Annotated in this window: 57 protein-coding genes, 3 tRNA genes and 1 riboswitch (2 of these 61 only partly in view); of the genes, 35 read left to right on the top strand and 25 right to left on the bottom strand. The window is 41.6% G+C overall.

All coding sequences use genetic code 11. The features are described 5' to 3' along the window. Positions 1-554 carry the 5' portion of a 3-deoxy-8-phosphooctulonate synthase gene (gene kdsA / locus FSB76_RS29845; protein ID WP_317131376.1) on the bottom strand. 205 nt of this gene lie to the left of the window's left edge, so the window shows 554 of its 759 coding nt (coding positions 1-554); it begins with the start codon at positions 552-554; the stop codon falls past the left edge of the window. Positions 555-769: 215 nt separating this feature from the next. Between kdsA and hscB the strand changes: the two genes are divergently transcribed. The 4 genes from hscB (at position 770) to FSB76_RS29825 (ending at position 3,290) form a co-directional block, all read left to right on the top strand. Further along, a complete protein-coding gene (gene hscB / locus FSB76_RS29840; protein WP_147060038.1) occupies positions 770-1,294 on the top strand; it encodes a Fe-S protein assembly co-chaperone HscB in 525 nt (174 codons plus the stop codon). A gap of 28 nt (positions 1,295-1,322) precedes the next feature. After that, positions 1,323-1,402, top strand: a tRNA-Leu gene (locus FSB76_RS29835). Positions 1,403-1,871: 469 nt separating this feature from the next. Beyond that, entirely contained in the window at positions 1,872-2,336 is a 465-nt protein-coding gene (locus FSB76_RS29830) for a hypothetical protein (protein WP_147060036.1), read from the top strand. Between the two features lie 288 nt (positions 2,337-2,624). After that, entirely contained in the window at positions 2,625-3,290 is a 666-nt protein-coding gene (locus tag FSB76_RS29825; protein WP_147060034.1) for an adenylate/guanylate cyclase domain-containing protein, read from the top strand. Between the two features lie 197 nt (positions 3,291-3,487). On the opposite strand, the gene FSB76_RS29820 is transcribed toward FSB76_RS29825, so the two are convergent. Next, a tRNA-Pro gene (locus FSB76_RS29820) sits at positions 3,488-3,561 on the bottom strand. Between the two features lie 407 nt (positions 3,562-3,968). Next, positions 3,969-4,844: an RNA polymerase sigma factor gene (locus FSB76_RS29815; RefSeq protein ID WP_147060032.1), complete on the bottom strand. Its 876-nt coding sequence runs from the start codon at positions 4,842-4,844 to the stop codon at positions 3,969-3,971. 273 nt (positions 4,845-5,117) lie between these two features. On the opposite strand from FSB76_RS29815, the gene FSB76_RS29810 reads away from it, so the two are divergent. Then, positions 5,118-5,897: an SDR family NAD(P)-dependent oxidoreductase gene (locus FSB76_RS29810; protein ID WP_147060031.1), complete on the top strand. Its 780-nt coding sequence runs from the start codon at positions 5,118-5,120 to the stop codon at positions 5,895-5,897. A 206-nt stretch (positions 5,898-6,103) separates the two neighbouring features. On the opposite strand, the gene FSB76_RS29805 is transcribed toward FSB76_RS29810, so the two are convergent. The 3 genes from FSB76_RS29805 to FSB76_RS29795 all read right to left on the bottom strand — a co-directional run bounded on the left by FSB76_RS29805 (position 6,104) and on the right by FSB76_RS29795 (position 8,218). After that, positions 6,104-6,177, bottom strand: a tRNA-Pro gene (locus tag FSB76_RS29805). Between the two features lie 190 nt (positions 6,178-6,367). Beyond that, positions 6,368-6,775, bottom strand: a complete 408-nt coding sequence (locus FSB76_RS29800; RefSeq protein ID WP_147060029.1) for a DUF4199 domain-containing protein — start codon at positions 6,773-6,775, stop codon at positions 6,368-6,370. A 237-nt stretch (positions 6,776-7,012) separates the two neighbouring features. Next, positions 7,013-8,218, bottom strand: coding sequence for a proline dehydrogenase family protein (locus FSB76_RS29795; protein WP_147060027.1), 1,206 nt, complete (start codon positions 8,216-8,218; stop codon positions 7,013-7,015). A gap of 58 nt (positions 8,219-8,276) precedes the next feature. Here FSB76_RS29795 and FSB76_RS29790 point away from each other — a divergent pair, with 58 nt between their 5' ends. The 10 genes from FSB76_RS29790 (at position 8,277) to FSB76_RS29745 (ending at position 18,442) form a co-directional block, all read left to right on the top strand. Continuing rightward, the gene (locus FSB76_RS29790) at positions 8,277-8,483 is read left to right on the top strand and encodes an RNA-binding S4 domain-containing protein (RefSeq protein WP_090650080.1); all 207 of its coding nucleotides are present in this window, start codon (positions 8,277-8,279) and stop codon (positions 8,481-8,483) included. Between the two features lie 3 nt (positions 8,484-8,486). Then, entirely contained in the window at positions 8,487-9,545 is a 1,059-nt protein-coding gene (gene aroB, locus FSB76_RS29785) for a 3-dehydroquinate synthase (RefSeq protein WP_147060025.1), read from the top strand. After that, positions 9,546-10,469, top strand: a complete 924-nt coding sequence (locus FSB76_RS29780) for a sterol desaturase family protein (RefSeq protein ID WP_147060023.1) — start codon at positions 9,546-9,548, stop codon at positions 10,467-10,469. A gap of 81 nt (positions 10,470-10,550) precedes the next feature. After that, positions 10,551-10,880 carry a hypothetical protein gene (locus tag FSB76_RS29775; RefSeq protein WP_147060021.1) on the top strand — a complete coding sequence of 110 codons (330 nt, stop codon included), beginning with the start codon at positions 10,551-10,553 and terminating at the stop codon, positions 10,878-10,880. Between the two features lie 792 nt (positions 10,881-11,672). Next, the gene (locus tag FSB76_RS29770; RefSeq protein ID WP_147060019.1) at positions 11,673-12,578 is read left to right on the top strand and encodes a prephenate dehydratase; all 906 of its coding nucleotides are present in this window, start codon (positions 11,673-11,675) and stop codon (positions 12,576-12,578) included. Between the two features lie 106 nt (positions 12,579-12,684). Further along, positions 12,685-13,812 carry a chorismate mutase gene (locus FSB76_RS29765; protein ID WP_147060018.1) on the top strand — a complete coding sequence of 376 codons (1,128 nt, stop codon included), beginning with the start codon at positions 12,685-12,687 and terminating at the stop codon, positions 13,810-13,812. Between the two features lie 97 nt (positions 13,813-13,909). Then, on the top strand, positions 13,910-15,220 hold the full coding sequence (aroA, locus tag FSB76_RS29760; protein ID WP_192910111.1) for a 3-phosphoshikimate 1-carboxyvinyltransferase: 1,311 nt from the start codon (positions 13,910-13,912) through the stop codon (positions 15,218-15,220). Positions 15,221-15,382: 162 nt separating this feature from the next. Continuing rightward, a complete protein-coding gene (gene aroC / locus FSB76_RS29755; protein WP_147060014.1) occupies positions 15,383-16,477 on the top strand; it encodes a chorismate synthase in 1,095 nt (364 codons plus the stop codon). Positions 16,478-16,577: 100 nt separating this feature from the next. Then, positions 16,578-17,819, top strand: coding sequence for an MFS transporter (locus FSB76_RS29750; protein WP_147060012.1), 1,242 nt, complete (start codon positions 16,578-16,580; stop codon positions 17,817-17,819). Beyond that, entirely contained in the window at positions 17,816-18,442 is a 627-nt protein-coding gene (locus FSB76_RS29745; RefSeq protein WP_147060010.1) for an HAD family hydrolase, read from the top strand. Before FSB76_RS29750 ends, FSB76_RS29745 begins: the two co-directional genes overlap by 4 nt. A gap of 131 nt (positions 18,443-18,573) precedes the next feature. Here FSB76_RS29745 and rpmA read toward each other — a convergent pair whose 3' ends face one another. From rpmA to FSB76_RS29725, 4 genes are all read right to left on the bottom strand, one after another. Next, positions 18,574-18,963 carry a 50S ribosomal protein L27 gene (gene rpmA, locus FSB76_RS29740; RefSeq protein ID WP_090650785.1) on the bottom strand — a complete coding sequence of 130 codons (390 nt, stop codon included), beginning with the start codon at positions 18,961-18,963 and terminating at the stop codon, positions 18,574-18,576. Between the two features lie 50 nt (positions 18,964-19,013). After that, a complete protein-coding gene (rplU, locus tag FSB76_RS29735; RefSeq protein ID WP_147060008.1) occupies positions 19,014-19,322 on the bottom strand; it encodes a 50S ribosomal protein L21 in 309 nt (102 codons plus the stop codon). 75 nt (positions 19,323-19,397) lie between these two features. Further along, positions 19,398-19,814 (bottom strand): hypothetical protein, encoded by a 417-nt coding sequence (locus FSB76_RS29730; RefSeq protein ID WP_225976348.1) that lies wholly within the window; start codon positions 19,812-19,814, stop codon positions 19,398-19,400. 486 nt (positions 19,815-20,300) lie between these two features. Beyond that, positions 20,301-21,704, bottom strand: a complete 1,404-nt coding sequence (locus FSB76_RS29725; protein WP_147060004.1) for a dicarboxylate/amino acid:cation symporter — start codon at positions 21,702-21,704, stop codon at positions 20,301-20,303. Positions 21,705-22,040: 336 nt separating this feature from the next. Between FSB76_RS29725 and FSB76_RS29720 the strand changes: the two genes are divergently transcribed. The 5 genes from FSB76_RS29720 (at position 22,041) to FSB76_RS29700 (ending at position 26,736) form a co-directional block, all read left to right on the top strand. Next, complete coding sequence (locus FSB76_RS29720; RefSeq protein WP_147060003.1) at positions 22,041-22,568, top strand: hypothetical protein; 528 nt, start codon at positions 22,041-22,043, stop codon at positions 22,566-22,568. A gap of 45 nt (positions 22,569-22,613) precedes the next feature. Beyond that, positions 22,614-23,111 carry an RNA polymerase sigma factor gene (locus FSB76_RS29715; protein ID WP_147060001.1) on the top strand — a complete coding sequence of 166 codons (498 nt, stop codon included), beginning with the start codon at positions 22,614-22,616 and terminating at the stop codon, positions 23,109-23,111. Then, entirely contained in the window at positions 23,098-23,688 is a 591-nt protein-coding gene (locus FSB76_RS29710; RefSeq protein WP_090650382.1) for a hypothetical protein, read from the top strand. Before FSB76_RS29715 ends, FSB76_RS29710 begins: the two co-directional genes overlap by 14 nt. A 279-nt stretch (positions 23,689-23,967) precedes the next feature. Continuing rightward, positions 23,968-25,755 carry a translation elongation factor 4 gene (lepA, locus tag FSB76_RS29705; RefSeq protein WP_147059999.1) on the top strand — a complete coding sequence of 596 codons (1,788 nt, stop codon included), beginning with the start codon at positions 23,968-23,970 and terminating at the stop codon, positions 25,753-25,755. Between the two features lie 99 nt (positions 25,756-25,854). Beyond that, positions 25,855-26,736: a bifunctional 5,10-methylenetetrahydrofolate dehydrogenase/5,10-methenyltetrahydrofolate cyclohydrolase gene (locus FSB76_RS29700; protein ID WP_147059997.1), complete on the top strand. Its 882-nt coding sequence runs from the start codon at positions 25,855-25,857 to the stop codon at positions 26,734-26,736. A 173-nt stretch (positions 26,737-26,909) separates the two neighbouring features. Here the strand turns inward: FSB76_RS29700 and FSB76_RS29695 are convergent, their stop codons facing one another. Next, on the bottom strand, positions 26,910-27,248 hold the full coding sequence (locus FSB76_RS29695; RefSeq protein ID WP_147059995.1) for a Rieske (2Fe-2S) protein: 339 nt from the start codon (positions 27,246-27,248) through the stop codon (positions 26,910-26,912). Positions 27,249-27,251: 3 nt separating this feature from the next. Next, positions 27,252-28,016, bottom strand: a complete 765-nt coding sequence (locus FSB76_RS29690; protein ID WP_147059993.1) for a hypothetical protein — start codon at positions 28,014-28,016, stop codon at positions 27,252-27,254. Positions 28,017-28,232: 216 nt separating this feature from the next. Here FSB76_RS29690 and FSB76_RS29685 point away from each other — a divergent pair, with 216 nt between their 5' ends. From FSB76_RS29685 to FSB76_RS29670, 4 genes are all read left to right on the top strand, one after another. Continuing rightward, positions 28,233-28,856 (top strand): 7-carboxy-7-deazaguanine synthase QueE, encoded by a 624-nt coding sequence (locus tag FSB76_RS29685; RefSeq protein WP_147059991.1) that lies wholly within the window; start codon positions 28,233-28,235, stop codon positions 28,854-28,856. A 39-nt stretch (positions 28,857-28,895) separates the two neighbouring features. Beyond that, a complete protein-coding gene (locus tag FSB76_RS29680) occupies positions 28,896-30,797 on the top strand; it encodes an OmpA family protein (protein ID WP_147059989.1) in 1,902 nt (633 codons plus the stop codon). Positions 30,798-30,860: 63 nt separating this feature from the next. Beyond that, entirely contained in the window at positions 30,861-31,511 is a 651-nt protein-coding gene (locus tag FSB76_RS29675; protein WP_225976347.1) for a carbohydrate-binding protein, read from the top strand. A gap of 18 nt (positions 31,512-31,529) precedes the next feature. Next, positions 31,530-32,009, top strand: a complete 480-nt coding sequence (locus tag FSB76_RS29670) for a hypothetical protein (protein WP_147059987.1) — start codon at positions 31,530-31,532, stop codon at positions 32,007-32,009. Between the two features lie 69 nt (positions 32,010-32,078). Here FSB76_RS29670 and recQ read toward each other — a convergent pair whose 3' ends face one another. Both recQ and rlmB read right to left on the bottom strand, forming a co-directional pair. After that, positions 32,079-34,271, bottom strand: a complete 2,193-nt coding sequence (gene recQ / locus FSB76_RS29665) for a DNA helicase RecQ (protein ID WP_147061114.1) — start codon at positions 34,269-34,271, stop codon at positions 32,079-32,081. A gap of 500 nt (positions 34,272-34,771) precedes the next feature. Beyond that, positions 34,772-35,539 (bottom strand): 23S rRNA (guanosine(2251)-2'-O)-methyltransferase RlmB, encoded by a 768-nt coding sequence (gene rlmB, locus FSB76_RS29660; protein WP_147059985.1) that lies wholly within the window; start codon positions 35,537-35,539, stop codon positions 34,772-34,774. 294 nt (positions 35,540-35,833) lie between these two features. Here rlmB and dnaB point away from each other — a divergent pair, with 294 nt between their 5' ends. Then, positions 35,834-37,396 (top strand): replicative DNA helicase, encoded by a 1,563-nt coding sequence (gene dnaB, locus FSB76_RS29655; RefSeq protein WP_147059983.1) that lies wholly within the window; start codon positions 35,834-35,836, stop codon positions 37,394-37,396. A gap of 81 nt (positions 37,397-37,477) precedes the next feature. On the opposite strand, the gene FSB76_RS29650 is transcribed toward dnaB, so the two are convergent. The 4 genes from FSB76_RS29650 to FSB76_RS29635 all read right to left on the bottom strand — a co-directional run bounded on the left by FSB76_RS29650 (position 37,478) and on the right by FSB76_RS29635 (position 40,405). After that, a complete protein-coding gene (locus FSB76_RS29650) occupies positions 37,478-38,008 on the bottom strand; it encodes an IS630 family transposase (protein WP_225976314.1) in 531 nt (176 codons plus the stop codon). A gap of 1 nt (position 38,009) precedes the next feature. Then, the gene (locus FSB76_RS29645) at positions 38,010-38,525 is read right to left on the bottom strand and encodes a helix-turn-helix domain-containing protein (protein WP_147053445.1); all 516 of its coding nucleotides are present in this window, start codon (positions 38,523-38,525) and stop codon (positions 38,010-38,012) included. A gap of 178 nt (positions 38,526-38,703) precedes the next feature. Then, a complete protein-coding gene (chrA, locus tag FSB76_RS29640; protein WP_147059981.1) occupies positions 38,704-39,903 on the bottom strand; it encodes a chromate efflux transporter in 1,200 nt (399 codons plus the stop codon). A 160-nt stretch (positions 39,904-40,063) separates the two neighbouring features. Next, positions 40,064-40,405 (bottom strand): tetratricopeptide repeat protein, encoded by a 342-nt coding sequence (locus tag FSB76_RS29635; RefSeq protein ID WP_147059979.1) that lies wholly within the window; start codon positions 40,403-40,405, stop codon positions 40,064-40,066. A gap of 45 nt (positions 40,406-40,450) precedes the next feature. Here FSB76_RS29635 and FSB76_RS29630 point away from each other — a divergent pair, with 45 nt between their 5' ends. From FSB76_RS29630 to FSB76_RS29610, 5 genes are all read left to right on the top strand, one after another. Beyond that, positions 40,451-41,188, top strand: coding sequence for an electron transfer flavoprotein subunit beta/FixA family protein (locus FSB76_RS29630; RefSeq protein WP_147059977.1), 738 nt, complete (start codon positions 40,451-40,453; stop codon positions 41,186-41,188). A 36-nt stretch (positions 41,189-41,224) separates the two neighbouring features. After that, complete coding sequence (locus FSB76_RS29625; protein WP_147059975.1) at positions 41,225-42,202, top strand: electron transfer flavoprotein subunit alpha/FixB family protein; 978 nt, start codon at positions 41,225-41,227, stop codon at positions 42,200-42,202. A gap of 24 nt (positions 42,203-42,226) precedes the next feature. Then, entirely contained in the window at positions 42,227-42,832 is a 606-nt protein-coding gene (locus FSB76_RS29620) for a bifunctional nuclease family protein (protein WP_147059973.1), read from the top strand. A gap of 235 nt (positions 42,833-43,067) precedes the next feature. After that, on the top strand, positions 43,068-44,327 hold the full coding sequence (locus tag FSB76_RS29615) for a nucleoside permease (RefSeq protein WP_147059971.1): 1,260 nt from the start codon (positions 43,068-43,070) through the stop codon (positions 44,325-44,327). Between the two features lie 50 nt (positions 44,328-44,377). Then, positions 44,378-45,415 carry a DUF3667 domain-containing protein gene (locus tag FSB76_RS29610; RefSeq protein ID WP_147059969.1) on the top strand — a complete coding sequence of 346 codons (1,038 nt, stop codon included), beginning with the start codon at positions 44,378-44,380 and terminating at the stop codon, positions 45,413-45,415. A gap of 80 nt (positions 45,416-45,495) precedes the next feature. Here the strand turns inward: FSB76_RS29610 and FSB76_RS29605 are convergent, their stop codons facing one another. Then, positions 45,496-46,209 carry a ThuA domain-containing protein gene (locus FSB76_RS29605; protein WP_147059967.1) on the bottom strand — a complete coding sequence of 238 codons (714 nt, stop codon included), beginning with the start codon at positions 46,207-46,209 and terminating at the stop codon, positions 45,496-45,498. A gap of 473 nt (positions 46,210-46,682) precedes the next feature. Here FSB76_RS29605 and FSB76_RS29600 point away from each other — a divergent pair, with 473 nt between their 5' ends. After that, complete coding sequence (locus FSB76_RS29600) at positions 46,683-47,384, top strand: DUF3291 domain-containing protein (RefSeq protein ID WP_147059965.1); 702 nt, start codon at positions 46,683-46,685, stop codon at positions 47,382-47,384. A 3-nt stretch (positions 47,385-47,387) separates the two neighbouring features. Continuing rightward, complete coding sequence (locus tag FSB76_RS29595) at positions 47,388-47,636, top strand: hypothetical protein (RefSeq protein ID WP_147059963.1); 249 nt, start codon at positions 47,388-47,390, stop codon at positions 47,634-47,636. A gap of 228 nt (positions 47,637-47,864) precedes the next feature. Here FSB76_RS29595 and FSB76_RS29590 read toward each other — a convergent pair whose 3' ends face one another. The 5 genes from FSB76_RS29590 to FSB76_RS29570 form a co-directional block, all read right to left on the bottom strand. Further along, on the bottom strand, positions 47,865-48,578 hold the full coding sequence (locus tag FSB76_RS29590; RefSeq protein WP_147059961.1) for a Dph6-related ATP pyrophosphatase: 714 nt from the start codon (positions 48,576-48,578) through the stop codon (positions 47,865-47,867). Positions 48,579-48,636: 58 nt separating this feature from the next. Continuing rightward, complete coding sequence (locus tag FSB76_RS29585; protein WP_147059959.1) at positions 48,637-49,323, bottom strand: SIR2 family NAD-dependent protein deacylase; 687 nt, start codon at positions 49,321-49,323, stop codon at positions 48,637-48,639. A 72-nt stretch (positions 49,324-49,395) separates the two neighbouring features. After that, a complete protein-coding gene (locus tag FSB76_RS29580) occupies positions 49,396-49,974 on the bottom strand; it encodes a DUF6580 family putative transport protein (protein ID WP_147059957.1) in 579 nt (192 codons plus the stop codon). Positions 49,975-50,165: 191 nt separating this feature from the next. After that, complete coding sequence (locus FSB76_RS29575; RefSeq protein WP_147059955.1) at positions 50,166-51,260, bottom strand: YncE family protein; 1,095 nt, start codon at positions 51,258-51,260, stop codon at positions 50,166-50,168. 11 nt (positions 51,261-51,271) lie between these two features. After that, complete coding sequence (locus FSB76_RS29570) at positions 51,272-53,299, bottom strand: TonB-dependent receptor plug domain-containing protein (protein ID WP_147059953.1); 2,028 nt, start codon at positions 53,297-53,299, stop codon at positions 51,272-51,274. 112 nt (positions 53,300-53,411) lie between these two features. Further along, a riboswitch (cobalamin riboswitch) is annotated at positions 53,412-53,608 on the bottom strand. Positions 53,609-53,736: 128 nt separating this feature from the next. Here FSB76_RS29570 and FSB76_RS29565 point away from each other — a divergent pair. Then, on the top strand, positions 53,737-54,555 hold the full coding sequence (locus tag FSB76_RS29565) for a tRNA pseudouridine synthase A (protein WP_147059951.1): 819 nt from the start codon (positions 53,737-53,739) through the stop codon (positions 54,553-54,555). Positions 54,556-54,649: 94 nt separating this feature from the next. After that, a complete protein-coding gene (locus FSB76_RS29560) occupies positions 54,650-55,942 on the top strand; it encodes a DEAD/DEAH box helicase (protein ID WP_317131359.1) in 1,293 nt (430 codons plus the stop codon). Here FSB76_RS29560 and FSB76_RS29555 read toward each other — a convergent pair. Then, a complete protein-coding gene (locus FSB76_RS29555) occupies positions 55,939-56,163 on the bottom strand; it encodes a VF530 family protein (protein ID WP_147059949.1) in 225 nt (74 codons plus the stop codon). The two genes, FSB76_RS29560 and FSB76_RS29555, sit on opposite strands and share 4 nt — an antisense overlap. A gap of 164 nt (positions 56,164-56,327) precedes the next feature. Here FSB76_RS29555 and FSB76_RS29550 point away from each other — a divergent pair, with 164 nt between their 5' ends. Beyond that, a protein-coding gene (locus FSB76_RS29550; RefSeq protein WP_147059947.1) for a hybrid sensor histidine kinase/response regulator crosses the window boundary here: on the top strand, positions 56,328-57,671 show its 5' end (the start). 2,994 nt of this gene lie beyond the right edge of the window; only the first 1,344 of its 4,338 coding nucleotides appear in the window; it begins with the start codon at positions 56,328-56,330; its stop codon lies beyond the right edge, outside the window.

Raw genomic sequence — 57,671 nt, 5'->3', positions numbered from 1 at the left:
GTACAGTCCATGCAAACGGGATGGCCAAAAGCCTTCATATCGTAAATATTCCTGAAATCAACAGCAAGATTATTGTAACCATACATATTGCCACGCTCGGTAAGTACTACTTTGGTGTTGCCAGCCTCCAATACCTTTTGGGCGGGATAAAACATATCGGCCCCCGACAGGAATTGTGCCTTCTTTACATTAACTATTTTGCCGGTTTCGGCGGCGGCAACCAATAGGTCGGTTTGCCGACATAAAAACGCCGGAATCTGCAGCACATCAACCACCTCTGCGGCTATCGCCGCCTGGAAAGGTTCATGAATATCGGTGATAACAGGCAAGCCGAATTTCTCTTTCACATTTTGAAGCATCTCCATTCCTTTCCCTATCCCAGGGCCACGGTAAGAGTGGATGGATGTACGGTTGGCTTTATCAAAAGAAGATTTAAAAATCACAGGCACGTTATATTTTTGGCCAACTTCGGCAACCTTTTCGGCAACTGTGTATAACAACTCTTGGTTTTCCATTACACACGGACCCAATATAAAAAACGGCTTCTGCCGCATCTGCTCAAATAACATATTATGTAGGTTATGTGGCAAAGATAGTGATAAGCACGAATTTCACGAATGAAACTGATTGGTACTAAAAACGGGGAGAGCTGTGCAGTATTCTACGAATGAGCTAACTAACACAAAAAACGCTGGCAAGCAGGTGTAATAGAAAAGCGGTAACAAATTAAAATTCGTGTAATTCGACATAATTGGTGAAATTCGTGTTTATGAATTATTTTGAATTTTATGGCATACCCGAATCATTTGATATTGAAGCGGCCAAACTCAAAAAGAAATTTTATGAGCTAAGCAAACTGTATCATCCCGATTTTTATGCAGGCGAAGATGAGGCAAAACAACAGGAAATACTGGAATTATCTACCCTAAATAACAAGGCTTACCAGGTATTAAATGACCCGGCACGCAGAATGGAATACATTTTAAAGCTCCATAACCTGGTTTCTGAGGGCGCAAAACCACAATTACCGGCTGATTTTTTGATGGAAATGATGGATATTAATGAAAGATTGATGGAAGTTGATAACAGCACAGAATTGGCATCAATAACCGCGGAAGTGCTTGCTTTTGAGGCTGATATTAACGAAAACCTTCACGAACTAACAACGGATTATACACAGCTTGACCATACTGCGCAGGAAGAAAGAAGGATAAAAATTGCAAATATTTACTACAGACAAAAATATCTGTTGCGAATTAAAGAGAGTTTAGATACATTTGCAGCCCGCCTGTAAAAGATCGCTGATTAGATTTACAGAGTATGCCCAGCTGGCGGAATTGGTAGACGCGCTGGTCTCAAACACCTGTGGGAAACCGTGCCGGTTCGACTCCGGCGCTGGGTACTAACCGGATTCAGGTTAGAAATTTGAAAGGGTTGCTTGTAAAAAGCAACCCTTTTTCATTGTTTTTCAGTATATTATCTTAGGATCAAGCAGAATAGTTGAGGGGATGAATAAAAAAAAGTTTGGGATCAAGCAGAATAGTTGAGGGGGTGGATAAATAGTTAAGCATATAATTTAGCAAGCCTGAATTTTTGGCTCCATCCAAACCCGCTCAAGGTAAATCCCTGGTGCTTAGTGACCTTCATTTAACTCACCATAATCCTATTTTATGAATCATTTAACTTCTAAATCTTGGATTACCTTCGTATAAAGCTTTCTAATTGGTGAAAGTATTCCACTAGGGGAACAGAGCCATCCTGATTTCTCCGGATGACTCTGTTCGTTTATACCTCCTATTATCAAATTTAAAATCCGCAGAAAAAAAATAAAAACTTTAAAATATTATTGCCTGGTAATCGTCTGCATAAACATGTACGGAACTTTATTAGCATTACACTCACTCACCCGCTGGTTGGTATTGAGCACCCTCCTGTTCGCCATTTTTGGGGCTTATCGTGGCTGGTTATTGCAAAAGCCTTATCTGAAATTCGATAACATAGTAAGGCATACCATAGCAACAGTAGCACATATTCAGTTAATATTGGGAATTTGGCTATATTGCATCAGCCCTGTTGTGGCTTATTTTTTACATCACTTTGGCACTGCAGTACATGAACGGGCCATTCGTTTTTTTGGCATGGAACACATCACCATGATGCTGATCGGGATAACCCTCATTACCATTGGCTCGGCCAGAAGCAAACGACAGCTTAACGACCAGCAAAAATTTAAAACAATGGCAATTTGGTTTACAGTAGCCCTGGTGGTAATATTAAGTTCAATACCATGGTCGTTTTCGCCGCTCATCAGCCGGCCAAATTTCCGGCCATTCTAAAAAAAACTGTTAATGTGATTGCCGAATGATACTTACAAAGTATGCAAAGCACTACTTTGCATCGCAAATTAAAGGTTTCAGCGAACTGCTTCTCACCATTCATATCTATATTGCTGATTTAAACAAGTAGTTTTTCCCGAATCTATCCAACAAAAAAGTCCGGTTTACCGCTAATATCCCCGTCTTTACCGTTAAGCACCCCCGGTTTACCTTTTTTGCTTTGCCATCGTTCGGCCATCCATCTACTTTTGTTTAAAATGATTTTAAGCGTCAATCGTCTATACTACTATGGAAAATAATTATTTCATGTTGAACCCGACACCTGCTCCCCCAGACAAAGAGCAGGAACTTGCCATCCTGTTTCTCGATATCAGGAACTTCACCGGTTTAATGGAAGCACAGTCTGGCAAAACCGTTATTCAAATTGTGCGCCGTTTGTTCACCGCCTTTAACCAAATCATCAAAAAATTTGAAGGTAAGGTGGTAGAGATAGCGGGAGATAGTTTATATGCCGTGTTTGGCTTACAAACCGGGTTGAAAGAATCTGTAAATAATGCCTACCAGGCCGCCAAAGTAATGTTCCAAACGGTTAGCCTGTACAACGAAGCTTATGACGAACCTTATTATGGAGGCCCGCTCGAGATTGGTGTAGGCCTGCATGCCGGAAAAGTTTTTGTTGACGAGTTTGGGCTGGACAACGCTCCGCAATTATCCGTAATGGGCCTCCCCGTAAACGTTGCATCCAGGCTACAGGCCAAAACTAAAGAGTTGAATAACGACATGATTATTTCCGAGCATGCCTACCAGTTGTTGGCAGGTGGCGGGGCCATCGCCCATTATCAAACCGTGCAGTTGCAGGGGATTAGTGGTGGTCAGCAGGTTCGCCTGGCCGGGAAACCATATAGTAACCGCAATCAACTAAATCTGGACTATTTATTGGCTATTTCCGGGTAACACCTAAGAGCGGCTGACCAACCAGGTGCATTTTTGCTGAATTTACCGTAATTGCTCCACGCGCAAATCCCCAATAGTTATTTCCCAACCTTTCGGACTGATCCTTTTTTATTTGACTAACCAGGATCAACCTAAAAAGAAAAAGTCCTTAAATCATCAGATTTAAAGACTTTTTTAATCGATTGGTATCGCTTTTGTCGGGATGGCAGGATTCGAACCTGCGGCCTCCACATCCCAAATGTGGCGCGATACCGGGCTACGCTACATCCCGTTCCCGATTGGGTTGGCGAAGGTAAATTTTTTTAATTAAATAATCAACCATTCCCGTTAAAAATGTTCGATATAAATATAACCCTCTAAATTACAACCATTAAAAATCCCCAGGCGGCAGTTAATAAATGATTATACGCCCTTTAAAAAACAGGGATGGTTTGAATAGTTTATTGTTAACTCATAACAGCGCGGAAACATCGGATCAGGAAGTTTTCCGGCAACATCTTAATCAATGGTAGTAAATCAAAAAAGCCTTTAAATCATAGATTTAAAGGCTTTTTAATATTGGTTGATATCGCTTTTAGTCGCCCTGCCTGTACAAATTTCGAACCTTTTCCTCCATGACTTGAGGTTACTGGCTAATTTGACATTGTAAGAAATATAACAAGTTTAAACAACCAGGGCCTATGATAACTGAAAAAGCTGCATAACTGCCGGATCACTTAGAATATGCCGGGATTTAATTTCATTATCTTTTTGGGTTTCATAAGGTTGCTGAGTAAATAAGTACAAATATGGATTTGTAATCAGGTAATCTATCTCCCGGTTTTTACTTTCGACAACGGATTCTATAGAGTCGGTGAATTGACGGTAAAATTGTATGGTTTCAGGCGACACAATGCCGTCCTGAATATATCCTTTGGTTTTCTTTTGACAGCGACAAGGAGCCGCAACATTTATTAACCCGCACTTATCCTGCATAAAGGTGAATAAATCGCCCTTAGCACGTTGCAGTTGTTTCCTGAAATTCTCCGGCGTCACTTCAAGAATTTCGGCCGCTATACTGGATTTCAAATTGAAGATTGCACCAAGTATGAAAACCATGCGTTGTTGTCTGTCCAGGCAAATCAGCGCCCCTGTCAGGCATTTATTACGTGTCCAGTCGATTAACTTTTCATTGTCCGCCTGCTCTTGCGGTGTCATTCCCTCATCGTTATACGCGGTATCCAGAAAATCGCCGTATTCTTCAAAGGATACAACTGATTTTTCTACTTTCTTTCTCTTAGTATCGATGAACTGATTATAGACTATGCGGTACAACCAGGTGCGGAAACTGCTGTTACCATTGAACTTGTCTAACTTCGACACCAGCGAAATTAAAACTTCCTGTGTAAGGTCAGCGGCTTCATCCCTGTCACCTACAAATTTTAAAGCAAGATTATAAATAAATCGTTGATGACGATTTATCAATTTATTTAATGCGCCTTTAGACCCTTCAAAAGACTCTTTGATTAACTCAAGGTCATCATCTTCTTTATATGATTTGCTAAAAGGTGTCATAATAATTCCCTGAGGGTTAATTTAAATTACGTTTTAAAAGGCCAATATTTTTTTTTACAAATATATACAACCCTGAAAATAACAGTCAAGGAAAGTTCCTACGCTTAAATTAATGACAATTAATTAACTGACAATACGTCAACGGGCGAAGCGTACTCCCGGGCACTACAACTCCAATTGCGTTCGGGTTGCCGTTTTTTTATAAGCTGAAAAAAAAGTTTGTCACAGAATTTAGAAACTACGTCAAAGGGTAAATTTTAAAAAAATAAAAACATGAAAAATCAAGATTTAAACGGGAAATTAGCCCTGGTGATCGGTGGAACCAGTGGGATGGGAAAAGCAACAGCATCATTGCTTGCTGAAAGCGGCGCAAGCGTTATTGTAGCCAGTAAAACAAAAGATTCAGTTATAGCAACAGTAAATGATCTTTCTAACAACAATCCTGAAATCACGGTTACAGGTAAAGTTGTTGACATTACCAACATTGAAAGTGTAACGGCATTCATTGCCGAAATCGAAAAGGAAAGCAAAATTGATTACCTGGTAAACGCATCAGGTATCTTTAGGCCGAAACCTTTTTTGGAAACAACCCCAGATGAGTACGCTGCGCTGCTGGATATCAACACAGGTTTCTACTTTATCTCACAGGCGGTAGCCAAGAAAATGAAAGAAAACGGTGGCGGCGCTATTGTAAACATTGGTTCTTACTGGTCAGAAAATGTTGTAAAGGGCATGCCGACTTCAGCTTATTCAATAGCCAAAGCAGGTTTGCACGCGTTAACCAAACACCTTGCAGTTGAGTTGGCGCCTGAAAATATCAGGGTAAACGCTATCGCTCCCGGTCTTTTTGTGACCAATGTGTTGAACGATGTTGTGGGTGTTGAAAAGGTTGAAGAAACCTACAACAGCCTGTTAGGTCTCAACCCACTCGGTAAAAACGGCAAGCCTGAACAAGCGGCAAGCGCGATTGTATTCCTTTTGTCTGACGAAAGTGCATTTACAACCGGAGCTATTTTAGCAGTAGATGGTGGCATGTCAACAGGTCGCGGTTGATCACAGTTACTGAAATCAGCGTTTTTCGGTTATCTCTTAAGTTATGCTAATAACATCGGGTTTCTTGAGAAGATGGAATTAAACTAATATTTCCAGCAAGACATAACAGGATTTGAATCGAAACTACATCGATTTAACTTTTAATAAGTCTTTATTAAATCAAAAAACGCCCTCAGAATAACCTGAAGGCGTTTTTGCGTTAGCTGTCGGGATGGCAGGATTCGAACCTGCGGCCTCCACATCCCAAATGTGGCGCGATACCGGGCTACGCTACATCCCGTTCCCGATTGGGTTGGCAAAAGTAGGATTTTTAATCAAGTTGCAAAACTTTTTTTAAATTAAATTTCAAGCAATATTATAACCTCTTCATTAGCGCACATTTGACGTTAAATATTCTTTTATTATATAGTATTTGCAGCTACCGAAGTTAGTTTATAACCTGCAAGTCATCAACTACAGCCGTGCTTCTATTAATTCAGCTTGCTCGATTTATTCATCAATGCGGCAGAAACCCCTAAGCAAATTAAAATACCAATAACCAACCCACCGAACAGTCTGCCCGAGAAAGCAAACAGGTTACTTGCCATATCAAAATAATTAATGTAAACAATCCCTGCCAAACAGGCAAACAGCCCGCCGATAAGCAAAATCCTAAAGCTTTGAAACAAGGCGTCGAAAAAGCCAATCTCGCCTTGCTTATCATCATCACGATAGCGCTTCACCCCAAAATAAACACCGCAAAAGGGTATCAGTAATGATAAATACTCAACCGGGCTTACGTGGTTGCCAGTGCTGTTATACCCAAACGACCGCATGATGAACAACCAGGTACCGCTAAGGATACCCAGGATTAAACCTGTTACAAATGCATTTTTCATAATTTAGGATGGCATATGATAATACCTGATATAAATATGCAAAATTTTCACTTGTTTATCAGCAAATAATGTCTTTTTATTAGCCCTAACTCAGCATAACAATTGCGGTTGATTAGCAACCCTCTCCCCTAACTACAACCAAACCCTACTGAACAGCGCCCATCCAAAATATTGCAATAAAAAAGCCGCTAATTTTAGCGGCCGATATTTTCAATCCTGATTCTTGGTTCTTGACTCTTAATTCTTGCCTCTTCTTCTCCGTTCTTTCACTATTAAGCTCAGTTCACGGCTCATTTGGCCCGCTATGGCGGTATTTTCCTGCGCGCGGCGAAACAGGTATGGCAGCACGGCTTTTATTGGCCCGTAGGGCACGTATTTGGCCACATTGTATTGCGCATCGGCCAGGTTAAAGCTCAGGTTGTCGCTCATGCCCAGTAACTGCGAAAAATATACGTGTGGGTGCTTATGGTCGATGCCCTTGTTATCTAAAAGCTCGGCCAGCAGGCGGCAACTTTCTTCGTTGTGGGTGCCCGCAATAAAGGCTATTTCGTTAATATGGCTGGTACAATAATCCAATGCCGAGTCATAATCAAGGTCGGTTGATTTTTTATCGGGCTGAATGGGCGAATTATAACCCATTTCCAGGGCACGCTTACGCTCTTTTTCCATGTAAGCGCCGCGCACAATCTTTGCACCTAATATAAAACCTTCGCCCTTCGCAATCTCGTGGTCGTTTAATATCGATGCCAGTTTATCATGGCGGTACATTTGGTAAGTGTTATAAACAATGGGCTGTTTGGTGTTAAACTGCGTCATCATAGTTAAAGCCAGCAAGTCGATAGTTTCCTGTATCCAGCTTTCTTCGGCGTCAATCATCACAGGCACATTGCTTTTGTAGGCCTTATCGCAAATAGCCAATACCCGGCTTTGCACCCTTTGCCATTCGCTTTCCTCATCGGGCGTAAGTGGCAGGCGGGCATCCAGCTTCTCTAACAAAGCAAAGCGGCCAACGCCGGTTATCTTAAATACGGTTAACGGTATAGCTTTATCTTTTGAAGCCCGTACAATCGTGCGGATGATCTCGTCCCTGGTGCTATCAAAAACGACTTCATCGTCCTCCCCTTCTATCGAATAGTCTAAAATAGTACCTACGCCGCCGCTATCCAGGTTTTTGATGGTATTATCGCACCCGGTAATGGTTTCGCCGCCGCAAAAGTGTTTAAATATAGTAGCCTTAATAATGCCTTTAATCGGCAGGCCTATTTTAATGGCAAAGTTGGTTACCGGGGGGCCTATCTTTACCAAAAAATTAACATTGATGATCCTGAATAACCAATAAGCCCGGTTAAGATCTGCATTAGATGAATGACGAAAAGCTATTTCTGTATTTTCAAAAGAGGGCTTACCGTGTTTAGAATTATTATTAGTTTCATTAGAAAGCATCCGCAAAATTATAAAATTGATAACTCATTATTCCATGAATAGTTTATTTTTGCCCACCATGATTGAATTTAAGTTAAACGGCGACTTTATCCCGATGATACAACTACTAAAAGCAGCAGGCCTGGTACCCACCGGAGGCGAGGCGCAAATAGTTGTAAGTGAGGGGGAAGTAAGCTATAACGGACAGGTTGATTACCGCAAACGCCTTAAAGTAAAACGAGGCGACCTGGTTGAATTCAGAGGAAATAAAATCATGGTTATTTAAATTATGGACACCATTCAGAGCGATAATTACCCCATTTTTTTTGAAAACAGCATAGATGAACTGGCCAACTTTGTAAAACAAGGCCGCTACTCGCGTTTTTTTATTTTAACCGACGAAAATACCGCACAACATTGCCTGCCCCTGGTAAAAAGCAAAATAGAAGACCAGGACAATTTTGACATTATTGAAATAAACGCCGGCGAAGAAAGCAAGGATATTGATTTTTGCATCGGCATCTGGAAAATGCTGATAGATTTTGGGGCCGACCGTAAAAGCTTGCTTATTAACCTTGGCGGCGGCGTTATCAGCGACCTTGGCGGCTTTGCTGCGTCCACATTTAAGCGTGGGATTGATTTTGTACACGTACCTACTACCTTGTTATCGCAGGTTGATGCATCAGTAGGCGGTAAAACCGGGATTGATATCGATAGCATCAAAAACATCATAGGTACCTTTACCCAACCCAAGGCTGTATTTATTGAATTGGGATTTTTAGATACCCTGCCTGCAAAACAAATCCTATCGGGCCTGGCCGAAATGCTGAAACATGGCCTCATTCAGGATGCTAATTACTGGAACCAGTTAAAAAACAGCGACCTGAGCAAACCATCTGCCGAACTGGTACATCGGTCCGTCGCCATAAAAAATAAAATCACCGTGGAGGATCCGCATGAAAAAGGTATCCGCAAGGCTTTAAACTTCGGGCACACCATCGGTCACGCAGTTGAAACCTACTCATTGATTAATGATAAAGATCATTTATCGCATGGCGAGGCTATTGCCATAGGCATGATCTGCGAATCGTACCTGGCCCACAAAAAAACAGGCCTGCCTGCCGAAGAGTTAAAAGAGATAACAGATACACTGAATAATCTTTATCCACGTTATACCATCCACGAATCAAGCTTCGATACGTTATTCGAGTACATGAAAAAGGACAAGAAGAACCAAAGCGGAAATATAAATTGCACCCTGCTGACCAACATTGGTCAATGTAATATTGATAATATCTGCACAGAAGCCGAACTTTGCGAGAGTTTATTGTATTATATTAATTTGTAAATGCATCACTTAGACAAAACGGAAATAAGCGCCATTGTAATACTTTGCCTTTTGGTGATTTTAACCCTTGTAGAAATGGGTTTAAGTTATTGGGAAGACAGGCATTATTACGAAACACGCGATACTTTTACCAATGTTTATCTTACCTCGCTTGCCGTTGTAACCAACCTGATAGTAAAAGGCAGCACATTTATTATCCTGAGTTTCACTTACAGGTACAGGTTGTTTCAAATCCATAACGTTTGGTTATACTGGTTTGTACTGATTGTTGCACAGGATTTTTTGTATTGGCTGCTACATTACATTGGCCACTATTGCCGCCTTTTTTGGGCTATACACGTAACCCACCATTCGTCAGAACATTTCAACTTCACTACCGGTTTCCGTTCAACTGTATTTGAGCCATTGTATAGGGTGTTTTTTTACTTACCCCTTGCCCTGTTTGGCTTTAGCGCATTAGATATTTTATACGCATACCTGGTTACCCAGTTTTATGGCAACCTGGTACATACACAATATAAAATCCCGTTACCAAAATGGTATGGCTGGATTTTTGTAACACCGGCACATCACCGTGTGCACCACGCATCAAACATCCCCTATCTTGATAAAAACATGGGCATGGTATTAATTTTATGGGACAGAATGTTTGGCACCTTCCGCGACGAGGATTTGCCCGAGCCTGTTAAATATGGTATTACCAAACAACCCGATGATATGGGTCCGGTAAATGTTATATTTCACGAATGGAAAGCGCTGATACACGATGTTAAGCACGCGCCAGGCGTTAAAAACAAGCTTGGTTATTTATTTAACCCGCCTGGCTGGAGTCATGACGGCAGTACACAAACTGCAAGGGTAATGCAGCGGGAGTATGAAATTCAGCACATTTCGCCCCTCATCGAACAAAAGCAAACAGCTTAATTTAATTGCAAACCTCATAGGTGTCGATGCTTTATTTTAAATTTGAATTATAAGCAAACAAGCATCGCCCTATAATAACCTATGCCTCAATTTATATCCAAACTACAACGTAACACTTACGAAAAAGGCGAATTCTCTGACGAGCAGCCAAGAAATTTGGATGAAACAATTCAACTGATAAAAGACTTTCCCTGGGATTTGGAACGCCCCTTAACCGATATTCAATTAACCGGCCCATCGGTAACTATACAGGACGCTGAGTTAAACTACCTGAAGCTGGGGTTATATTTCGGTGGCAAATTTTGTGTTTACTATCTGGATAAGGATAATCAAATCATTTATATAATTACCACGCTGCTGATATTGAGTCTGCGGAAAAGCTCGTTGCTGATTTCTTCAATCAGACATTAGATCTCAGCATTTTTGAAAAATACTTTTTTAATATTGGCAACCAACCCCACTTTGTCAGCAATAATTTTGTGTATCATGTAAAAACCGGGAAAATACTGACACTTTCACTATCCTTATTGGCATATACTACAGTTTTTTCTTTGCTGTTCTTTAAAATAACGGTTGGTCGTTGGCTCGAGGTTTTTCCCATATTAATGATGTTATTATCGGTAGCTGCGATTTCATATTTTGTTGCCACAAATTTAAAGGGCCGTCATCAGTATCTTCAAATCTCCAGAGGAAAAAACAAATTTTCATATAGCGTTGATGAACAACACATTATTATTTACGATAAAACCGATATAAGGCTAATTTTATATAACCAAAATAGCCGCAACCGGAGCGGCATACTTGATAAGTACGAAATAATATTTAACAACGGCGACGTAATTAAACTATCGGGGACCCTGCTGCCTGGAGATGTTTTTTTAGACAAGATGCATGAACGATTAGGCATTCCTATTATTTATAGTGATCGCGGACTATTTAAAAGAAGGTAAAATCCATTTTTACGATATAAAATTTCGTTCGCCTACTTTTTTTATCAAAAAATAAAATTTTCTATTGACGGAATCATTTTTTACCGTACATTTACAACGTAATAAAAAACAAATGAAATTTAACAGTGCATATTTTTATGGTTACTACTTTTACTTTACCAGTAAGAGCCGGGACTAATATGTACTAAACACACATAAAAAATTTAAAAAGTCCCGGCACAAAATGCCGGGACTTTTTGCATTAACAGGGGTTATGAAAATAGAAAAACCAAGAGTTGCCATACAGGGAATCCGCGCCTCCTTCCACGAAGAAGCCGGACTGCGTTATTTTGGCGAAAACGCCCAGATGATTGAGTGCAACTCTTTTAAACAAACTTTTGAGAAGTTAAAGAACCGCGAGGCTGATTATGTGGTAATGGCTATTGAAAACAGCATTGCCGGCAGCATATTACCCAACTACACTTTACTGCTCGATTATGGTTTCCCGGTGGTAGGCGAAATTTACCTGCCTATTCAGCTGCACCTGATGGCTTTGCCGGGCGTAAAATTTGAGGATGTAAAATATGTAACCTCGCATCCTATTGCCCTGCGCCAGTGTGTTGATTTTTTTGACGAGTACCCCCATCTTAAAATTATCGAGAGCAGCGATACTGCCGCCTGTGCCAAACGCATCCGCGATGAGCAATTGACAGATACTGTAGCTATTGCCAATTCATTAGCTGCAACACTGTATGGGCTGGATGTTCTGGAGCGCCGCATCGAATCGAACAAACGGAACTTTACCCGCTTTTTGATCCTCACCCACCATGATAACATGGATAAAAAACCGGCCAATAAAGCATCGCTTTGTTTCCAGGTGAGTAATAAGGTTGGGGCTTTGGCCAAAGTGCTTAATATTTTTGCCGAAGAAGGTTTAAATATGAGCAAAATTCAATCAATGCCCATACTTGGTAAGCGTAACGAATATAATTTTTATGTAGATGTGGAGTGGGACGAGCAGAAACATTACGACAACGCCATACGGCAGATACTGAAATACACACAAAACTTTAACATACTTGGCGAATATGAAAGACACGATGACGAACCATCAGTAGCACCCAAACCCCAAAGAATTGACCGCGGCAGGCGATATATTAACATCCGCCGCAACGTTTAAAAAGATGATTTTTTAGATCATCGCCCAAAAGAAAGAAATCAAAAAAATTAAAACATAAAACAACCCCGGTTTAAAAAACAAGCGGCCGGGACAAATAACAAACACAATGAAACTAAATTTAAACATACAGCCACTTCATACCTGGATTAAGACCGGTAAAGAGCCATTGGTAATTGCAGGCCCGTGCAGCGCCGAAACTGAAGATCAGCTGGTAGCAACCGCTCATTTATTAGCCCAAACCGGTAAAATTTCTGCCCTGCGTGCAGGTATCTGGAAACCACGTACTCGCCCGGGAGAGTTTGAAGGTATTGGCTCAATTGGTTTGGAGTGGTTAAAACGCGCTAAAGCCGAAACGGGCTTACCAACAGCTATTGAAGTAGCTACCGGTAAACACGTTGAAGAAGCATTAAAGGCAGGTGTTGATATCCTTTGGGTTGGTGCCCGCTCAACAGTAAACCCTTTTACTGTACAGGAAATTGCTGATGCTTTGCGTGGTGTTGATGTACCGGTAATGGTTAAAAACCCGGTAAACCCCGATCTTTCTTTATGGATTGGCGCTTTGGAGCGTATCAACAATGCAGGTATTACCAAACTTGCTGCTATCCACCGCGGTTTTTCATCTTACGAAAAATCTGCTTTCCGTAACGAGCCGATGTGGGATATTGCTATCGCATTAAAAACTTTAGCGCCTGAATTACCTATCATTAACGATCCAAGCCACATATCGGGTAACCGCGACCTTATAGGTTACATTTCGCAAAAAGCGTTGGATTTGGATATGCAAGGTTTGATGATCGAATCGCACATCGATCCAAGCGTAGCCTGGACAGATGCTAAACAACAGGTTACCCCTGCTGCCCTTGCTGACATCATCGATCATTTGGCATTACGTAAACCAGAAGTACGCAATGCCGAGGTTAACGATAAACTGGCCGAACTACGCAACCAAATTGATAAAATTGACGATTTAGTTATCCAGAAAATTGCCGAACGTATGCTGATTGCCGATAAAATTGGTCAGCATAAAAAAGATAATGGCATTACCATTTTACAGGTTGGCCGTTGGGACGAGATTCTGCAAAAACGCACTAACTATGCTAAAGCATTAAAATTAGGCGGCGAGTTTACCGAAAAATTACTGGAGCTTTTACACGCCGAATCTATCAGCAGGCAAACAGCCATCATGAACGCCAGCGAAGCAGGCCAGGCAGCAGAAAAACTAACACACGCGTAATTTTATGTTATACGTTTTACGTGATACGTTATACGTTTTGAATTAGGTTTATTCCCTTCAACGTAAAACGTACAACGTACAACCTAAATAAATAGCGATGCAAAACATCATCCTGAGTAAAAGTAATAAGCATATAAAAGGCACGGTGAACCTCACCGGTTCGAAAAGTGAATGTAACCGCGCCCTCATTATTGAAGCGCTGAGCAACGGTAAGGTTAAGGTAGATAATGTATCTGATTCGGCCGATTCGGTTTTGTTAGCAGGGATATTGAGGAAGAATCAAGAATCAAGAGTCAAGGATCAAGAGGTTTTGGCAGGCGGCAGCGACCATGGTCCATCGACCATAGACCATGGACTACAAACTGTCGACATCGGCCCGGCCGGTACGGCAATGCGTTTTTTAACGGCTTATTATGCCATCCAGGATGACGAGGTTATTTTAACCGGTAGCCAACGCATGAAGGAAAGGCCGATAGGTGTATTGGTTGATGCGTTGACGGAGCTGGGTGCCCATATAGGTTTTGAAGAACAAGAGGGTTACCCTCCTATCAGGTTAAAAGGTGGCTTTGAGCAGTTAAGCCGTCAAATCAGTATAAAAGGCAATATCAGTAGTCAGTACATTACGGCACTTTTGCTCATAGCAGCCCGGTTACCACTTGGTTTGGAATTACATATTGAAGGCGAGCTAACGTCGCGCCCTTATGTAGAAATGACCCTGGCTATGTTACAAACAGCCGGCATCCGGCACACCTGGACCGACAATGTGATTGCCATAGCCAACCAGGATTTTGCCACAACATCATTATACATTGAACCAGACTGGAGCGCCGCATCGTATTGGTATGCTATTGCTGCCCTGGCCGATGAAGCAGAAATATTCCTGACCGGCTTAACCGCATACAGCCTACAGGGCGACAGCGTAATAACCGAGATAATGGCCAACTTTGGTATTACATCGCAATTTAAAGATGGTGGTGTGCATTTACTAAAAGAGGCCAAACCTTTAAGCCGCAAGGTCTTCGATATGAAGGAATGCCCCGATTTGGCACAAACAGTAATTGTAGTATGCGCGGCCTTAGGCCATGAAGCAACATTTACCGGCTTAGAAACGCTGAAAATCAAAGAAACCGACAGGGTTTTGGCTTTACAAACCGAGCTTGCCAAAATGGGCGTTAAACTCATTGAAAAAGGCCAGGTTTATAAACTGGATTGCAGCGAAAAGTTTATCCCGGAGCGTATGTTCATCAACACCTACCATGATCACCGTATGGCTATGGCTTTTGCACCACTTGCGCTGATAGTTCCTCAACTGGAATTTGAAAACGGCCCAGTAGTTGATAAATCGTACCCGGCATTTTGGGATGATTTGGAGAAGCAAGGGTTTATTGTGGAGGAAGTAACAATATAAACCATACACCCTGTCATCCTGAGGAACGAAGGATCTGTTCACAAACTTTGCAGTCCGCAAAATATGTCGTCTAATAGATTCTTCGTTCCTCAGAATGACAGGTTTAATTTCCGGGATTGGGTCAGTCTCAAATCTCATATCTAACATCTCACATCTAAAACAATGGCAGGCAATTCATTCGGGCAAGTATTCAGGATAACCACTTTTGGCGAATCGCATGGCGAGGCCATTGGGGTAATAATTGACGGCTGCCCGGCACAGTTGGTAGTTGATATCGATTATATACAAGGCGAGCTGGATAAGCGTAAGCCTGGTCAGTCAAAAATAACCACACAGCGTAAAGAGGCAGATACGGTACGGATTCTATCCGGCGTATTTGAAGGAAAAACCACGGGTACTCCTATAGCTATGCTGATTCCGAATGAAGATCAGCGATCAAAGGATTACACCCATAATGTGGATGTGTTTCGTCCCTCCCATGCCGATTACACTTACCAAACCAAATACGGCATTCGCGACCATCGTGGCGGTGGCCGTTCCTCGGCCCGCGAAACCGCGGCGCGTGTTGCTGCTGGCGCCCTGGCCAAGCTATTGCTCAAAACCCAGGGAATTGAGATTGCGGCCCATGTAAGCAGCGTTGGCAAAATTTACGCGCCAAACGTGGAGATTAAAAATGTTCAGGCGTTTATTGACGAACGTGAGAAAAACATTGTAAGGTGTGCCGATCCGGCAACAGCCGAAGAAATGATAGCGTTTATTGACGGCATACGCAAAGACGGTGATACCGTGGGCGGCAAAGTAAGCTGCTATATAAAAAATTGCCCTGTTGGTTTAGGCGACCCAGTATTTGACAAACTGCATGCCGATTTAGGTAAAGCTATGCTAAGCATCAACGCCGTACATGGCTTTGAATTTGGATCGGGCTTCGCGGGCAGCGAAATGAGGGGATCTGAACATAACGATATTTTTGTAAAGTCGCATTTAGGCGATATCACAACCATCACCAACTACTCGGGAGGTATCCAGGGCGGTATCAGCAATGGTATGCCTATCGAATTTAAAGTAGCCTTTAAACCTGTTGCCACCATCATGAAAAACCAGGCCACTATTGACAGCGAAGGTAACGCCGCCGAAATATCGGGCAAAGGTCGCCACGATCCTTGCGTGGTGCCGCGTGCTGTACCTATTGTTGAGGCGATGGCCGCGCTGGTTTTGGCCGATCATTGGTTAAGGAACAGGAATTCAAAACTGAGCTAAAAGCATAAAGCCTAAGGCAGAAAGCATTTATTGAAGGTTGCTTTGGGCTTTTAGCATTCGGCTTTATGCTTTCTGCCTTAAAAACTATCTTTGTACAACCATGCTAAGCCAGCTTATCCAATCATACAAAAACGCCTACTACGGACTATCTAAAAACAGCTGGTACCTGAGCCTGGTAATGCTTATTAACCGTAGTGGCACCATGGTGGTTCCGTTTATGAGTGTTTATATGATTAAACAACTGCATTTTACGGTGATACAATCGGGTTGGGTAATGGCATTTTTTGGCATTGGCGCGTTTGGAGGAGCGTTTTTGGGTGGCAAACTAACCGATAAAATTGGCTTTTATGATGTGCAGGTTGGGGCTTTGCTCTTAGGAGGTATCCAGTTTATCATTTTAGGATACCAGCATACCTTCATCAGCATCTGCATATTAACGTTTGTGCTCAGTGTTTGTAATGAATCATTCAGACCGGCAAACTCGGCGGCAATTGCTCATTACGCCGATAATGCTACCAGAACCCGCTCCTATTCGCTAAACCGATTGGCAGTTAACCTGGGCTGGGCAGTTGGTGGTGGCCTGGGCGGTGTTTTAGCATCAATTAATTATCATTTACTTTTTTGGGTTGATGGCTGTACCAATATTTCGGCGGCGGTACTTTTGCTAAGTCTTATGCCACGCTCGCAAATCAGAAAATCGGTAAAAAATGTGACAAAGGCTGTAAAATCGGCGGCAGCCCATACAGATGGAATGTTTTTAATGTTCATTATTTTAAACACCCTGTTTTCCTGCTGTTTCTACGAGTTTTTTATAACCCAACCTGTATTTTACGTTATAAAGTGGCATCTTGACTCAAGCTTTATTGGCTTTTTAATGGCGCTCAACGGCATACTGATCGTAGTTATCGAAATGGTGCTTGTACATAAACTCGACGGCAAAAGACATCCTTTAACTTATATCAGTATAGGTGTGTTATTATCAGGAATTACCTTTGTTTTATTGAATATACTACCCCACAACGCAGCAATAGCCGTTTTGATAGTAGTAATGATAACTTTTGGCGAAATCATCGCCATGCCGTTCATGAACTCGTTTTGGGTAAGCCGAACCAACAATAGTAACCGGGGCTCGTATGCTGCTATTTATGGCATGTCATGGTCGGCAGCGCAGATTATTGCCCCTGCGGTTGGCGCCAGGATTATTACATCAGGTGGTTTTGATAGCTTATGGTGGGTATTTGCCGGCATATGCCTGTTTGTGTCAACCGGATATTATGTAATGAAAAAACTCATTAAAAAAAGTGAACCAATTGCATTAACTCCTGTTGACAATATATTATGAAAAAGGCTATCATATTAGATCTGGATAATACCATTTACCCTGTAAGTTCAATTTCCGGCAATCTTTTCGAAGCGGTTTTTGGCTTTGTTGATACTTTGGCCGAGGAGATTGGTGCCGAGGAAATTGAAAAGGCAAAAGCAGAAATGCAGCGCCGCCCCTACCAGCAGGTGGCCGAAAAATTCAACTTCAGCGAAACGGCAAAAAATAAAGGACTCGATTTACTTAAAGATCTGGAGTATGCCCTCCCGATGCGGCCTTACGAAGAGTATAAATACATTAGTGAAACCCCAATAGATAAATACCTGGTAACTACCGGCTTTACCAAACTGCAATGGAGCAAAATACGACTGTTAGGCATCGAAGCCGATTTCAAAGGAATCTATATTGTCGACCCGCAAATATCCTCAGAAACAAAAAAGGATATTTTTACGATGATTATGAGCAATAACAATTATCGGCCAGAAGAGTTGTTGGTTATTGGTGATGATCCCGAATCAGAAATAAAGGCGGCTGGCTCATTAGGTATCGATACATTTTTATTTGACCCGGAAGACAGGCATGCTGATGCGGTAGTTACCCATTCATCGAAAAGCCTTAAGGATGCAGTACTTGTATTTATGTAAACAGGATACTTGTTTTAAAGTTATAGGTACTTAGCGACAAGTTCAGAAGCTAAATTTGCTTTTTTTCTTAAGCAAAAACGTCCCGATCAAATTGACCGGGACGTTTTCTATATCTATAATACCTTAGCTAATTACTCAGCTGCTGCTTCTTCAGTATCAGCTTTTTTAGCTTTTGGTGCTGCTGCTTTCTTTGCTTTTGGAGCTTCTTCTGCAACAGGTGCTGCTTCAACTACCGCTGGCGCTGCTGCTACTTCGGCAACTGCTTCTGTAGCCGGAACAACTGAAACGTATGAACGGTTATCAGCTTTTTTGCGGAAAACTACAATACCTTCGGCTAAAGCGAATAAAGTATGATCTCTGCCGATACCTACATTAACGCCTGGGTTGTGTTTAGTACCACGCTGACGAACGATGATGTTACCTGCAATTGCTGGCTGACCACCGAAAATTTTGATACCTAAACGTTTGCTATGCGACTCGCGGCCGTTTCTGGAACTACCGGCCCCTTTTTTGTGTGCCATTGTTTATATCTTTTATGAGCTGATAAATCGGCTCGGTTTAAAACTTTAAATTATAATGTTATACCGGTGATCTCGATCTTGGTAAATTGCTGACGGTGACCGTTTTTCTTTTTGTAACCTTTTCTGCGTTTCTTTTTGAAAACGATTACTTTATCACCTTTTAAATGAGACACGATCTTAGCCGATACTTTAGCGCCTTTCAAATCAGAACCTAATTTGAATGAACCTTCGTTTTCTGCTAACAATACACTGTCAAATTCAATACTAGCGCCCTCGTCACCTTGTAACCTGTGTACAAAGATCTGCTGGTCTTTTGCAACCTTAAATTGCTGTCCTGCTATACTTACTATTGCGTACATGTTTGTTAATTATTGTTTTAAAATTCGAGGTGCAAATATAGGGATTGGTTATTTAATAAACAACACTGCCTTCTTTTATTTTTTCAGTCGCCTTTCGGCGGTTGTTAAACTTTGGTCGATTTCTTTGATCAGCTGTTTATTAGCATCTATCAATTTAGGATCGCCTTGAAAGTTCGAATCAAAAACAACCCGTTTGGTTTTGGTTTTATATTTAAACTCAATGATGTAACGCACCGGCTTTTCTTTAACGGTATCCCCTCTCTCGTTAGATGGAAAATCCCAGAAACCCAGGTCGGCCGCTTTATGATGCAGATATAACAAGTCGTTATCGGTAAGCTTAACATGCATTTTCACCAGCGAATCTCTTTTATTAATATACTGATAATCGCCTGTGCGGGAGTTAAATTTATTTACCAGGCTATCTTTGGGCCCATAAACCATGGATATCGACTGGAAATCGGCATAACGGTAAGGTGCGTTTTTGATCATCATACCGTAGTAGTAAAAACAGTATAAAAGGAACGGAATTACGATTGTAGAGATGAGGAATATTTTTTTTGTAGTACTGGACATTTAGTTAGTGAATTGTATTTATGTATAATTTGTAATTTGTTTCTAAGTTGCTAAAGCGAGATATAAAGTGATAGCGCTTTTCTCCCTGCCATTCTGAGGAACGAAGGATTTATTTTACCACCTTCATCGCCGCCGAGTAAAGTTTTCGAATAGATGCTTCGTACCTACCCATAACATATCCAATTTTCCTGTCATCCTGAAGTACGAAGGATCTATCAGCTGTGCATGACCTATAGAAAAGTCCGCCAATAGATCCTTCGTGCCTCAGGATGACAGTAGTTTATTTTTACGATGTCATTTTCCCTTCAGAATTTCGCGAAATTTTACCACTCAGCATGACAGTTTTTTATTGTTTTATCAATCTCTGGTCAGAGTCTGCAGATTCTGCCATTGAATATTAATGCTTTATATGTCTGCATTTCGTTCCACTTGTTTACCATCTAATTCCCCTTCCCACTTACTAACCACCGCCGTCGCCATTGCATTACCCAACACATTAGTTGCTGATCTGCCCATATCCAGTAATGGATCAATTCCGATCAGCAAGAACAATCCCGCCTCAGGGATATTAAACATTGATAGCGTTCCTGCAATAACAACTAAAGATGCCCTTGGCACGCCGGCTACCCCTTTGCTTGTAAGCATCAGCACCAACAGCATAGACAACTGGTGCCCGAACGATAAATGAATATCGTACGATTGCGCCAGAAATAATGATGCAAAGGTCATATACATCATGCTACCATCCAAATTAAATGAGTACCCCAATGGTAATACGAAACTCACAATTTTGTTGCTGCAACCAAAACGCTCCAGTTCTAACAATACTTTTGGATAAGCAGCCTCACTGGTTGAAGTGCTGAATGCAATAAGCATAGCATCTTTTATGTTATTAATCAGTCTGAACACCGGCTTGCGTAAAACAATAAAACCTGCTGATATAATGATAAGCCAAAGCAACACCAATGAAAAGTAAAATTCGCCAATAAATATGCCATAAGTGGATAAAACACCTAAACCCTGCTTTGCAATCACCGCTGTTATAGCGCCAAATACGGCAACAGGTGCCAGCTTCATTACATAGCCCGTTATCTTTAATATCACATGGGCAATGGCATCCATAGCTTTAATAACTATTTTACCCTGCTCACCTATAGCCGCCGTGGCTATACCGAAAAACAAAGAGAACACCACAATCTGCAATATCTCGTTATCAGCCATTGATTTAATAAAGCTTGAGGGGAACACATGCCCGATAAATTCGGTTAATGACAGTGCCGATTTTTTGATGCCGGTACTTAAATGGCTGTCTGGCAATGGCAGGTGCATGGTTTTACCAGGCTCAAACAGGTTTACCAACAGCATTCCTAATAACAACGACACTAAAGTGGCACTAACAAACCAAAGCATGGTTTTGCCGCCTATCCGGCCTACTGCTTTAATATCGCCTACTTTTGCCACGCCAACTACCAGCGTTGTAAACACCAGCGGCGCCACAATCATCTTTATCAAATTCAGGAAAATCTTGCTTAAAATATTGAAGCCTTCCAGTTTATCTTCCCTTAAGGTGCTGTTTTCCTGCTGGGCTTTTACCTCAGTCTGCCTCAGTTTTTTTATGGATTTAAAGGCCTCTGTAGTAGTATCTGCCGATGATAAGAGATTTTTATCGATAGCTTTAATACGCGCATCGGCTACACTGATATTGGAATTAATTTTATTAATTACGTTGGTGTTGTATATATAACCAACTATTACACCGGCGATAAGCGCTATAAAAATGTACAGCGTAAGCTTGCTTTTTTTTTGCATGGATTTTGATCAGTTTACAAAAATAGTGAAATAGAATCAAGAGTTAAGAATCGGCGGAAAGAATCAAGAGTTAAGAATCAAGAAGGGAAAAATTAAGCAGCAAACAGATGGCTCCCCCCTTTGAATCTTTGTCGTTTACAAACTGCTCCCTTATTAATTTGTATTGTTATTGAGGGCTGCGCCGGTCTCGATTCCTGACTCTTTTAAGACATTTACTGAAGATTTGTGCTTGCCTTGATTCTTGACTCTTGCCTCTCTTAAAACATTTTGTATATATTGGCAACCAGAATTGATCATGTCTTGATTCCTGACTCTTAATTCTTGATTCTATTTAAAATGACGGTTACTACCTACGGACTACAACATATCAAAAAAGAAATTCAGCATTTGCCGCATGAGCAGTTGTCTGAGTTATTGCTTCGTTTGGCACGTTATAAAAAAGAAAACAAGGAATTGCTGGCTTATTTACTGTTTGAAGCCTATGACGAGACTTCCTTTATAGAAAAAGTAAAAGCCGAGGCTGGCTTCATGTTCAGCCAGTTGCCAGCCCTAAGCTATAACGCAGCTAAAGGTATGCGCAAAATATTACGATTATTGAGCAAATACACTAAGTTTACCGGCTCAAAAACAGCCGAGATTGAGTTTTTGCTAAATTTTTGCAGCAATTACCTGGAGTATGCCGACAGGCGAACTTCATACAAACCAATCCGCTTGATATTAACCCGGCAAGTTGAAAAGGTAAAAACGCTGATAGCTAAACTACACGAAGACCTGCAATATGATTTTGCCGATAGCTACAATGCATTAATTACAGATGCTGAAAAAAAATTGAACTGGTTTAAAAAGAGTGATTACCTGTTGTAACATATGTACACTAAGATAATCTAAACTATATAAATTCTATTAACAGTGGCCAACAAAGAAGCAGCATTCAAGGAAATTTATGCAGCTAATTCTAAAAAGATTTTCCATTTGTGCTATGGTTATACCGGCGACGATGACGCCGCGAACGACCTGCTACAAGAAACTTTTTTGAAAGTATGGCAAAACCTCGATAAATTTCGCAACCAGGCCATGATCTCTACCTGGATCTATCGTATTGCCGTAAACACCTGCTTAACCTACCTGCGATCGGAGAAGCGACAGGCAAAAGACGAGCTTACCGAACAAATAGCTGAAACTAAACGAGAGGAATTTTCTGAAAAGAATGAGCAGGTTGCTTTACTATACAAATGCATATCAAAACTGGAGGAATCGGAAAGAATTATAATAACATTGGTACTTGATGAAGTACCATATCCCGAAATAGCAGAAGTTTCGGGAATATCGGAGGGAAATCTGAGGGTGAAAATTTATCGTATAAAACAAAAGTTAACAGAATTATATAACCAGTATGAAAGACTTTGATCATTTGATGTCGGTTTGGCAGGGACAGCCAAAGCAAGATCAGCTTTCAGTGGATGATGTGCTGAAGCAGGTAAAGAAGGGGATTCGCGGCATAACCAACAAGTTGTATTGGACAATTGTGGCCATGGTGGCCGTTACCGTATTTGCGGCCATTGTTACATTTTTCCTGGCCTTTAAGTCGGGGGTTACAACGGCGGGTATTTTAATAGTGTTGCTTACCATGCTCATGTATTTGGCACTTACCGTAAGGCACTATCACATTTTAAGCAAACGCGATGCAACCATTAACCCCGCTGAGTATTTAGACAGCCTAAAGGAATACCAAAAAACACGTTCAAAAATCACAGGTTGGTTTTATTATATATACATACTGTTAATCAGCGCCGGCCTGGCACTGTACTTTATCGAAGTATTGGAAAATTCGTCCCTGGCATTTAAAATTGGCACCTATAGTTCTATTACTATCTGGTTTTTGTTTACCACTTTTTACTTAAAACCAAGAATGTTTAAAAACGAGGAAGAAAAACTTAACCTAATGATAGATAGACTGGTTCGGTTAAAAGAGCAATTTAATTGACAGGGCCAAAACAAACAAATTTTACGATGGCCTGATTATTCAATACAAAAAAATTGTTGGCCTATTGCAGTTTGGCATGTCGGGTTCGCTCATGGTATATAATAGACAGGATGGTTAAACATCTTTATTTTTTCTAAAGAAAAGAGTATTACTATTCATTTTTACCGACCATTACTATGCTGTATTCCTGGTCGCATTTTGGGTACTATATAGTTAACGTAACAGTAAATAAAAACAGCCTGCCAATTTATCATCCTAAAAAGCTATTTTTGCGGTTCAATGGAGCATATTCGTAATTTTTGTATCATCGCGCACATCGACCACGGCAAAAGCACACTTGCCGATAGGTTATTAGAATACACTAACACTATAACCCAACGCGAATCGCAGGCACAATTGCTTGACGATATGGATTTGGAACGCGAGCGGGGTATTACTATAAAAAGCCATGCCATCCAAATGGATTATGAGCTTAACGGGCAAAAATATATCCTTAACCTGATAGACACACCCGGCCACGTAGATTTTTCATACGAAGTATCACGTTCGATAGCTGCCTGCGAGGGCGCTTTGCTTATTGTTGATGCGGCACAAGGCATCCAGGCGCAAACCATATCCAACTTGTACCTTGCTTTGGAAAACGACCTGGAGATTATCCCGGTGCTTAATAAAATGGATCTTCCCGGCGCCATGCCCGAGGAGGTTAAAGACCAGATTGTTGACCTGATTGGATGTAAGCGAGAAGAAATTCTCGCTGCCTCGGGCAAAACCGGAATGGGCGTTCATGACATATTGCGAGCTATTGTTGAGCGTGTACCTGCTCCCGTTGGCGACCCTAAAGCACCTTTACAGGCTTTGATTTTCGATTCGGTATTCAACTCGTTCCGTGGTATCATCGCCTATTTTAAAGTAGTTAACGGCGAGATAAGGAAAGGCGAAAAAGTAAAATTCGTAGCTACCGAGAAGCAGTACCTGGCCGATGAGGTAGGCACGCTAAAACTTCGGCCGCTTGCTAAAGATGTTATAAAAACCGGTGATGTAGGCTATATTATATCAGGAATTAAGGAAGCAAGAGAAGTTAAAGTAGGCGATACCATTACCCATGTTGACAGGCCCTGCGAGATTGGAATTCAAGGTTTTGAAGAAGTAAAGCCAATGGTATTTGCCGGTATCTACCCGGTTGATACCGAAGATTATGAAGAACTGCGCGAATCTATGGCCAAATTGCAGCTTAATGATGCTTCCCTTGTGTTTGAACCAGAATCGTCTGCAGCTTTAGGCTTCGGCTTTCGTTGCGGATTTTTGGGCATGCTGCACATGGAGATTATCCAGGAGCGGTTAGAGCGCGAGTTTAATATGACGGTAATTACTACCGTACCTAACGTATCTTATATTGCCCATACTACCAAAGGCGAGCCAATTATAGTAAACAATCCATCTGACCTTCCCGATCCAAGTAAAATTGATTTTGTTGAAGAGCCCTATATTAAGGCCACAATTATCACCAAATCTGAATTTGTTGGGCCGGTAATGTCGTTATGTATTCAAAAAAGAGGTAGTATCACCAACCAGTCATACTTAACATCTGACCGGGTTGAGCTGGTATTTGAGATGCCGATGGGCGAGATCGTTTTTGACTTTTATGATAAGCTAAAAACGATATCAAAGGGTTATGCATCTTTTGACTATCACCAGATAGGCTATCGCCAGTCGGATCTTGTACGTTTGGATATTCGTTTAAATGCCGAACCTGTTGATGCTTTATCATCACTAATATTCAGGGGTAACTCTTATGATTTTGGTAAAAAGATTTGCGAAAAGTTGAAGGAACTTTTACCCCGCCAGCAATTTGAAATCATAATCCAGGCTTCTATAGGCGCCAAGATCATTGCCCGCGAAACAGTTAAAGCTTTGCGTAAAGATGTTACCGCCAAATGTTACGGTGGTGACATTTCCCGTAAACGTAAACTATTGGAAAAACAGAAAAAAGGTAAAAAACGCATGCGCCAGGTAGGTAACGTAGAGATACCACAATCGGCGTTTATGGCGGTTTTGAAACTTGATTAAATTTAAAAAGAATCAAGAGTTAAGAATCAAGAGCCAAGACAGCTTCAATTTGATTTTTCATTCTTGATTCTTGACTCTAACTTCTTGATTCTATCTAAAATGCAGTTACTCGACGGAAAATACGTATCAGAAAAACTTAAGGTTGAAATTGCCGAAGCGGCAGCTAAAATTTTGGCCGAAACTGGTAGACAGCCACATTTGGTTGCAGTTTTGGTTGGCCATGATGGCGGCAGCGAAACTTATGTAGCCAGTAAAATTAAAAATTGCGAAAAGGTTGGTTTTAAATCCACCCTTGTGCGCTTTGAGGATACGGTTACCGAAGATGAGTTGTTAAAAAAAGTAGAAGAATTGAATGCCGATGCGGATATAGATGGTATTATTGTACAGCTCCCCTTGCCCAAACACATTGATCCCGAGAAAGTAACAGAACGTATCGACCACAGGAAAGATGTGGATGGATTTCACCCGGTTAATCTTGGTCGGATGCAGCGCAACCTGCCATCATTTATCCCGGCTACACCGTATGGCATCACATTAATGCTGAAAGAATATGGCATTGAAACCGCCGGTAAGCATTGCGTAGTTGTTGGTCGTAGTAACATAGTTGGCTCGCCTATGAGCATCTTAATGGCGCGGAATACTACACCCGGCAATTGCACAGTTACCATTTGCCATAGTCGTACCCCGGATATTAAAAAATTCACCTTAGATGCCGACATTTTAATTGTAGCCATCGGCAAAAAGAATTTCATTACTGCCGATATGGTAAAAGATGGTGTTGTAGTTATTGATGTAGGCATGAACCGCGAAACTTCAGCCCTTACAAAATCTGGCTTCAAGCTTTACGGCGATGTTGATTTTGAAAATGTGGCCCCCAAAGCATCATGGATCACCCCTGTACCAGGTGGCGTTGGCTTAATGACCATTATTGGATTATTGAAGAACACTTTATCTTCGGCCAATAAAGAAGTGTATAGTTAGGTTGATTGGGGTGAATAAGTTGGATTAGGTTAGATTGAGTTGAATAGGTTGATTAAGTTAGATACGATTAAGTTAGTCGTGCTAATATCTCACGTAATCAAACTGTTGAATCCAAACTATTCAACTCCATCAACCTAGTCAACTCAATCAACTTACTCAACCCAACCAACCTATCACTTAAACGCCTGCCTCACCTTATCCCAAAAAGAATTAATACCAACGTAGATATCGTCGCCCCTTATATCTACAGCATAGGTTTCCAAAAAATCATTCTGCCCCTCCCCGCCCTTGCCTGTGGTTAGGTTATAGGTGTAACGATGATAAGGGCAAACAATCTTCCCTTTAACACACAAACCCTGGCTTAGGTCAAACCCGGCATGCGGGCAGTTAATTGCAGTTGCGTAAATCTTTCCCTCAAACCCTACCAGGCAAATGCTTCTATTTCCGGCTTTAACTTTTTTGATGAATGGCTCAAGTGTATTTTTTATTTCGGCGATTTTATACCAGTTCATTTATTAAAAATCGATCTTCAAATTCATAACCGAGGGGTTTTTAATTACCTCGTCCATATTAGTTACCAGCGTAATGCTTCGCCTGTCGGCCGAGAGTACGGCTTTAGGGTTATTGAGTTTTTTTATCGGTTTGGCAAAGTTTAACACCACTTTGTAAGGCATATCTATCAGCATGGCTTTTGCCATCATAAAGGTTGATTTTGTTTTCTTTAAAAACGCGTTAAACTTTATCTTATCAACTATGCGATAAAACCGGTGCGGCGTTATCTCGTAGGAGTAATAATCCTGTCCGGCAACCATTTGTTTAGCATCAAGGGTTTTACTATTGTTCTGTCCGGTTGACAAGGCGCTGATTTGACTATTCAGCGCTATTTTAGATACGTTTTGAAGGTAATATTTAAGATCCGCAGCATCTTTGGCTTTATGGTTGATTGCAACCTTCATTATACTTTTCTTCAGGTTCATATTTACAGTAAGGTCACTGCTTTTTGCCAGCTCAATTTCGGCGGCATTCATTTTTTGCTGCGTGCTATCGGGCATAGCATTGTAAAAATTGAGCGTGGTATCCTTAACTAAACTAAACTGAGGGGTTTGTTTCAATGAATCGGATACCAGGTTTACCAACACCGAAACAGCCTTGCTCATGTCAAAGCCATACGCAACGTTACAGCTGCCGTCGCTTTTAAAGTCATAATGCTCTTCAATATCAACGCATGAACTAAAACATAACAAAGCCAAAAAGATAATTGGAACGTACAGTTTTTTCATGGCGACAGTTGTTTTACAGATTAATTATGATTTCATGACGCTAAATTACGATTCAAAATCGTATTATTTACAGTTATACAGGCACTTAAATATTGTTTATTTTATAATAACTACTAACAACCGTATGCCGGGTGTGCAAAACAAGTAAACGTTTTACCCTGCGTTTACCATTCAGCTTCATGCTTTCGGCTTATTTAGGTACTTTTGCAAAATATTATGGCACACCAAATTCCAGATGATGGCACGCTGCTTCCTTTAATGGAAGAGTTTTATACAATACAGGGCGAAGGATACAACACCGGCAAAGCCGCTTATTTTATCCGCCTTGGCGGCTGCGATGTTGGCTGCCATTGGTGCGATGTAAAGGAAAGCTGGGATGCTGAACTACATCCGCTTACAGCTGCCGATCAGATTGTTGCCAACGCATCCGTACATCCTTCAAAGGCAGTTGTGGTAACCGGCGGAGAACCGTTGATTTATAACCTTGATTATTTAACCACCCAGCTGCATGAGCGGGGAATAAAAACCTTTATTGAAACTTCTGGTGCCTACCCCCTATCCGGCGATTGGGACTGGATTTGCCTGTCGCCCAAAAAATTCAAAGCGCCAACACCGCAGGTTGCCGAACATGCTCATGAGTTAAAGGTAATTGTTTTTAACAAATCGGATTTTGAATGGGCCGAGTACCACGCAAAAATGGTATCGCCTGATTGTAAACTGTATTTACAGCCCGAATGGTCAAAATCAAAAGAAATGACGCCGCTTATTGTTGACTATGTGATGAACAATCCGCAATGGGAAATTTCGTTGCAAACGCATAAATACCTGAATATTCCGTAATATTTGTAACTTACAATATAAATTATCGTATTGTAATAGATGAGAATTATAACTGTCTTCGCGTTGTTTTTGTTCATTTCTGCTACTGCATGGTCTCAGCAAAGACAATACTCTACCAAAAATAGTGAGGCAATAAAATATTTTGCCCAGGCTGGTCAAAACCTGGATGAGCATTATTACGATGATGCTATCGAAAACCTGCAAAAGGCTATTGCGGAAGATTCGAAGTTTGTGGAGGCCCATGCTCAGCTTGCCGATGTATTAAAGATGCGGCACCTTTATAAGCAGGCAATTGAGGAATATCTTAAAGTTATACAGTTAAATCCTGAATTTAACCGCTCCATTTACCTGCGAATTGGTGAAACAGAAATTTTTGAAGCTAAATACCCACAGGCGCAACAGCACCTGGAAAAATACCTTACCTATCCTGATTTAACGCCTCAAAATAATGCATTGGCTCAAAAACTTATAGCCGATACAAAATTCAGCATACAGGCTTTACAACATCCCGTGCCATTTAAGCCAATTAATATGGGCGCTAATATCAACACTGCTGATGATGAGTACCTCCCGGTGGCTACAGCCGATGAAAGCATGCTTATTTTTACCCGTAAAATAAATAAAAACGAAGACTTTTATAAAAGCCTTAAAGTAAACGGCAAATGGGATACGGCTACGTACCTGAGCAACCGCATTAACACCGATCAATACAATGAGGGGGCGCAATCCATATCGCAGGATGGTAAATACCTTTTTTTTACCGGCTGTAATCGCCCCGACGGCCGTGGCCGTTGTGATATTTATATTGCACAAAAAAGGGGAGATGATTGGGGCAAACCCTTCGACCTGAGTCCGCCCATAAATACACCAGGATGGGAATCACAACCATCTATCAGTGCCGACGGGCGTACACTTTATTTTGTAAGCAATAAAAAAGGTGGGTATGGCGGGTACGATATATGGAAATCGTCGCTAACAGATAAAGGCTGGGGCGAACCGGAAAATATGGGGCCCAATATCAATACCTCCTATGACGAGCAATCACCGTTTATTCATGCTGATGACAGTACCTTTTATTTTTGCTCGAACGGCTGGCCGGGCTTAGGCAACAAAGATTTGTTTGTAAGCAGGCTTGGCAAAGATGGCAAGTGGCAAAAGCCTCAAAACCTGGGCTACCCTATTAATACCAACGGCGATGAAAACGGACTTACGCTTACCGCTTACGGTAACTACGCCTTTTTTGCCTCAGATAACCTTAATGGCTTTGGGGGATATGATATTTATACTTTTGAACTCCCTGCAAGCTTAAGGCCTCATATTGTAACTTATGTAAAAGGCAACGTAAATGATATAAAAACCCATGAACCGCTGGAAGCCGCCGTTGAGATCATCGATCTGCAAAACAATACCCCTGTTTACCAGGATTACAGCAGTGCCAATGAAGGCGACTTTTTGGCTACCATAACATCGGGCAAAAATTACGGATTGAATATTTCAAAAAGCGGCTATTTGTTTTATTCGGATAATTTCTCGCTGGTTGGTTACAAAGAGCAAAAGCCTTTTCATATTAAAGCATTATTATCCCCCATCGAAATTGGCAATAAGGTAATTCTGAAAAATATTTTCTTTGATACAAACAAATTCGACCTACAGAGCGATTCAAAAGCAGAACTATTAAAGCTTGTTGAATTCTTAAACGTAAACCCAACTGTGCATATCGAAATATCGGGCCATACAGATAACGTTGGCGCGGTTCAGTTTAATCAAACACTATCAGAAAACCGGGCGAAATCGGTTTACCAATATCTTGTTACTAACGGTATACCAGCTGCCCGCCTTGTTTATAAAGGTTATGGCGAAACCCAGCCGATTGCGCCAAATACCACCGACGAAAATAAGGCCAAAAACAGGCGCACTGAGTTTATGATTATCGCGAAATAAAACGGTTGTTGTTAAATCATCTGTTGATTTTTATAACTTAGGCCAACCAACTATAGCCTCAAAATGAAAACCATTTTATTGTCCCTATTCGGTATAGCATTTTTTTGCTGTGCCTCTACATTTCAATTGCCTGATGGAGGCAAACCCTGGCAAAATAAAATGCAGAAGCTACCCGGCAGGCTGGAGTGCGAATTTTATAATACCGGTGGCGAAGGCGTAGCCTATCATGACAGCGACAGCACCAATAACGGCAGTGGCAGGCTTAACCCAGCCAACGGAACTTTTTTAAATGAGTTCAGGATGCAGGAGGGCGTTGATATCTCGTACACCAAAGCACACGACCATATTGACGATAATCCGTACAACAAAGTGCCGCGCGACATGAACAAATTTTATGTTGGCTGGACACAACCCGGCGAGTGGATCAACTACACCGTTAAGGTAAGCAAATCAGGAACTTATACTATCGGCGTTTTATATACATCAAATGGCGATGGGGCTATCTCTATAGATGTTGATGGTAAAGATGCTACCGCGCCTATGAAAATAGCATCAACCCACGATAATCAGGATACTACTGCGTGGCGGCAATGGCATCATTGGAACGCGTCAGACTCCATCGGCTCAATTACTTTAACAAAAGGCATACATGTGCTAAAACTTCACATTGTTGCTAATGGTAATATGAACCTGGATTATCTGAATTTTAAATAAGATTTACTATCTTCAATAATGCTTAAGTTATACAAAAAAGTAGACGACGGAATTTATTATTGGGAGACTTGGGATAAAAACAAAAAAACTGGAATCGTACACTGGGGACTTGTTGGCACACAGGGGCAAAACAAAGAAGTTAAATCCAAGTTTTTTTCAAGTCACACAAAACAAATACAACAGGAAATAAACAATATGGTTGCTATTGGATATCAGCAAATAGATATTGATGAACAATACACCTTGGTAATTGAGTTCAGAGTAAATGGTATGGGAACACCATACGATGTTGCCAAAAGAAACAGACTGCAACTAAAAATGGATGATACTTTAGGCTGGACGGGGCTTGGACACTGTGATGGTGGAAGTATTGGGAGCGGAACTATGGAAGTTTGTTGTTTTGTTGTAGATTTTGATATTGCGAAGGCAGTAATTATTAAGGAATTGGAAAATACAGAATTTTCTGATTACATGAGGATTTTTGACGAAAACGAATAAGCCGCTTATAAAATATAAAGGCCTTTGAGGGTGATTCAAAGGCCTTTTGCATTTCATAAAATTGTAACCTTAATTACCCATTTCCGAAAGAAACTTAATTCGCATGAGTTGTACCTCTTCGCGGGTATAATCGTCATTACCTAATTCGGCAAGGGCATCGTCTATCGAGTCAGCTTCGGCGGTGCGGAAATAATCGAACACCTCTTCCTGCTTATCTTCATCAATCACCTCATCAATGTAATAGTTAAGGTTAAGTTTGGTGCCCGAGTTAACTATGGTTTCAACTTCTTTCAATATCTCTTCGTAGGTAAGCCCTTTTGAGGCGGCAATATCATCCAGGTTTAAATGACGATCTATGTTTTGGATAATGAAAACCTTAAGGGCCGATTTGTTGGCGGCACTTTTAATTACCATATCAACAGGGCGATCAATATCATTATCGTCTACATATTTCTGAATCAGATCTGTAAATGGTTTACCAAACTTTAAAGCCTTACCAGCACCTACGCCCGAAATTTGTTTCAATTCCTCGGTATTCACCGGATAGTGTGTGCACATTTCCTCCAGTGATGGATCCTGGAAAATAACAAACGGAGGCAATCCTTTTTGTTTGGCAAGCTTTTTACGCAGGTCTTTCAGCATTTGCAGCAACTGGGTATCCAGTGCGCCACCACCTTGTTTAGGGCCATCTGCTTCATCATCGTCATCTGTCCCCTCTATTACATGGTTCATCACAAAACGGATGCTGTGCGGGTTCTCAATAAACGAATTACCAAGCTTGGTTAACCGGAGCAAACCATACTGGTCAATATCTTTAGATAAATAATTGCTTAACAACGCCTGGCGCAACAACGAATTCCACAGGTTTTTACCCTGCTCCTTGCCAGACCCATAGTAGTCAAGGGTATCGTGCTCGTAGTTTTTTATTTGCGCATTATCCTCACCCATCAATATGCTGATGATGTAATGATCATCAAACTTCTCGCCAATGTGTTTAATCAGGCTCAAGGCTTTATGCAAATGTTCTTCGCCATCAAAGTGCTCTTTGTGACCACAGCAATTATCGCACATGTTATTACAGCCGGCCTCGTTAAAGTTCTCGCCAAAATAATGTAATAACTGCTTGCGGCGGCAAACCGACGATTCGCAATAGTCAATAACTTCCTTCAATATCTGTGTGCCAATCTCGCGTTCGGCAACAGGCTTGTCCTTCATGAATTTTTGCAGCTTATCAATATCCTTTTCCGAATAAAAAGCAACGCAAACACCCTCGCCGCCATCACGGCCTGCCCTACCGGTTTCCTGGTAATAGCCCTCCATGCTCTTAGGCACATCATGGTGAATTACATACCTAACATCCGGTTTGTCAATACCCATCCCGAAGGCTATAGTAGCCACAATAACGTCAACATCTTCCATCAGGAATTTATCCTGTGTATCGGCTCGTACCTTTGGGTCTAACCCGGCGTGGTACGGCAGGGCTTTAACACCGTTCAGGTTCAGGGCTTCAGCAACCTCTTCAACCTTTTTACGGCTAAGGCAGTAAATAATGCCCGATTTACCCTGGTTTTGTTTTACAAATTTTACAATCTCTTTAATCACGTTACGCTTGGCACGTACCTCGTAAAAAAGGTTTGAACGGTTAAATGACGATTTGTAAATGGTAGCATTGTTCATTTGCAGGTTTTTTTGGATATCCTGCTGAACTTTTGGCGTTGCCGTAGCTGTTAAAGCAATAATTGGTATATTATCCCCAATATTACTGATCACCTGCCGTATCTTACGGTATTCGGGGCGAAAATCGTGTCCCCACTCCGAGATACAGTGCGCTTCATCAACGGCCACAAATGATACCTGGTTAAGGCGTAAAAAATCAATATTTTCCTGTTTGGTCAGTGACTCGGGCGCTACGTACAATAACTTGGTTTTGCCTGCCAATACATCCTCTTTAACCCGGCCAATATCTGCTTTGGTAAGCGATGAATTTAAAAAATGAGCTATACTATCAGAGCCTCCGAAAGCCCTTAACTGATCTACCTGATTTTTCATCAGGGCAATCAATGGCGAAATTACAATTGCAGTACCATCGCTCATTAGCGCCGGTAACTGATAACACATGGATTTACCACCACCTGTAGGCATAATAACAAAAGTATCATTACCCGCCAGGATATTAGTGATTATCGCTTCCTGCTCCCCCTTAAAGTTGTCGAATCCGAAAAAATTCTGAAGGTTATCAAATAGCGACTTCTTAGTTTCTATCATTATCTTAAATAATCTTAAAGTCCGATTTAAAAGTTTAAAGTAACAAAAATTTATGAATAAACGAGGGATTTACTTTTTAATTTTAATCAAATATGATTATTAAGTGAAAAACAATTTATTTACCTGATGCATTCAAATTCTTATCAAATTTAACCTGCAATCATTAAGTTTTATTTGAGGGATAAATAACAGATTATTATCCACTTTTATCGGCGTCAAACCAAATTAAAATTCCCATTTCAGCATCTGCGCAAAAAAGGCTTTCAAACGGTGAATGCAGGGTGTGCAAAGCCGTTTTTCGTACTACGTTTAAAGAGTAACCTTCTTTTTATAAAAAATCGAGAATATAAAATAGCAAAGCATAGCCGCCGATGTGAAGTACCACCCTATTCACGGCCGGTTATAATTACCGGCAGGCGTGGCAAACCTTAAACAGATTTTATTTGATGGTATGTTTGGTGACTGGTTAACGTTTTTAGCTGATAGTTAGGCCTAACTTACTTACTCAGCCCACGCTGCCTTATCGCCTCATACAAAATTACCCCGGTTGATACCGATACGTTAAGCGATTCGATCTCGCCAAACATCGGGATTTTAGCCAGGTGGTCGGCTATGCGAATAATCTCGTTGCGGATGCCGTCTTCTTCCGATCCCATGATGATGGCTGTTGGGGCTGTATAGTCGGGCATGTAAATATCTTCTTTGGTTTTTTCGGTGCAACAAACCAGCTGCAAGCCCGATTCCTGCAAAAACCTAACGGTTTGCATAAAGTTATCATGGCGGCAAACCGGTATCTTATACAAAGCGCCGGCCGAGGTTTTGATGGCATCGGGGTTAATTTGTGCCGATCCTTTCGCCGGGATAACTATAGCATGCACGCCGGCACATTCGGCAGTACGCGCAATAGCGCCCATGTTACGTACGTCGGTAATAGAATCCAGTACCAAAATCAGCGGCACCTCTCCTCTCTCGAAAACATCGGGAATGATATTTTCTATTTTTTGATAAACAATTGGCGAAATAAAAGCAACAGCCCCCTGGTGGTTCTTGGCGGTAAGCCTGTTCAGTTTTTCAATGGGTACTTGCTGCGCCGTAATATTATATTCGGTAAGCAGCGCTTTCAACTCGTGCGATAAGCCGCCGGCTGCACCCCGTTGTATGTATAATGCCTCAATTTCTTTGCCCGAAGTGATAGCTTCCATAATGGCCCTGATGCCAAAAACCATCTGGTTACTTTCGCGCTGAGGTCTTGAATTAAATGTCATTTTTACTGTTCTATATTTTCGCAAAAATAGCTATATTAATTGATTAAGCCGTTATTGAACCCAATAAGCATTTTGGTTCAACCATAATACTTAACAATCTTAAACTTTGTTAACATAGAGTTAAAACACTGTATATCAATAGCAAATAAAGTTTATCCACAGCTTGTTAACAATGCGATGTTAACTTAACAGCTTAAATTATTAAATTGAGAATGATTGCTTTAGAAGTTGGATACACTATGTTAGTTTAAAAGTACCCTGCCCGAAACTTTTTTTGTATATTTTTGTTGCCTTATGAGTTTTGAGAACGAGAATCAGTACAAGCCTAATACAAACGAACGCCGTAGCCGAATTACCAACCCAACTCCTTACACCGGAATGGGCAAGTTACCCCCGCAAGCTACAGACCTGGAGGAAGCCGTTTTAGGTGCGCTGATGCTGGAAAAAGATGCACTGTCATCAGTTATCGACGTACTAAAATCCGAAGTTTTTTATCGCGACAATCACCAGAAAATATTTTCGGCGATAAAAGAACTTTTCGAAAAATCCCAGCCGATAGATATCCTTACTGTTACCGCCCAGTTACGCAAACAAGGCGACCTGGAAATGATTGGAGGGGCATACTATATTACCGAATTAACAAGCCGTGTGGCATCTGCCGCCAATATCGAGTTCCACTCGCGTATTATTATACAGAAGTACATTCAGCGCGAGTTGATCCGCATCTCTACAGAAACAATCAACAGTGCCTATGAAGATACCAGCGATGTGCTTGACCTGTTGGATAAAGCCGAGAAGAATCTGTTTGAGATAGCCCAAAGCAACTTACGCCGTGATGCCCGTAAAATGGACGACCTGGTACAGGAGGCTTTGCGTGATATCGAATCGCTAAAAGATAAAAAAGATGGCTTGACCGGTGTGGCATCCGGATTTACCGGGCTCGACCGTATGACTTCGGGCTGGCAAAAATCCGACCTGGTGATTATAGCAGCCCGCCCCGCGATGGGTAAAACAGCCTTTGTGCTAAGCTGTGCCCGTAACGCCGCGGTTGATTTTGATAAACCAGTTGTAGTATTCTCGCTCGAGATGTCGTCAGTTCAGCTGGTAAATCGTTTGATTGCCGGTGAGGCCGAAATTGAGCAGGAAAAGATCCGTAAAGGAACATTAGAAGAGTGGGAATGGCAACAGATCCACTCTAAAATTGGCCGGTTAGAGAAAGCAACGTTCATTATTGATGATACACCGGCTTTAAATATATTTGAGTTCAGGGCCAAATGCCGTCGTTTAAAATCGCAACACGACATTCAGTTAATCATCATCGATTACCTGCAGCTGATGCATGGTAAATCATCAGACGGCAAAGGCGGTGGTAACCGTGAGCAGGAAATTGGTAGTATCTCTCGTGCCCTTAAATCAGTAGCCAAAGAATTAAACGTTCCGGTGATAGCGCTATCGCAGTTAAGCCGGGCCGTAGAAACCAGGCCGGGTAACGCTAAAAGGCCAATGCTATCAGATTTACGTGAGTCGGGCTCTATCGAACAGGATGCGGATATGGTATTGTTCCTTTATCGTCCCGAATATTATGGCTTAACCGAAGATGAGGATGGCAACCCAACGCAAGGCGTGGGCGAGGTTATTATAGCTAAACACCGTAACGGTGAAACCGGTACAGTAAGGCTCAAATTCGTGGGTAAATATGTAAAATTTGCCAACCTTGAAGAAGGCATGGACAGCTTCCCTCCTGCTGCCGGTAACGCATTTAGCGGCCTTGCACCATCGCAGGATTTTGAAAAGCAAAGCAATTTTATTATACGCCCTTCACGGATGGATGATATTGATGATGAGCCGCCGTTTTAGCCCCCAAGCCCCCTAAAGGGGGAGTCTTTTGATTCATAAAATTAAAGCCCGATTCTTATCGAATCGGGCTTTATATAAGGTCTAATAATTAATTTCACAAACGGTTTTTAGTTCAATATTGGGTTTTAGGAAATGAGAGAACATTTTCCAAAAAGCAGCCTTTCTTTCTTTAAGGGTCTTAAGATACCTGTTATGCGTTATTTTCTTTCTCATATACCACCACGCCCTTTCAACTGCATTGAGATCAGGGCTGTATGGTGGTAGGAAAAACAATTCTAATACCGGATGCCTTTCAATCCATGCGTTTATTTTCTTTGCATGGTGGTAGGCTACATTGTCTAATACCACAATTATCTTTGATACTCCTTTATAGGTTGCCAGTATTTTCTTCAGATGTTTCTTAAAGGTATGGCTATTGCCTTTATCTGCAAAACTTACCGTTATTTGGCCCGTATCATAATTATAACTTCCGAAAACAGTTTGCCTTTCCCTTTTTCGCTGCTTACACGGTATCTGAGGTTGTTCGCCTTTCTTTGACCACCCGTAGCTTACCGTAGCCGTGTTGGACAGCGAACACTCGTCTTCGTAAAGCAATACACTATCCGGGGGCAATTCAAGGAGTTTTTTTTAATGCCACTTTAAATGCTTCTTGTTTTTGTGTATCCGTTTCAGGGAATAAACCCCGCCCTTTCTGATAGGTAAAGCCTAATGATTTAATAATATTATAAATCTGGGCTTTCTTATAAACAAGGCCGTAATTCTTTGCTATCCATTCGATCAACAACGGCCCTGTCCATGTAGCGGTGTTATAACCATGGCCTGCGGGCGATTCCTTTGTCAACAAATCAGCTATCCTGTTCCGCTGTACCTCATTCAGTCTTGCTGTCCGGCCCCTGCCTGGCTTATCCCTTAAACCGTCTATGCCTTCTTTTTCAAACCGATGTACCCAATTAGTGATTTGTTTAAAACTGGTATTATATAATTCTTCCAGTTTTCTGCTTGGCTGTCCTATGGATACCTGGTAGACAGCATACAAACGTATCCCTATTGTGTAACGCTCATCGTCCCGGAACATTGCTTTTATCTCATCCGGCGCATAATTCTCTACCTTTAATACTGGCCTTGACATTTTGTATCTCCTTTCTTTTTATAAAGATACAATTATTATTGTGTAATTATTTAATGGACTTTATGTAATTTTTTTAACGATATTCTAATCCAACTATGGTTCCCCCTTCAGGGGGTTAGGGGGCTAATATCGTACGCTTAACACTGGTTGCAGCTTTCAGCTGCCCCACCGCAAAGGTTTAAACAATCAACCCTAAAATCACCCCCATAATGATTATCAGCGGAGCCTTAATCTTCGTAAATTTCAACAAAAGAAACGTACAGGCCATTAACAAATAAGCCACCCAGTTACCTCCAAATGGGCGTACCAACAGGATAAGGGCTGTTGCCATAAAACCTACTGCCACGGCGTTTATGCCGCTTAACGAATTTTTGATACGGGTTATTTTTTTAAGATCTTCCCAAAAGGGTACGATAAAGAGTATCAGAATTAGGCCCGGAGTGTTTACGCCTATTACCGCTACCAGGCTGCCAACTATTTGCCCGCCAACACCATATCCCTTATTACCTAAAGTTATTCCTCCCAAAAAGGAAGTAAACGAAAATGTGGGCCCTGGCAATGCCTGTTGTAAAGCGTAACCTGAAAGAAACTCCGAACTACTGAGATAGTGTTTCACTTCTACAAATTCGGTATAAAGCAAGGGTACCATAACCTGCCCGCCGCCAAATGTAAGAATGCCGTTACGGTAAAAATTTTCGAACAAACGAATGGGCAAACTGAAAGGGGATGTTTGGTTAATGACAGCGCCCAAAGCAGCAAAAAACAACAGGATGCCGATAAAATAAGCCACCTTGTTGGGGTTTACATTTGAATAAAGCTTTACCCTCAGTTCGTTCTCTTGTGGCTGTGTTTCCATCGCCGATGACAGGATGCCTCCTAACAAAATCAACAGCGGAAAAGCATAGGCATTTTGTAGTATCAGCGTGGCAATTAATGATCCAATAGCCAGCATGGTACTTACCTTGGTTTTTAAAAACTTATGGGCAAAACTGAAGGTTGCGTAGGCAACAATACCAACAGCTACAGGTTGCACATAACTTACCACATGATTAAACTTAGCCTGGTTGGCAAACATTTTATAGCTGATGGCGGCCATTCCCATTATGGCGGCCGATGGCAAAATCCAGATTAAAAAAGTTATTAGCGCCAATTGCAGGCCGCCAACTTTCCAGGCAATACCAACAAGGGTTTGGGTTGATGAAGGGCCGGGCAATACCTGCGACAATGCGTTCAGTTCCATCAATTCCTCCTCGGTGATATAACCGCGCTTCTGCACAAATTCGCGCAGTAAAACAGCGATATGCGCCTGCGGACCACCAAAAGCAGTAAAGGTGTACATTAAAACATCGCGAAGAAATAGTAAGCTTCTTTTGTTCATTGGTTCACTGGTTCATTCGTTCATTGGTATCGCTTTATTACTTATCCGTTGGTCTATAGCACAGTGATGGGACCGCGTTACTTCGTTGCTGTTGTATTAACCGCAAACTGAAAAATAATACATCCGGCGCAAAAGACCAATGAACCATTGAACCAATGAACTAATAATCGTCATCATCTTCCTCAATACCCATTGCCTGCCGGTAAACGGCCTGCAATTCCGAAAATGCGTGGTTATCGCGCTTGGCTTTGGTGATTTTCATGCCGTTTTCGTAGGTGGCAATAGCGTCATCCTTACGGTTCAGGGCCTCATAAAGTTTACCTAAGTGGTAATAAGTGCCGGTATAATTGGGGTGGTTATTTACCAGGTCTTCATAATATTCAAGCGACTTATCTACCTGATTAAGACGAAGATATTCGGTAGCGAGCGCGTATTTTAAAAACTCGTCGTTAGGTTCACTCTTAATAAATTCCAGTAGCTTATCTAATCTGCTCAACTCCATTTTAAACTCTATGTTTTTTAGTTAAATTTGCCAAAACCTATTGTTATGAAGATTTTGGTATGTATAAGTAATGTTCCCGATACCACCACAAAAATAACTTTTACTGATAACAACACCCAATTTAATACCAACGGTGTTCAATTTATATTAAATCCTTACGACGAGATAGCTCTTTCAAGGGCTATTGAATTAACCGACGGCGGCAAAGGCACAGTAACAGTTATCAATGTTGGCGAAGTAAGTACCGAGGCCACAATTCGCAAAGCGCTGGCCATTGGCGCCACCGATGCTGTACGGATTAACGCGAAGCCACATGATGCATGGTATGTAGCTTACCAGGTTGCGCAATATGCAAAAGTTAATTCTTTCGACCTGATCCTTACAGGTCGCGAATCTATTGATTACAACGGATCAAAAGTTGCCGGCATGCTGGGCGAGCTTCTGGATATTCCGTCGGTATCAATCATTAAAAAGCTGGATGCAGCAGATAATGAAGCTACAGTTGAACGGGAGATAGAAGGCGGCAAAGAAATTTTAACCATTCCGTTCCCTTTTGTTGCAGGCACAGCCGAAGGTGTTGCCGAGCCGAAGATCCCGAATATGCGTGGTATCATGTCGGCACGTACCAAACCTTTAGTAGTGGTGGAGCCTGTTGAAGTAAAAACTTTTTCGGAAATTATCAGTTATGAAACACCGGCCCCGCGCGGACAGGTTACTTTAGTTGCCGCAGATGACGTGGCCAAACTGGTTAATCTTTTACATGCCGAAGCTCGCGTTATCTAATTTAATTCAAATCGTTTTTTACGAAACTCATTATATATGTCAGTTTTAATATATGCGGAAAATGCCGGCGGCACATTCAAAAAATCAGTTTTTGAAGCTGTAAGCTATGCCAAGGCTATTGCCGATCAAAATAATACCGACCTGGTAGCCATCTCTATCGGCGACGTAGATGCAGCCGGATTAGCCTCGCTGGGCAAGTACGGTGCAAAAAAAGTACTTAATGTATCGGGCGATAAGCTAAAAAACTTCATAAACCAGGCCTACGCATCTATCATAGCCGAAGCTGCAAAAAAAGAGGGCGCTGATGTTGTAGTACTTTCAAACACCTTTTCGGGCCGTGGTTTGGCGCCGCGTTTGGGCGTTAAGCTGGAAGCAGGCGTCGCCGATGGCGCTGTGGCCCTTCCGGAGCAAAATGATGGTAAATTCAGGGTAAAAAAAACAGCCTTTTCGGGCAAGGCCTTCGCGGTAGTTGAGTTAACTTCGGCAAATAAGGTCATTGCTCTTATTCCAAACTCTTATAAAGTTGTAGAAACCGGCGGCATCGCGCAGGTAGAAGATTTTGCGGCAGCAACCAAACAATCGGATTTTAAGGCGATAATTAAAGAGATAGTTCGTGCTGCCGATAAAGTTTCGTTGCCTGATGCCGAAATAGTTGTATCTGCCGGACGTGGATTAAAAGGCCCCGAAAACTGGGGTATGATAGAAGAACTGGCCAATTTACTTGGCGCTGCTACAGCCTGCTCAAAACCGGTATCTGACGCAGGGTGGCGGCCACATAGCGAACATGTTGGACAAACCGGTATAGCTGTCAGTCCAAATTTGTATATTGCGATAGGAATTTCAGGCGCTATTCAGCACCTGGCTGGTATCAGTTCTTCAAAGGTAATAGTGGTTATCAATAAAGATCCGGAAGCGCCGTTTTTTAAAGTGGCAGATTACGGCATAGTTGGCGATGCCTTTGAAGTGGTGCCCCAATTAATAGCGACAGTAAAAGAATATAAAGCTTCAGCATAAATATAAGGTGCGATGGGTAATAACATGAAAAAAATTAAGCTGGATATTGTAGGCTTGTCATACAGCCAAACACAATCCGGCGCTTATGCTTTAGTTTTGGGCGAAGTTAGCGGCAGGCGCAGGCTGCCTATTATCATAGGTAGTTTTGAGGCACAGGCTATTGCGATTGAAATAGAAAAAATGACGCCAAGCCGCCCGCTTACGCATGATCTTTTTAAAAGTTTTGCGGAGGCCTACCAGATAGAGGTGCAGGAGATTATCATATACAACCTGGTTGATGGTATTTTTTATTCCAAGTTAATTTGCAGCGATGGTAAACGCTCGGTTGAAATTGATGCCCGTACATCTGATGCTATAGCTATAGCGGTCAGGTTTGATTGCCCAATTTTCACCTACGAATTTATACTGTCGACAGCCGGAATTGTAATTGAAGGCAACGACTTTGTTTACCTTGAAAATATCAACGAGACACAGGAAGAAAAAACGGTTAATACCTCAACAGTAGGCAGTGGCTTTGCTTCGTTAAGTGTTGACGAGCTGAAAACAAAATTGCAGGAGGCCCTTGCCGAAGAATCATACGAAAAGGCCGCTAAAATACGCGATGAGTTGAATAAACGTAAAGCCTCCTGATTTCGGATTTGAGAATTTCGATTTCGGATTTAGTAAATAAACCTATCCCGAAATTCTCAAATTATATTATCCATACCTATCAAATAAAGCCCTCTTTTGTAAACTTGGTAACAAAGCATAACATTTAGGATCATTTTGCTAAATTCTACCTCCCTTAGCTTTTTGATTTGCGTTTATTTCGTTACTTTCCCGTTTTTAATTTAACACTGATTATCATTATTAAAACCCGTACCATATGAATATTAAGTTCCGCTTAATACTAATGAATTTTATGCAATTTTTTGTGTGGGGGGCTTGGTTGCTTACTATCGGCGCATATTGGTTTCAAAACAAACACTGGTCGGGAGCACAATTCGGTGCTATTTTTTCGACGATGGGCATTTCATCTATCTTTATGCCTGCTATTACCGGCATTATATCAGACAGGTTTATTAATGCAGAGAAGCTATACGGCATAATGCATATCCTTGGGGCACTAACCCTATTCAGCTTGCCGCTTGTTACTAACCCTTCAACTTTTTTTTGGGTGATTTTGCTGAACATGATGTTTTACATGCCCACGTTATCACTGTCCATTACTGTATCATATTCTGCATTAAAAAGTAATAATATCGATGTTGTCAAAGATTTCCCCCCTATCAGGATTTGGGGTACCATTGGTTTTATTGCAGCATTGTGGACAGTTAGTTTAACGCACAGCGAAATTTCGGCCAATCAATTTTATATAGCCGGTGCAGTGGCGTTAATATTAGGTTTGTATTCATTTACGTTGCCCAAATGCCCGCCACTGTCGGCTAAAACCGAGAAAAAATCATTTGCAAGTTCGTTGGGGTTAAATGCGTTTGCGTTGTTTAAAGATCCTAAGTTTGTCATCTTCTTCGCCTTCTCCATGTTGTTGGGCGCAGCATTGCAGCTTACCAACGCTTATGGCGATACCTTTATTCATGATTTCGCCAAAGTCCCTGTTTACAAAGATTCGATAGCGGTTAAGTATCCGGCCATTATTATGTCGATATCGCAAATCTCCGAAACATTGTTTATCCTGGCTATCCCCTTCTTCCTGCGTAAGTTCGGCATTAAATATGTAATGCTTTTTAGTATGCTGGCCTGGGTGTTACGGTTTGGTTTATTTGCCTTTGGCGATCCTGCCGGAGGCCTATGGATGATCGTTTTATCATGTATAGTATACGGTATGGCCTTTGATTTCTTTAATATATCGGGATCATTATTTGTAGAAACCCAGGCAGCACCAGAAATACGCGGAAGCGCGCAGGGTTTATTTATGATGATGGTAAATGGTTTTGGCGCCTTTTTTGGCAGCCGTATAAGCGGCATTGTGATAGACAAATTTTTCACACATGCCGATCAAAGTAAAGACTGGCATGGCATCTGGCTTAGCTTTGCCGGTTATGCCCTGGTTATTGCTATTATATTTCCCTTTGCATTTAGATACAGGCATAATGCTGCATTGAAGCACGCCATTAAACACGCTTAAGAAAATATTGCATTTTTTTGATTACTGAACAAACTGTAGCCCGTTTACAAATGAAAAAGCACTACCGCGAGGAAAACGACTGCCTAAACTGCGGGGCAATTTTGCAGGGTAAATTTTGCTCAAACTGCGGGCAGGAGAACCTTCAGGTAAAGGAAAGCTTTGGCCATATGATGAATCATGCCGTCAGCGATTATTTCCATTTCGACCATCAGTTTTTTCATACGTTACAGCCGCTGCTTTTTAAGCCAGGGAAGCTTACAACCGAGTATCTGGCCGGTCGCAGGACGCAATATCTGCATCCTGTTAAAATGTATATATTTATTAGCCTGGTGTATTTTGTACTGTTGTTTAAAAGCAATACGGCAGATATCGTGACCCTAAGCAATGATAAGGCAAAATCAGAGCAAGCGGCGGATAACATGAAGATATCCGTTAAAAATGGGATTGATAACAGTATTTTCCTCAGCGCAGATCAAAAGAAGGCGATAAAAAAAAATGTCGATTTTAAGGCCGATAGCATTAAGCGGGACATTAAAGCCGCTAATAAAAAGGATTCCATTAAAACTTATGAACAATACCTTGCTACCCAGCGACAATTACCGGCAGATAAAAGGGACGGTGTGATAAGCAGGTATTTAGAGAAGAAACAATTTGAGTGGGCAAAAGAGGGCAAATCTGCAAATGAAGAGATTAATGAGGGCATTAAGCATAATGTGCCTAAGATGATGTTTTTACTACTGCCACTATTTGCGTTGATACTTAAGATCGCGTTCTCCAAAAACAAAAAGTTTTATGTGGAGTACCTCATCTATTCGTTCCATCTCCACTGCTTCGTATTCTTGTTCCTGGCATTTCTTATGTTGATACAGTTGCTTATCCCGCATAAGCTTATCGATCTTATTGTTATAATGGATGTAGCAGCCCTGTTTTTTATCCTCTGGTATATGTACCGCTCCCTACGTGTTGTTTACGGTAGAAGCAGGTTAAGGACAATTACAAAGATGATTGGGGTGTCGGTGAGCTACTTCCTGGTATTTGCCATTTGTCTAACCATCCTGGCTACCATTACCGCGGTTACAACATTATAATCAGGATCAGAATTTACAGGATTTATCAGAATCAATTCTGAATATTCTTAAATTCTGTAAATTCTGATTCAAACGATTTTTTACTTCTTCCCTATTGCATACTGAATACCACCCAACAAATGCTTCAGGTATAACGGATCAGCGTATGACTCGTCGGTATGTCCCAACTCGGTGTAAAAGGCACGGCCGCCATCAAAGCTGTGGTACCAGGCCATAGGGTGGTTATCACCGTTTTCGCCGCCTGTATAGCTTTTCTCATCTATTTTTATCAGTACATGCAGGTCGTCGGCTATCCATTTGTAGTTATACCATTCGTCCCAGCGTTTCCAATCTTCGGGCAAGTGCTTGGTGGCGATAAAATCACGGTCGACCACATGTAAAACAGCTTCCTGTTGTTTAGGGTGACTTTTAAAATAAGCCCCAACCAGCTTGCCGTACCAGGCCCAGTCATATTCGGTATCAGTAGCAGCATGCACGCCAACAAAGCCGCCACCGGCTTTAATATATTGTTCAAAAGCTGTTTGCTGCGCATCGTTCAATACATCACCCGTAGTACTTAAAAATATTACAGCAGCATATTGCTTTAAATTGGCTGTGGTAAACTTTTCGGCGTTGGTGGTGCTATCCACAGCAAAACCATTTTCGGCCCCCAGCTTCATAATTGCCGGTACACCTACCGCTATTGAATTGTGATGAAACCCGGCTGTTTTACAAAATACAAGCACTTTGGTTTTGGCGGCTGCATCAATGATAGCCAAGCCCGTTAGCAGGCAAATGATAATTAATTTTTTCATAATTTATGTCTCAAAAAGGTTAGTTTGGGAATTTAATTCCGTAATGCAATTTAGTATTAATGTTTCACGTCGCAAGGTTTAGTTTTGAAAACCGGAAATCATCGGCTGCAGCTTTATCGGGCAAAATGCATATAATCTGGGTTAACATAACTTAACACATTTCAGGTTTTTTATTTATAAATTATTAATAACTAACACTTTAAAATAAATCATGGTTAACACTAATTTTATGTATCACGCAATTTGAGTGCATCCTGATATTTGCACCTGATCCTGGCCAAAAAGACGCCGAAGCAGTCTGGATTTTTTTGCTCAGGATCAGTCGACAAACGTAAGTATCGGTTTAGCTAATGATAATAGCTTATCGCCCCTATTTATTCAGAGGCGGTTGCCCTGACACTTTTATGTAAAAATTCTGCTTCCTGAATGTAAATTCCAACTATATCACATTAAATCTTTTATTTAGCAGGTACATGTATGTTAGCTTAACCATAATACGTTACCGCAAGCTGTTTATACCATTCGCATTACTCGCCATGGCTATCCACCGGCTGCCGCTGCTGTTGCAAAAAGGCTGCACATTTTACAAGCTGCTTGGCTCTGGTAAAAACGGAACTTTTGATTTACAGCCCGACTGGCGGCAATGGGGCTTACTGGCCTGCTGGGAAAGTCGCGAAGATTTTGACCAGTTTTATAACCAGTCTTTTGTATCCGGCTGGTGGAAAATTTTTGGTAATGAGGGCTACACCGTACTATGCCAGCCCCTGCAAAGCCATGGTAAGTGGAGCGGCAAAGAGCCCTTTGGCAATCCCGAAGCCACAAATTATACCGGGCCCGTGGCGGTATTAACCCGTGCCACCATCCGCATAAGCAGGCTTAAAAATTTCTGGAGCCATGTAGATGAGGTGGCCGCGTTAATGACATCGGCCCCAGGTTACGTTACATCGTTTGGCGTTGGCGAAGCGCCAGTTTACCGGCAGGCAACATTTTCTGTATGGAAAAGCATCGATGACGTAAAAAACTTTGCCTACAAAAGTCGGGAGCACGCCGAGGTAATAAAACTTACCCGCAGTGAGAACTGGTACAGCGAAGAACTATTTGCCCGCTTCCGGATAGTTACCAGCTTTGGCGCGCTTGATGGCAAAGACCCTTTAAATGACTTATTGAAAAATTAAAATATGAGAATTATTGCCGAACTACCGCACCCCGATTTTAAAGTTACTATCATGAACATGAACCAAAAGTTTATTGTTAAGATAGAGCAGGGCACCCTGGAGCAAAGTTTTAAAGTTGCTGAAATGGATTTAACCGATGGCGTTAACAGCGTTTTTGAATTGCTTGATGAAGAGTTTTTAACCAAAGTTGGCGCCCGGTTTACAGAGATGCGCACTGATTTTAAAGATGCATACTATCGGTACAATTACTAACAGGATTTACAGGATTAGTAATTGATTTACAGGATTTTAAAATATCGAATATTAATGAACAGAATTTTATTTGGAGAAATCATCAAAATTCGCCAGGTTGATAGCATAAACGGTTACATATACTAAACTAAAAATTTAATAAAATAACAATAAGTTCTTGATTATTTGCAATTTATACCTACTCAAATAATTTTATTTTGTGGCTACGTTAGCCAAATAAATGGGAGGTCAAGCCAAAATAAGGTCGCAATACCAAAAACCGGCTGGCTTTCGGTCCGGGCTTGTAACGCAGGAATCGTCGGTGTTTTTTGGGGCCTGGTATTCCTTGAATATTTTAATCCCGGTTTTATAGTTAATGGGGTTTGAAAAGATAGGCCCCTTAAAAGTGAAGGTGTGAAACTCACCGTTCTCTCCGCAAACGTCTACATCATCTGGCAAGGCGTCAATTAATTCAGGGCCTATCTCCTTCCCTACTATACGCTCGAGACGTGCCTGGGTGCAGGCTATTACCGTTCCAAATCCAAGGCTTAAAAATTCGTCGATCAGTTCGCTGGTGTCTCGTTTCCATAATGGGTAAATACCGGTAAGACCAACTTCGCTCAGCCTTGCATCCCGGTAGTCTTTCAAATCCTGCAAAAAGATGTCGCCAAAAATAGAATGCGTAATGCCCTCGCTTTTGAAATGGGCCAGGTGATAATGCATCACTTCGTCATACTCCTTCATACCCGGCATCTCGGGCAGCCGGATCTGGTATAATGGTATACCGATACTTTCGGCCTGTTTTATCAATAGTTCCGTGCGTACGCCATGCATCGAGATCCTGTCGGCGGCATCATTAACAGTTGTTACCAGGTACCTGATGTCAAGATCCGGATTTTGCAGGCAATGGTACAAAGCCAGTGCGCTGTCTTTACCGCCGCTCCAGTTAAAAATACACTTCATTTTAATTAGTGAATTATTGATTTAGTGAATTAGTGATTGGTAGAACAGATTCCTTTTATTACTCCTTCAACAATTCATCCACTAAGGCCACTACCCCTACTGTCGCTTTTTCCTGGATTTTGATAACCGGGCCGCGCACATTGATATCGGGTATTTTAGGATCGATAACATACCGGGGCACATCGCGGTTTACATAGCCAATCAATCCGGCGGCGGGGTATACAGCCAATGAGGAGCCAATCAGCATAAATATTTCCGCACGGCCACAAATCCTTGCCGCCGTTTCAATCATGGGCACAGCCTCGCCAAACCAAACAACATGGGCGCGCAACGGCGATCCTAACTCGCATACTTCGTCCATCCCAATCTCCCACCCCTCAATGGGGTAAGTAAGTTCAGGGTTAACACTTGATTGCGAACGGGTGATGATGCCGTGCAGGTGCACCACATTGGTTGATCCTGCCCTTTCATGCAGGTCATCTATATTTTGGGTAATAATGGTTACGTCGTATTTCGCTTCCAGCTTGGCCAGGGCGTAGTGTGCAGCATTAGGCTTTGCATCCATCACATTTTTACGTCGCTCGTTATAAAACTGCTGTACAAGGGCCGGGTTACGCTGCCACGCTTCGGGTGTTGCCACATCTTCTATATTGTAACCTTCCCAAAGGCCATCGCTGTCTCTGAAGGTCTTTAAACCGCTCTCAGCGCTTATTCCTGCTCCTGTTAATACTACCAACTTTTTCATAAAGTAAATATTAGTTCATAAAAAAAGCGACCTGCATAATGGCAGATCGCTTTTCAATTTTATCAATTTAAATTAAAGTGCCAATTGTTTTTGTGTGCGTAAAAAAGCGTACCTGGTTTTAGCCAGCTCAAACCCGCCAAATAGCAACAAGCCAAACACCAGGTTACCATATACCATATTCTTCTCGAATGGCACCGCTGCCGCCAGCGATTTACCGTAGCCCGCCAGAGTATTAGGGTAAAGTTTCAGTTCGGTATAAAACCAGGGCATGTCGGTAATTAACCAGTGGATAAGTACAACACCGATGGATGCCAATAGTACATTAACAAAATTTACCTTTTTAATTAGCGTACCAGCCAGCACCATAATGGCATAGCTCAAATAAACACCAATAATACCATCGTACATTATCGAAAACTTTGAGGTATAAAGATAATTAATCACCACATCTGTACATAAAAGCGTAAGCAACACCATTACATAACCCTTCCATTTATCAACAAAGTAAACGCCCCCAAATAAAGCTATTGCCCCAACCGGGTTAAAGTTGCTCAGCTCTTTATATTTAAAAGCTAAAAGCCTGAATGCTGCGGCAACAATGATCATTAAAACAAGGATAATGTTACGGCTTATGGTATCTTTTTTATTCATGGTTTTATTTATGCTGTAAAATTACTCATTATAAGTACAAATAAAAATAGCTTGGAAACAGAATCAAGAGTCAAGAATCAAGACAAATGAAATAGCTACTTTTAATGCTGATCATTAATCGAAATTCGGTTCCAATAACCGGTTACTTTTTTCATCTTGATTCCTGATTCTTGATTCTTGAATCTCTCCCCTTACTTGTTAACAAGAATTACCTTACCCGGATTGATGCCCGTGGTTATAGCATATTCTTTTTTACCCGTTTTGTCAAAAGCAAACAAAGTTCCGTTTGATGCATAATCTTTGGCATCGGTAACAAATACCTCGCCTGTTGTTGGGTCGGCAGCTATAGTGTACGGTGTAGTTATTACGGTACCATCGGTAATAAAGTTGGCTTGTACCGCGGTTTGTGTTTTGGCATTGTAAACGGCAACTTTATTATCGGCTGTTAAATAGTAAACAAAATCGCCGGATACCGTGATTGGAATAATGTAGCCTACCGAAATTACAGGAGCCGTTTTTACCACATCAGTTTTACTGTCGATAATGGTTAAACCACCGGCAATTTTATTATAATCGCCCAATGATACTACATAAACATTATTGTAGGCATCAGTGGCCATACTCACCGGATTTGCGGTCACTGTTATCTTTTTAGTTTCGGTTAAAGTACCCAGGTCTATTACCGAAACCGTGTTGTCAAAAACGCCGGTTGATGATAAACCACCTGAATTAGCCACGTACAATTTCCCGTTAGATACCACTAATTGCTCGGGATTGCGGCCAACAGTAATGTACTTGCTAATGGTTAACGTAGCTGTATCCATTACCGCCACTGTGCCGTCATATGAGGTAATAAAAGCATTGCTTTTGTAAAAGGCTATGCTTCTTGGTTGGCGGGCACGCGCTTTATTTTTTAATGTGGTATTTACAATACTGTCCTGTTTAATCAGTTTGCCGGTTTTAGCGTTCACAACATCAACTACGCTCGATACATTAACAACTATGTACATTTTTGAGCCGTATATCTGGGCGTCATTTCCGGTATCGCCCAACGGGCTGCCGTTAACACTGCTGTAAAAATCGGCAGTAAGTAATTTAGTTGTGTAGTTGTAAAAAGTCAGACTGCTGTTATTGCTGCCAAAACCACCCTGGTTAAGAATGTATAAACCAGCCCTTTCGGCTGTTGGGGTATCGGTTGTCGGAACGATCTTGTCTTTATGGCATGACGACAGCAGGGCTATCATCGTTGAAGCAATAAATAAATAATTGAGTTTGGTTTGTTTCATAATATTGATTGTTAGATAGTTATTTGAATGGAAAACCTGACAGACCGGCCAGGCATAGGATAGCTTTGCACAACGGCGTAGCTTTTTGCAAAAAGATTGTTAACCTCTGCCGATGCAACAACAGCTTTCTGTTTTAATAAAAAGTGATAAACAACAGATGCATCGCTTATGGCGTACCCGGCCAGGTAATCGGATGCCAGGTTATCATTAGTATAATATCGTGAAGATGAAATTACCTGGTTATAATAAACCCCTAAATGGCCACGGTCAACACCTGCGTTGAGCGAAACTGTGTTTTTAGGCGTATAAGGCAACTGGTTAAGGTATACCGAAGATGTAGGGTCGGTTACATTTAGTGCCTGCTGGTACGAATAATTTACAGCCAATGATGCCTTCCAGCCTTCGGCAGGTTTAGCCTGCGTTTTTAAGCCTACATCCAATCCCTTAATATCAACCTTCCCGAAATTCTGGATCGACCGGTTAAAGGCGTCCTTCGGGATAAATACAATCTTATTATCCACATGATTATAATAGGCATCGGCTGTTAAGGTGATGTAATTAAAAAAGCCATTTAATGCCTTTCCATACGTGGCGCCCAGATCAAACTGTTTGGTATACTCCGGTTTTAACGTTGGGTTCCCAATGGCACTGTAATAAAGTTCATCAAACGTAGGGTTGCGGAAAATATATTTATAAAAGGCCCGTATCTGAAAATTTGAGGCTTTTAAGGGCTGAAAGGTAGCCTCAACCGTGGGCGAATAAACATTCTTAGCCGGGGCCGCTGTGCCGTTTTTTACGGTTTCGGTAATATGGGTATTCAGCAAACTTCCCTGCAACTGGAATTTACCGATGCGCAGGTTACTGGCCAATACATTTAACAAGGTGAGCCTGGTTGGATAACTGAAATTGGCCAGGTTTGCATCAAGGTTATTGACCGACAGATCGGCAGCGTAAGATACCTCCCATGCAGTTGTCAGATGGTAAGCCAAAGCCGCCGAAGCATAATATTCATGCTGCGTAAAGCGCTGGTCTAAACGTCCCTCGTTGTTAAAATAATCAGGATCGAGGTAACGGAGATAGTTTTTTGAAACCTTGGCGTTTATTAACACATGTAAAGAATTGCGCCATTGACGTTCATAGCCACTCTGCAAAAAAAAGTCCTGGTTCCAAAGCCGTGTTGCCGATACGGCAGGATTGTAAAGTACAACGGCGCCCGGAATGCCCCGTTCGGCATGATAATAGTTTATGTGTAAATTAAATTTGTTACTATCGGTTTTGGCCCAGTATAAAGCGCCATCAACCTGTTGAGCGCCGATATCGTCATTGCTACGTGTATGGACAGAGTCGGCCCCAACGGCACTGGTTTTATAGCTATACCGGCCGTTAGCATGCTCGGTATAACCATTTACGATAAACGACCAGTTATTATTAACACGTTGTTGCCATTGAAGATATGGGTTTACTAAGCCAAAAGAACCCGCCTTAACACCCGCAGTTAACTGGTAAGGTTTATCCATGCTGAGGTTGGGTTTTACCGTTTTTATGGCCAGTACACTTGATGACGCAAACGAACGCGCAGGCATACAAATACCGGGGGGCTGGCCAATGTAAAGTGAAATTTCCTGTACGTTGTTCAGGTTTAGCTTACTTAGGTCAACCTGGCCATTTTCGGCATCGTTAATTTGTACGCCATCATATAAAACAGCGGTGTGATTAGCACTCAGACCGCGAACCGAGACCGTTTTTAAGCCTCCAACACCACCGTAATCCTTAAGTATAACACCGGCAAAATTACGGATGGCATCGGCAACGTTAAATGCGCTGTAACGTTCAAAATCGCCGGCCGAAACCTGCTGTGTTGGTGTAATGGTTTGAATTTTGGGGATAGCAGACGAAGAAACCGTAACCTCTTTAATTTTTTTTGCGGTGTCTGTTTGAGCATATACATTATCAGTAACAACAACCTGCAGCAAAAAAACCGCTGCCGCTAAAACCGGTGCGGGTAAATGCTTATGAAAACAAAGTAAGTTTTTTTTCATGTTGTTGTACGCAAAGCGTTGACAGCACACACGGAAACAGAGTAGTTTGAAATGAAAATACGCCAATAAACAAGAGCATTCACATCCAAGCTTCAATCCCCGAAAGCTATGAATCGCATTATCGCTCTGGCAGGTCTTCTGACTTACTCCCCTTTCGTTCTGTCTTCCCTGCGCCAGAGCGCAAGTGACTTTGATAGAATGAACTATGGTTATGGAGCTTACAGCTGCGGGACAGTTCCGGATTTACACCGTATTCCCTTTTAATCCTTTATGATATGCTATAAAGGAACCTAAAGCGCTGTAAAGGTAGGTTATGTACGGCAGATACGCAAGTGGCTAAAAGCTATCCGTGTTGGTGTAAAGTCGTCCGTTCAGTCATCCCTGTTCGTTTTTGTATGGCATTACCATAATTTTTGTGGATTTTTGGAGCCAAAATCATGCGCTATTTTTTTCATATCGGTTATCACGGCACACAGTATAGCGGCTGGCAAAAACATGCCGGTGTTGTAAGTGTACAAGCTGTTTTTGAAACCGCTTTAAGCCAAATTTTAAAAACGCCGATAACTGTTAACGGCTGTGGCCGTACCGATGCGCAGGTGCATGCCAGCCAATTTTTTTTCCATATCGATGTAGTAACGGAATGGGATTTCGACCTCCTTTTTCGCCTCAATAAAATACTGCCAGATGATATCGCGGTATTTGACATCATCCCAATGCAGGGACTGCCCCACGCGCGGTTTGATGCCGTGCAACGCTCATATGATTATTTTATTCATACCTATAAAGACCCTTTTTTAAGTGCTTTTAGCGCATTATATCCCGAAACCAACCTCCACATTGATGAAATGAAAAAGGCGGCGGCGTTACTCCCTCTTTATAACGACTACCGTGCCTTTTGTAAAATGCCCGACAGGATTGACCATACCATTTGCAACGTAAGCTCGGCAAGCCTGGCAGTTAGCACTAATGGCGACAGGCTCCGGTTCAACATATCGGCTAACCGGTTTTTAAGCAAAATGATCCGGATCATTATTGGTCGCCTATTGGAGATTGGCCGCGGCGAAATGAGCGTTGATGAATTTGAAAGTCATCTCATCAGCAAACATACGCCCCAAATTATTATCCCGGCATATCCCCAGGGATTGTACCTGTCAAAAGTAACCTATCCTTACCTTGACATTCCCGCCAAACCAACGTTTACAGGCCTGCTCCAAAAGGATGAAAGTGTGGTTTGGCAACCACTATCACATCAATAACTACTCCGGTCTTGACTCTTAACTCTTGATTCTTGACTCTTTTCAAGGAAATTTAGGTAAATTCGCCCTCTTAAATACTTAATAAAGTTCTCAGATGGTGTGGTTTGAAAAATTGAAGCTGAAAAAACAGCTGGTTCGGTCGGTAAATGAAGCTGGTTTTACAAACCCTAAAGAACTGCAATTAAAAACCCTCTCAAGAATTGTAGGCGGCCAGGATCTCATCGCCATTGGTTACGAAGGTAGCGGTAAAACTACCACCTATGTGCTTGGTGTGTTAAACCGCTTTAATTACGCGCCCGAAGGCGTTCCGCGTGTGTTGGTGCTTGTACCCGATAAAGAGGATGTATTTGGCGTGATTGAACAATTTGACCGCCTGAACAAAAATAAATCCATCAAAATTGTGGGCCTTTACGTGGCGCCAGGTATTGAAGCCCAGATGGACGCATTGGCCGACGGTGCCGATATTGTAGTGGCCACTCCCGACAGGGCACGCGCCATTTACCTGAAGCTTGCCCTTAACCTTAACAAGGTTGATATGTTTGTGGTTGATGATGCCGATGAAATGATAAAAAGAGGCTTGCAACTACCTGTTGTCGAACTGGCAAATAGCATTGGCAAAAGTCAGAAACTGGTATTTACCGAAGTAATGCATAGCAAACTGCAAAAAATGCTTGATCCTTTTATGAAGGATCCCGCTATTGTAGAGGTAGAAGCCCTGGCAGAACAACCTTTAGAAACACATCCGCAATTTTTATATAACGTACCCAACTTCGGCACTAAATTAAACCTGCTCAATTTATTTATGTACGATGAAGAACTATTTACCAAAACCGTAGTTTTTGTAAATACACGTGCAACTGCCGATAAAGTTTATAAAAGCTTGCAAACGCGTTTACGTACCGCAGTGGCTTATTTAAACCCCCAGTTTTTTGACAGCCCGGGTTTTAAATCGATAGACGCGTTTAAAGCTGATGAAAAAGCAAGAGTGTTATTAGTATCCAACGAACAGGAAGAAAGCTTTAGCCTGGTCGATATACCATTTATCATCCATTTTGACTTACCGGCAGAAAAGGAATTGTTTATTGATCGTGTGACAAACCATCACCCTGAAAGCGGGAACGAGACAATGGCACTTACTTTTGCCACCGACCTGGAGCTTAGCCAGGTTAAAAAGATTGAGCAAGCTACCGGTAAAAAAATAGCCCTTGCCGAATTACCGGAAGAGCTTATTATTGAAAAAGAGGTAAAAGCAAAAAAAGAACCTAAAGCAAACCCAGATGGACCTATAGTTGGCGCGGCTTTTCATGAAAAAAAAGCTGCCAATTCAAAAACTTATAACTTTAGCTCGGGCCAAAAAGCAAAAATGAACAATAAGCGCAAGCACTAATTTTTTTTGGCAAAGTAGCGGATGTACATATCCTCTACCTTTTTACGTGCCCATGGCGTTTTGCGTAAAAACTTCAGGCTGGATGATATGCTCGGATTATCCAAAAAACAATTAATTCTTATCTGGTAGCCTAACTCCGGCCAGCCAAAACGGGCAACCAATTCGTTCAAAATCATTTCTAACGTTTTACCGTGCAGCGGGTCTTTGCTTTTTTCGTCCATACGGGCAAAGTTAAAAAATATGCTTTAGCTTGTTTTAAGTAAAATGCGGTGTATTACCTGTAATTGGTTGTTAATATTGGCATAACTAATTTGGCCTCGACGCCGTTTAACTATTCATCAAATAATTGTAAACAATCCCGTAATAAGTTTTAAATTAGGAATCTGTGCGTACGCCAAAATCTTATGTTTTTCTGATGTCGATAAGGGGCTTAAAGTATTACCTGGTATTCATTCTTATAGCATGTTCATTTGAGGTTTTGGCCCAGGAGCATCCTATGCACTTTCAGCACATAGGCAGTAAGGAAAATCTTTCTGAGCTTAACATCAACACCATGATCCAGGGTAAGCAGGGCTTTATCTGGGTTGGCACCCGCGACGGCCTAAACCGGTACGATGGCAATAAATTTAAAGTTTTCAGGAATGATGTTAACGATAAAACCAGCATTAGCAACAACTACATAAACCACATTGCCGAAGATAAAGACGGCAGTTTATGGATAGCCACCAGCGGAGGGCTTAATAAATTCGACCGGAATAAAAACCGTTTTACCCGTTTTCTGCATAACGATAAAATTCCAAATACCCTGGCCAGCAACTTTACCGTAAATATTGCTTTGGATAAAAGCGGCAATTTATGGATTGCCACCTTGAAAGATGGTGTAGACCAATATATTGTTAATCAAAACAAATTTATCCATTACCGCAACAACAAGCGTGATTCGACCAGTTTAAGCGATGATAATACCCGGGTAACTTATGTAGATAGTAAAGGCGATGTTTGGATCGGCACCGCGTATGGAGGCCTCAATCTTTTTGATGCAAAAACCAAAAGCTTCACCTCTTTTAAACACAACGAACACGACGGCGGTACCATTTCTGCAGATAGGATAACCAGTATTTTTGAAGACAGCAGCCATCGTTTATGGGTAGGCTGCGGCTCCGGTGGTTTAAATCTCTACGACCCGGCTACAGTAACTTTTCGGCATTTCAAAAACGACCCCAACAACAGCAATTCGTTAGCCTATAATAGCATCCAATGTATTGCCGAAGATAGCAACCAAAATTTATGGATTGGCACCGAAAACGGTGGCCTTAGCATTTTTAATTATGAAAAGGGCACATTCAGCAACCATTTACAGGATGAAGTAGATAATACGAGTATCGCCAGCAATTCAGTTGATGTAGTACTAAAAGATAACACAGGTAACATGTGGGTGAGCGGTTTTGCCACGGGCATCAGTTTATATAAAAAGGTAACCGATAACTTTAAACACTACAATCATAACTCACTGGCCAATAGCATATCCAACAATTTTGTTTTAAGTATCCTGGAAGATAAAAAAGCAAACATCTGGATAGGCACGGATGGTGGCGGCCTCAACCAGTTCGATCCTAAAAAAGGTACGTTTAAGGCGTATCGCTATAATGACGCCGATAAAACAAGCATAAGCGGCAACTACGTTTTAGCATTAAAAGAAGATTACAAAAATAATTTGTGGATAGGTACC

The sequence above is a fragment of the Mucilaginibacter ginsenosidivorax genome, from assembly GCF_007971525.1.
GTDB lineage: Bacteria > Bacteroidota > Bacteroidia > Sphingobacteriales > Sphingobacteriaceae > Mucilaginibacter > Mucilaginibacter ginsenosidivorax.
The sequence above is the reverse complement of the archived record's forward strand: the minus strand, read 5'-3'. Positions and strand labels throughout refer to the sequence as shown.

What these genes read in the sequence shown, in the direction of transcription:
- hscB (WP_147060038.1), top strand. Translation starts at nt 770, where the DNA reads ATGAATTATTTTGAATTTTATGGCATACCCGAATCATTTGATATTGAA.
- FSB76_RS29830 (WP_147060036.1), top strand. Translation starts at nt 1,872, where the DNA reads ATGTACGGAACTTTATTAGCATTACACTCACTCACCCGCTGGTTGGTA.
- FSB76_RS29825 (WP_147060034.1), top strand. Translation starts at nt 2,625, where the DNA reads ATGGAAAATAATTATTTCATGTTGAACCCGACACCTGCTCCCCCAGAC.
- FSB76_RS29815 (WP_147060032.1), bottom strand. Translation starts at nt 4,844, where the DNA reads ATGACACCTTTTAGCAAATCATATAAAGAAGATGATGACCTTGAGTTA.
- FSB76_RS29810 (WP_147060031.1), top strand. Translation starts at nt 5,118, where the DNA reads ATGAAAAATCAAGATTTAAACGGGAAATTAGCCCTGGTGATCGGTGGA.
- FSB76_RS29800 (WP_147060029.1), bottom strand. Translation starts at nt 6,775, where the DNA reads ATGAAAAATGCATTTGTAACAGGTTTAATCCTGGGTATCCTTAGCGGT.
- FSB76_RS29795 (WP_147060027.1), bottom strand. Translation starts at nt 8,218, where the DNA reads ATGCTTTCTAATGAAACTAATAATAATTCTAAACACGGTAAGCCCTCT.
- FSB76_RS29790 (WP_090650080.1), top strand. Translation starts at nt 8,277, where the DNA reads ATGATTGAATTTAAGTTAAACGGCGACTTTATCCCGATGATACAACTA.
- aroB (WP_147060025.1), top strand. Translation starts at nt 8,487, where the DNA reads ATGGACACCATTCAGAGCGATAATTACCCCATTTTTTTTGAAAACAGC.
- FSB76_RS29780 (WP_147060023.1), top strand. Translation starts at nt 9,546, where the DNA reads ATGCATCACTTAGACAAAACGGAAATAAGCGCCATTGTAATACTTTGC.
- FSB76_RS29775 (WP_147060021.1), top strand. Translation starts at nt 10,551, where the DNA reads ATGCCTCAATTTATATCCAAACTACAACGTAACACTTACGAAAAAGGC.
- FSB76_RS29770 (WP_147060019.1), top strand. Translation starts at nt 11,673, where the DNA reads ATGAAAATAGAAAAACCAAGAGTTGCCATACAGGGAATCCGCGCCTCC.
- FSB76_RS29765 (WP_147060018.1), top strand. Translation starts at nt 12,685, where the DNA reads ATGAAACTAAATTTAAACATACAGCCACTTCATACCTGGATTAAGACC.
- aroA (WP_192910111.1), top strand. Translation starts at nt 13,910, where the DNA reads ATGCAAAACATCATCCTGAGTAAAAGTAATAAGCATATAAAAGGCACG.
- aroC (WP_147060014.1), top strand. Translation starts at nt 15,383, where the DNA reads ATGGCAGGCAATTCATTCGGGCAAGTATTCAGGATAACCACTTTTGGC.
- FSB76_RS29750 (WP_147060012.1), top strand. Translation starts at nt 16,578, where the DNA reads ATGCTAAGCCAGCTTATCCAATCATACAAAAACGCCTACTACGGACTA.
- FSB76_RS29745 (WP_147060010.1), top strand. Translation starts at nt 17,816, where the DNA reads ATGAAAAAGGCTATCATATTAGATCTGGATAATACCATTTACCCTGTA.
- rpmA (WP_090650785.1), bottom strand. Translation starts at nt 18,963, where the DNA reads ATGGCACACAAAAAAGGGGCCGGTAGTTCCAGAAACGGCCGCGAGTCG.
- rplU (WP_147060008.1), bottom strand. Translation starts at nt 19,322, where the DNA reads ATGTACGCAATAGTAAGTATAGCAGGACAGCAATTTAAGGTTGCAAAA.
- FSB76_RS29730 (WP_225976348.1), bottom strand. Translation starts at nt 19,814, where the DNA reads ATGATGATCAAAAACGCACCTTACCGTTATGCCGATTTCCAGTCGATA.
- FSB76_RS29725 (WP_147060004.1), bottom strand. Translation starts at nt 21,704, where the DNA reads ATGCAAAAAAAAAGCAAGCTTACGCTGTACATTTTTATAGCGCTTATC.
- FSB76_RS29720 (WP_147060003.1), top strand. Translation starts at nt 22,041, where the DNA reads ATGACGGTTACTACCTACGGACTACAACATATCAAAAAAGAAATTCAG.
- FSB76_RS29710 (WP_090650382.1), top strand. Translation starts at nt 23,098, where the DNA reads ATGAAAGACTTTGATCATTTGATGTCGGTTTGGCAGGGACAGCCAAAG.
- lepA (WP_147059999.1), top strand. Translation starts at nt 23,968, where the DNA reads ATGGAGCATATTCGTAATTTTTGTATCATCGCGCACATCGACCACGGC.
- FSB76_RS29700 (WP_147059997.1), top strand. Translation starts at nt 25,855, where the DNA reads ATGCAGTTACTCGACGGAAAATACGTATCAGAAAAACTTAAGGTTGAA.
- FSB76_RS29695 (WP_147059995.1), bottom strand. Translation starts at nt 27,248, where the DNA reads ATGAACTGGTATAAAATCGCCGAAATAAAAAATACACTTGAGCCATTC.
- FSB76_RS29690 (WP_147059993.1), bottom strand. Translation starts at nt 28,016, where the DNA reads ATGAAAAAACTGTACGTTCCAATTATCTTTTTGGCTTTGTTATGTTTT.
- FSB76_RS29685 (WP_147059991.1), top strand. Translation starts at nt 28,233, where the DNA reads ATGGCACACCAAATTCCAGATGATGGCACGCTGCTTCCTTTAATGGAA.
- FSB76_RS29680 (WP_147059989.1), top strand. Translation starts at nt 28,896, where the DNA reads ATGAGAATTATAACTGTCTTCGCGTTGTTTTTGTTCATTTCTGCTACT.
- FSB76_RS29675 (WP_225976347.1), top strand. Translation starts at nt 30,861, where the DNA reads ATGAAAACCATTTTATTGTCCCTATTCGGTATAGCATTTTTTTGCTGT.
- FSB76_RS29670 (WP_147059987.1), top strand. Translation starts at nt 31,530, where the DNA reads ATGCTTAAGTTATACAAAAAAGTAGACGACGGAATTTATTATTGGGAG.
- rlmB (WP_147059985.1), bottom strand. Translation starts at nt 35,539, where the DNA reads ATGACATTTAATTCAAGACCTCAGCGCGAAAGTAACCAGATGGTTTTT.
- dnaB (WP_147059983.1), top strand. Translation starts at nt 35,834, where the DNA reads ATGAGTTTTGAGAACGAGAATCAGTACAAGCCTAATACAAACGAACGC.
- FSB76_RS29645 (WP_147053445.1), bottom strand. Translation starts at nt 38,525, where the DNA reads ATGTCAAGGCCAGTATTAAAGGTAGAGAATTATGCGCCGGATGAGATA.
- chrA (WP_147059981.1), bottom strand. Translation starts at nt 39,903, where the DNA reads ATGAACAAAAGAAGCTTACTATTTCTTCGCGATGTTTTAATGTACACC.
- FSB76_RS29635 (WP_147059979.1), bottom strand. Translation starts at nt 40,405, where the DNA reads ATGGAGTTGAGCAGATTAGATAAGCTACTGGAATTTATTAAGAGTGAA.
- FSB76_RS29630 (WP_147059977.1), top strand. Translation starts at nt 40,451, where the DNA reads ATGAAGATTTTGGTATGTATAAGTAATGTTCCCGATACCACCACAAAA.
- FSB76_RS29625 (WP_147059975.1), top strand. Translation starts at nt 41,225, where the DNA reads ATGTCAGTTTTAATATATGCGGAAAATGCCGGCGGCACATTCAAAAAA.
- FSB76_RS29620 (WP_147059973.1), top strand. Translation starts at nt 42,227, where the DNA reads ATGAAAAAAATTAAGCTGGATATTGTAGGCTTGTCATACAGCCAAACA.
- FSB76_RS29615 (WP_147059971.1), top strand. Translation starts at nt 43,068, where the DNA reads ATGAATATTAAGTTCCGCTTAATACTAATGAATTTTATGCAATTTTTT.
- FSB76_RS29610 (WP_147059969.1), top strand. Translation starts at nt 44,378, where the DNA reads ATGAAAAAGCACTACCGCGAGGAAAACGACTGCCTAAACTGCGGGGCA.
- FSB76_RS29605 (WP_147059967.1), bottom strand. Translation starts at nt 46,209, where the DNA reads ATGAAAAAATTAATTATCATTTGCCTGCTAACGGGCTTGGCTATCATT.
- FSB76_RS29600 (WP_147059965.1), top strand. Translation starts at nt 46,683, where the DNA reads ATGTATGTTAGCTTAACCATAATACGTTACCGCAAGCTGTTTATACCA.
- FSB76_RS29595 (WP_147059963.1), top strand. Translation starts at nt 47,388, where the DNA reads ATGAGAATTATTGCCGAACTACCGCACCCCGATTTTAAAGTTACTATC.
- FSB76_RS29590 (WP_147059961.1), bottom strand. Translation starts at nt 48,578, where the DNA reads ATGAAGTGTATTTTTAACTGGAGCGGCGGTAAAGACAGCGCACTGGCT.
- FSB76_RS29585 (WP_147059959.1), bottom strand. Translation starts at nt 49,323, where the DNA reads ATGAAAAAGTTGGTAGTATTAACAGGAGCAGGAATAAGCGCTGAGAGC.
- FSB76_RS29580 (WP_147059957.1), bottom strand. Translation starts at nt 49,974, where the DNA reads ATGAATAAAAAAGATACCATAAGCCGTAACATTATCCTTGTTTTAATG.
- FSB76_RS29575 (WP_147059955.1), bottom strand. Translation starts at nt 51,260, where the DNA reads ATGAAACAAACCAAACTCAATTATTTATTTATTGCTTCAACGATGATA.
- FSB76_RS29570 (WP_147059953.1), bottom strand. Translation starts at nt 53,299, where the DNA reads ATGAAAAAAAACTTACTTTGTTTTCATAAGCATTTACCCGCACCGGTT.
- FSB76_RS29565 (WP_147059951.1), top strand. Translation starts at nt 53,737, where the DNA reads ATGCGCTATTTTTTTCATATCGGTTATCACGGCACACAGTATAGCGGC.
- FSB76_RS29560 (WP_317131359.1), top strand. Translation starts at nt 54,650, where the DNA reads ATGGTGTGGTTTGAAAAATTGAAGCTGAAAAAACAGCTGGTTCGGTCG.
- FSB76_RS29555 (WP_147059949.1), bottom strand. Translation starts at nt 56,163, where the DNA reads ATGGACGAAAAAAGCAAAGACCCGCTGCACGGTAAAACGTTAGAAATG.